This is a genomic window from Gracilibacillus marinus (genome assembly GCF_042651725.1).
In the GTDB taxonomy this organism is placed as follows: domain Bacteria; phylum Bacillota; class Bacilli; order Bacillales; family Amphibacillaceae; genus Gracilibacillus; species Gracilibacillus marinus.
In genome coordinates this window covers 1-57671 of record NZ_JBHSDV010000002.1, presented here as the reverse complement: position 1 = coordinate 57671, position 57671 = coordinate 1, and the positions used below count along the sequence as shown (strand labels likewise).

Here is a 57671-nt window from a genome sequence, read left to right as displayed (position 1 = left end):
TGTGGCAATTAAATATGGTTATGTTTCTTCTGATACTTTCTCACGTGCTTTTCAAAAAATGCATGGAGTAACCCCTTCCAATGCTCGTAATAGAGGGGTACAGTTAAAAGCCTTTCCCAGAATTTCCTTTCAAATTTCTATTAAAGGAGATACCGAGATGGAGTACAGAATTGAAAACCTTGATTTTGAATTAAGAATTGTTGGAAAAAGTAAGCCAGTAAAAACAAGCAGAGCATTTAAAACAATCCCTACGCTTTGGAACACTGCGAAAAAAGATGGATTTATGCAAGAACTAGTAGATATGTCATGGGAAAATCCAAAATGCACGCTTGAAAGCCTTCTGGGGGTTTGCGGAAAAGAAGCTGCCATAACAGATGAACAATTTTCCTATTTCATGGGCGTAAGATACGATGGGGAATCCCCAGAAAATATGGAGACGCTTATTATTCCCGCAAGTACATGGGCAGTTTTTCCGAACATAGTGGATGCATGGAAACGTTTATATTCCGAGTGGGTCCCTACCTCCGAGTATGAACTTGCAAATTTACCGTGTATAGAATGTTATTACGGTCCGAAGCATAAACCAAGACACGAACTCTGGGTCCCTGTTATCCCGAAGTAAATTACATATTCAGTAATAGAATGCTGTTTATGGAGTAACGAAAAAAGAGCCTAATTTCTCAATTTAGGTGATGGGAAATCAGGCTTTTTATATTGGAAATTCCTTATCGTTGTAAATCCGCATTTTCCTGACGCTACCCCCAATAATAATACATAATCCATTTACCAATGTACCTGTAAGTACCATGCGATTCCTCCACTCTCTTGATAAAAATGGAGAAGTCTGATCACCTTCCAATCAGACTTCTCCATCTATACTTCTATTGTTCCATTTTTTCTAAAATGCGATTTAAGTCATCTTCAGAGAAAAACTCAATTTCAATTTTTCCCTTTCTTTTCCCTTTATTAATTTTTACATTGGTTCCAAAGTAATCTTTTAATTGGCTCTCTTTTTCTTGGATAAAAATATCCTTCTTCTCTTTTTTCTCTATTTTTTGCTTTTTTTGTTCATTTAATGTTTGAATCAATGTCTCTACTTGTCTAACATTTAGCTTTTCGGTTACAATTTTATTCGCTAATGGGATCATCTTTTCTTTATCTTTCAAGCCTAATAAAGCTCTTCCATGTCCCATTGAGATGCTACCTTGGTTAATTTTCGCGATAATTTCCTTAGGCAAACTTAACAGTCGAATTAGATTGGCAATATGTGATCTACTTTTCCCTAATCGTTGTGATAATGTTTCTTGAGTAATACCTAATTCATTCATTAAGCGATCATATGCCTGTGCTTCTTCAATTGGTGTTAAGTCTTCTCGTTGGATATTTTCTAATAAAGCAAATTCCATCATTTCTTCATCTGTTAATTGTTTTACAATGGCAGGAATGGTTTTTAAATTTGCTTCTTTTGCAGCACGAAAACGTCTTTCTCCTACAACTATTTCATATCCGCGAATGCTTTTTCTCACAATAATCGGCTGCAATACACCATGTTGCTCAATGGAATCTCTTAATTCCTCAATTGCATCGGCTTCAAATACTGTACGCGGTTGATATGGATTCGGGCGACATTTTGATAAAGGAATCTCTTCTATCGTCTCTTCTTTATTTGTATCCATATCTGAGAAAAATGCATCCAAACCTTTACCTAGACCCTTAGCCATTGGCCATCACTTCCTTCGCTAAATCTAAATATACTTCTGCACCTTTTGATTTAGGATCATATGTTATGATTGGTTGTCCATGGCTTGGTGCTTCTCCTAATCTCACATTACGAGGTACAATGGATTGATATACTTTATTTTGAAAATATTTCTTTACTTCTCCAATAACTTGTATACCTAAATTTGTTCTTGCATCAAGCATTGTTAACAATACACCTTCAATTGCTAAATCTTGATTCAGGTGTTTTTGAACAAGTCTTATCGTATTCAATAATTGACTTAACCCTTCCAATGCGTAATATTCACATTGTACTGGGATTAGAACGGAATTTGCTGCAGTTAGTGCATTAATTGTTAGTAAACCTAATGATGGTGGACAGTCGATAATTACGTAATCATAGTTGTCCTTTACACTGTCAATCGCCTTTTTTAAGCGAATTTCCCTGGATATAGTAGAAACCAATTCGATTTCTGCTCCTGCTAATTGAATCGTCGCAGGAATAATATCTAAATTAGCAACTTTCGATTCTACTAACACATCGTTTACATCACTATCATCTACTAATATATTATATACACATGCATCGACATCTGCTTTATTTACACCTAATCCACTTGTTGAATTCCCTTGTGGATCAATATCTACAAGAAGAATCTTGTTGCCTAAATATGCTAAACATGCACTCAAATTAACAGAAGAAGTCGTCTTACCTACTCCGCCCTTTTGATTTGCAATAGCAATTACTTTCCCCATGACGTCACCTACCTCTTGCGTCTTTTTTACAATTTCTATTCTATTATATCATTACTCCAATTTATTTTTACTTTTTACGACAAAATTATTAGAATAATATTTTTTTGTTACTATATTTCAAAATCATTACAGGAGGCTTTCCTACACAAATTCACCCATCTTTCTTAAAGATGGGTGAATGTACTTATTTCTTTTTAGGGATTTTAATTGTGATTTGATAGTAATCCTCAAGGTCTTGCTCATCTGTTTCTAAATCAATTCCTGTTTCTGAAACCATATCTAAAGATTGACGAATTGTATTCATTGCAATACGCATATCTTTATTAACCCCTTTTAACTTAGGTCTTTTAGGTTTCTCTGGTTTATTGACTATTCGTTCAATATATTGTTCTGTTTGTTTCACATTAAGTTCTTTTTCGATAATATATTCTAATACCTTTACTTGCTGTTCTTCCTCTTTTAAAACAATAAGTGCTCTTGCATGACGTTCTGTGATTTGTTTATTTAGGATTGCTTGATGAACAGCTTCAGGTAGTTTTAATAAACGCATTTTGTTTGCAATTGTTGACTGACTTTTTCCTAAACGTTGAGCTAAAGCTTCTTGGGTTAATTGATGTAACTCAATTAATTTCTCATATGCCTTTGCTTCTTCTATTACTGTCAATTCTTCTCGTTGTAAGTTCTCAATTAACGCAACAGAAGCCGTTTCTTTATCTGTCATCTCACGTATAATTGCAGGAATTGTCTCCCAACCTAAACTCGTTGCAGCTCGGAATCTACGTTCACCAGCAATGATTTCAAAGTTCTCTTCGCTATTCTCTACTGGCCTTACAACAATTGGTTGAATTAACCCATGAGTCTGTAATGTTTGCGCTAATTCTTTAATTTTTTCTTCATCAAATATGGATCTAGGCTGATATTGATTTGCTTGAATGTTTGCAATTGGAAGAAAGATGACTTCATCACGATTGGATTTTCCCTCTTTTACTTCTATCTCTTCTAACTGCTCTAATTCTTCTACTTTCTCCCCCATACCAAATAGACGACCAAATGGGTGTAACATACTTAAACACCACCTTCATAATCTTCACCTAACACATTCATTTTCTTCATCAAGTACTACAAACATAATCGTAGAAAAACTTGCTTTATTCTTATACAAAGCAAGTCAAAGAAGCCGGCCTATGTTCCGTATGTTTCACGTGGAACATAGCACATATCATCTGTATTACTATTTTATCACAATTAATTGGCAATAAGGTAGTAAAATCTATGAAAATCTATGAAATGTCACAAGATAGTAAATTGTTCCCTATCCTTCTCTAGCAAAGTTCTACATACTTCATGTATAAAATAAGGAACCTATCTTTGATTATAGTAATGGTGTTTTATTTGGTACACCTGGTTTTCGAGGAAACTTCTTCGGTGTCTTTCTTTTTTTGTTCATGATAATAATATTTCTATCTCCACTTTCTTCTGGTAGAGAAAAAGAATGCACTTTATCAATAGTACCACCTAAAAGATCCCATGCATTTTCCGCTTCTTCCAATTCTTGTTGTGCATTGGCACCTTTCATTGCTATAAATACACCATTTGTACGGACTAATGGCAGGCAAAGTTCACTCAATACCGTCATTCTAGCAACAGCTCTTGCTAATACTACATCAAATTTGTGACGGAACTGTTCGTCTTGACCAAAGATTTCTGCTCTATTGTGATAAAAAGATACCCCTTCTAAACCGAGATTTGCCGCTAAATGATTTAGAAATGTAATCCTTTTTTGTAAAGAATCAACAATGGTTACATGGATATGTGGAAAAAGAATTTTCAATGGAATACTCGGAAACCCTGCCCCTGCTCCGACATCGCATAAATGAATATCTTGCGTGAAATCAAAATAAAATGCTGCCGTTACAGAATCATAAAAATGCTTTGCAAATACTTCCTCTTTTTCTGTAATTGCAGTTAAATTCATTTTTTCGTTCCATTCCACTAAAATCTCGTAATATGTTTCAAATTGAGCTATCTGGTGATCAGATAGCTCAATCCCTTGTTCCAATAAATTTTCTCGAAATGTAGCAACATTCATGAATCAAGTTGCTCCTCTCTATTTAATCATTAGATACTCTAGCAATATTCCCTTGCTCAATGTAGACAAGTAATATCGACACATCAGCAGGATTCACACCTGATATACGAGACGCTTGAGCTACAGATAATGGACGAACTTTCTTCAATTTCTCTCTTGCTTCTGTAGCAATACCACTAATCGCATCATAATCAATGTCATCAGGTATTAGCTTACTTTCCATTTTCTTCATTCGTTCTACTTGTTGATTCGATTTAGAAATATAGCCTTGATACTTAATTTGAATTTCTACTTGTTCTTTCACTTCTTGGGATAATTCTTTTTCACTTGGACATACTTTGTCAATGATATCATAAGTCACTTCAGGACGTTTTAATAAGTCATATGCTAAGATGCCATCTTTTAATTTTGTTCCGCCGATTTCTTCCATCAATGCTTGCAATTCTTCTGTTGGTTTGAGACGAATTTCTTGTAATCTCGTCTTTTCTTCTTCAATCAACTGTTTTTTCTGTACAAATCGATTATAACGCTCTTGTGGAATGGTACCTAATTGATAGCCGATTTCTGTTAAGCGTAAGTCTGCATTATCATGTCTTAATAAAAGACGGTATTCTGCACGAGATGTCAATAATCGATATGGTTCGTTTGTGCCTTTTGTTACTAAATCATCGATCAATACACCGATATATGCTTGGGATCTATCTAAAATTAACGAGTCTTTGCCTAATGCTTTCGCACTTGCATTAATCCCTGCCATCATACCTTGGCCTGCTGCTTCTTCATAACCAGATGTTCCATTGATTTGACCTGCTGTAAAGACGCCTTCAATGTTTTTCACTTCAAGTGTTGGCCATAATTGTGTTGGCACGACCGCATCATACTCGATAGCATAACCTGCTCGCATAATTTCTGCTTCTTCTAAACCTGGAATACTTCTTAAAATTTCCTTCTGTACATATTCAGGTAAAGATGTCGATAATCCTTGCACATATACCTCTTCCGTATTTCTTCCTTCGGGCTCAAGGAAAATTTGGTGACGAGGCTTATCATGAAAACGAACAATTTTGTCTTCAATAGATGGGCAATATCTAGGACCAGTACCTTTAATCATCCCTGAATACATTGCAGATAGACCTAAATTGTCATTAATAATCTGATGTGTTCTTTCATTTGTATGTGTTAACCAACAAGGGATTTGTTCTGTAATTGCCTCTGTTGTTTCATAAGAAAAGTGTTGTGGATTCTCGTCCCCTGGTTGAATTTCTGTTTTACTATAATCAATCGTATGATGAACAACACGTGGCGGTGTTCCTGTCTTGAACCTGACTAGTTCAAAACCTAGTTCTTCTAGATTTTCTGCTAGCTTGACACTCGCACGTTGGTTATTTGGACCACTTTCATATGAAATATCACCAATAATCACACGACCACGCATAAACGTACCTGTAGTAATAATGACAGCTTTGGCACGATACAATGCTTTTGTTTCTGTAATCACACCAGTACATTTCCCATCTTCTACAACAAGTTTTTCCACCATTCCTTGTCGTAACGTAATATTGGGCTCTTCTTCTAATGTTTTCTTCATTTCTTGAATATATAACGGCTTGTCCGCTTGTGCACGTAATGCACGAACAGCAGGACCTTTTGCTGTATTTAACATACGCATCTGAATATATGTTTTATCAATTACTTTCCCCATTAATCCACCAAGTGCATCGATTTCTCTTACAACGATTCCTTTTGCTGGACCACCAATCGATGGATTACATGGCATAAATGCGATCATATCTAAATTCATTGTTAACATAAGTGTTTTTGCGCCGCGTCTAGCAGCCGCATACGCCGCTTCTACTCCAGCATGACCTGCTCCGACAACAATTACATCATATTGACCAGCTTCATAAGTTGACATTGCTGATTTCCTTCTTTCTTTTTTTTCATTTATTTACCTAAACAGAATTGGGAGAACAATTGATCAATCAAACTGTCTTGAACCGTATCACCTATAATTTCCCCTAATAGTTCCCATGCACGAGTCACATCAATTTGAACTAAATCAATCGGCATATTCGCATCAATTGCCTGATTTGCATCTTCTAGTACATTCAATGTTTGTTGCAATAATTGAATATGTCTTACATTCGATACATATGTTAAATCACCACTGTCAATATCTCCAGCAAAGAATGTTGCGGCAATTGCGTCTTCTAACTCATTTATTCCTTTATCTTCAATTAAAGCAGTTGTAATGATTTTCTTATCTCCTGCTAATTGCTTTACTTCATCGATGTCCAATTTTTGTTCTAAATCTGTCTTATTAACAATAACAATATATTCTAAACCTTTTGCTGCTTCAAACAATTGTCTATCTTGATCAGACAATACTTCTCCATTATTTAATACAAGCAAAATTAAATCCGATTCTTTTAACATTTGTCGTGACCGTTCGACACCAATCTTTTCGACGATATCCTCTGTTTCTCTAATTCCTGCAGTATCTACAAGTCTTAATGGAATACCTTTAATATTGACATATTCCTCAATTACATCACGTGTCGTCCCCGGAATATCTGTAACAATTGCCTTTGTTTCTTGGACTAATGCATTTAGCAGAGAAGATTTCCCTACATTTGGGCGGCCAATAATCGCTGTCGCAATCCCTTCTCTTAGGATTTTACCTTGTCTCGCCATGCTTAACAATTTCTCTACTTCTACCGCTACTTCTTCTGTCTTTTCACGCAACATGTTATTGGTCATTTCCTCGACATCATCATATTCCGGATAATCTATATTAACTTCGACATGTGCAACTGTCTCAATTAATTTTTGACGAAGAGTTGTCACAAGTTTGGATAGTTTTCCATCTAATTGTTTTAATGCCACATTCATTGCTTTATCTGTTTTTGCTCGAATTAAATCCATGACAGCCTCTGCTTGTGATAAATCAATCCGTCCATTTAAGAATGCTCGTTTTGTAAATTCACCAGGTTCTGCAAGCCTTGCCCCTCTTGTTAATACATATTCTAATATTCGGTTCACAGATGCTAAACCACCATGGCAATTTATCTCTACTACATTTTCTGTTGTAAAAGTTTTTGGTCCAATCATAACAGTGACCATTACCTCTTCTATCATCTCTTCTGTTACAGGATCGATTAATCTTCCATAATGGATTGTGTGTGATTCTACTGTAGTTAAATCTTTTCCATCAAATAATGGATTGACAAACTCGATTGCCTCATCCCCGCTCAAACGAACAATCCCAATAGCCCCTTCGCCAATCGGTGTCGATATCGCTGCAATTGTATCTTTATCCATCTATTTTCACCTCCATAAATCGCTATTTTCTATGTTAAAAAGCACTGCTTCTTTTTCATCCACAAAAAAACTATCACCTAACTTATTAGAATAGCACACAAAACTATAGATTGAAAAGATATCCACACCAAAAATATAGAAAAATCTTTCTATTACTTATCCACATGTTGATATCTTTATGTGTTATTTTGTATCCACAACACGATTTGGTTTCTTTTTCAAGCACAAAAAAATAATGGCTAGTATTAAACTAACCATTACTTTGCTAAATTATTTAACTGGTTTAATGACAACATATCGATTTGGTTCTGTACCTTCTGAATCTGTCGTAATCTTTTTGTTGTGCTGTAATGCCGTATGAATAATCTTTCTTTCATACGATGGCATTGGCTCAATTTTTACAAATCGATTTGTCTGAATCGCGCGATCTGCCAAACGATTTGCCAATTGAATTAATGTTTCTTTACGGCGTTGTCTATATCCTTCTGCATCAACAATAACAGTATAATATTTATCAGCGAATTGATGGATTGCTAATTGTGCTAAATATTGCAATGCATTTAATGTTTGTCCTCTTTTTCCAATCAATACAGCAATTTTCTCGCCACTTAGTTCCATTGTCACTGTCGTATTGTCTACTGTTGTCTTTACATGTATGTCATGATCAAATTCTTTTACAATATTTTCGACATATTGTGTCACTTTCTCGACAGGATTATCTTTTTTGGTTACTTTCACAATCGCTTGTTTGGAACCAAATAATCCGAATAATCCCTTTTTACCTTCTTCAATAATATCAATTGCTGCTTGGTCCTCTGTGATGTTTAACTGCTGTAATGCGGAATGGACCGCTGCCTCAACTGTCTGTCCAGTAGCAGTTATTTGTCTCACTTTTTCGTTCCTCCCGCAGTTTCATTCCCTTTATTTCTTAAAGGATTTGTAACTAAAAGTGTTTGAAGAATCATGAAAATGTTACCTACAACCCAGTATAAAGCTAACGCTGCTGGGAAGAAAATTGCAAATACACCAATCATAATCGGCATAATATATAACATCATGGACATTTGTGCCATCATAGGATTATCACTTTTAGGCATTCCTGACATCATTAACTTTTGTTGCAAAAATGTAAATGCTGCTGTTAGAACTGGTAAAATATAATATGGATCTGGATTATCTAATTGGAACCATAAGAAATGGTGGCCATCTAGTTCACTTGTACGCGAGATTGCATGATAAAATGCAAGTAAAATTGGCATTTGTACAATAATAGGTAAGCACCCTGCCAATGGATTCGCACCATGCTTTTGAAATAATTGCATTGTTTCTTGTTGTAGCTTTTGTTGAGTTTGTTGATCTTTAGAGCTATATTTTTCTCGTAGCTTCTGTAATTCTGGTTGAATCTCTTGCATTGCTCTTGAACTTTTCACTTGTTTAATATTTAAAGGTAATAAAATTAAACGAATTAATATCGTTACAAGTACAATTGCTAGTCCATATCCATAATCTGCTTGGAAAAATTCCGCTACCATTACAATTAATCGAGATAGTGGCCAAACAAAGAATGAATTCCAAATTCCTTCACTTTCAGCTGTGATGTCTTGATCTATTTCTGTACATCCAGAAAGCAATAAGACAACACCTAGTAAGCCTGTTAATAACAGGAGTTTCTTACGCATAAATATCCTCCTTAAATCACTACATTTTCTTCAGATTATTTTATCATTAATTACTTCCTAATACCTACTATCATGTGATTATTTCATAAAAATTACTTATTTAATAACTTTGTTTTAAATAAAAGATGCTCTACACTTCTTCTCACTTCATGATAATTACATGCTTTTACAGGTTTTCTAGCAATTATTATCATATCATATTCGTTTTTTATTTCACATTGTAATTCTGTAAATGCTTGTCTAATATAGCGCTTAATTTGATTGCGCTCTACTGCATTCCCTACCTTTTTGCTTACTGATAATCCGATTCGAAAATGAGGTTGATCATTTTTATGTAAGTAGTATATAACTAATTGACGATTCGCGAAAGAAGCGCCTTGTTTAAATACTTTTTGAAACTCTACATCTTTTTTAATGCGATACGACTTTTTCATATTGAGAATAAGCCTCCAATAATTATAACAAAACTTCATTTTGAAGAAAATACTATCCTTATCAAGAAAAAGACCACTGAGATAATCAGTGGTCTATGCAGATAATACTTTTCTACCTTTTTGACGACGGCGAGCAAGTACGTTACGTCCATTTTTTGTGCTCATACGCGCACGGAATCCATGAACTTTTTTGCGTTTACGATTATTTGGTTGAAATGTACGTTTCATTATATATGCACCTCCCTGAGGAAATTTAAACTATCTTGGTTTAATCCAAGTCTCTCTTTTTATATGGCGAAAGCCTTCTTTTTACTTATACTACTCCATTAATTAAATAGTATAAAATAGCAATCGATTAGACAGTCCTACTCATTATACTTTTTATTGTTCTAGTAGTCAATGTTAAGTTGTAAATTTCTTTGCTTTCTAAAATCTATATTTTTTTATACAAAAAGTTAACTGCTATATAACAGCAATCTTATCCTACTGTTATATAGCAGTTTTCTTTGTGGATAAGTTATTCTCCTATTTCGACAGTTATCTCCTATCTATCGACAAATTATTCACATCTTCTATGCATGAGGATAAAAAATACTCACATCTTGTCAACTTTGTGGATAACTCTATATAAAACATTGCAATTATCGTGTTTTTTTGATAATATGTATTTGTTTGCTAATTGTGAATAAAATGATTTTGATAATAAACTATCCACAGATTGTGGATAATGTGTGGACAACCATACACACCTTGTTAAATAAGTTATACACATGATTGTGGAAAACTAGAATTGTGAAGTTTTCCTCTTTTTTGTCGCTATAATTTTATCCACAATTAAAAAGAATCATTATATATATAGGAACAATCTAGAAAGGAGGTCTAACGAACTTGGAAAACATAACAGATCTTTGGCAAAATACGCTAGATAATATTAAAGAAAAGGTTAGTAAACCAAGTTATGATACATGGTTGAAAAATACCACTATTGAACAAATACAAGAGGATACTGTCATTATTTCTGCGCCAAATGAATTTACGAGAGATTGGTTAGAATCCAAATACACACATATTATCGCAGAAGGTTTGTATGATATAACTGGTGCGAAATTATCTGTTAAATTTGTGATTCCAGAATCAACAAAATCATTAGAAATGGAACAGAACAATATTGAAAAGAAACAAACGATTTCCAAGCCTTCTAACGATAGCTCTCCGAAATCGATGTTAAATGATAAGTACACATTTGAAACATTTGTTATTGGATCAGGAAACCGCTTCGCACACGCAGCATCTCTTGCTGTAGCAGAAGCTCCGGCAAAGGCCTATAACCCATTATTTATTTATGGAGGAGTTGGATTAGGTAAAACACACTTAATGCATGCAATTGGTCATTATGTGTTAGATCATAATCCAAATGCAAAAGTTGTCTATCTATCATCAGAGAAATTCACAAATGAGTTTATTAACTCCATTCGTGACAATAAAGCAGTTAACTTCCGCAATAAATATCGAAATGTAGATGTTCTATTAATAGATGATATTCAATTTCTAGCAGGAAAAGAACAAACACAGGAAGAATTTTTTCATACATTTAATACATTACATGAAGAAAACAAACAAATTATTATCTCTAGTGACCGACCACCAAAAGAAATACCAACATTGGAGGATCGCTTACGTTCTCGATTCGAGTGGGGCTTAATTACAGATATTACACCACCAGATTTAGAGACGAGAATTGCAATTTTGCGTAAAAAAGCAAAAGCAGAAGGATTAGATATTCCGAATGAAGTCATGCTCTATATTGCAAACCAAATTGATACAAACATTCGAGAATTGGAAGGCGCACTTATTCGAGTAGTAGCATATTCATCTTTAACGAATCAGGACATTGATGCATCACTAGCTGCAGAAGCACTGAAAGACATTATTCCAAATTCAAGACCAAAAGTGATTACAATCCAACATATACAAGAGGTCGTAGGGAAAAGATATAATGTGAAGTTAGAAGAATTCTCAGCAAAAAAACGAACTAAATCTATTGCATACCCAAGACAGATTGCCATGTATCTATCTAGAGAATTAACAGATTTTTCTTTACCGAAAATTGGAGAGGAATTTGGTGGTAGAGACCATACTACTGTCATTCATGCACACGAAAAAATATCGAAATTAGTTAGTTCTGACCAACAACTGAATAAAGATATTGAATCCATCATTGAACAATTGAAATCTATGTGACTGTGAAAACTGTGGATAACACTAACCTTTCCATCAACAAGTTGTCCACATCTGGATAACTTATAGAATTCTAACAAAAATGAACTTATCCACATAATCACAGACCCTATTACTATTACTACTATTTTTTTATTAATAATTAATATATACTATACTTCCTCAAGGAGGATTAAAATGAAAGTCATTATCAACAGAGATAAATTAATGGAAAGTATTCAACATGTAACCAAAGCGATTTCTTCCAAAACAGCTGTGCCCATCTTATCTGGATTAAAAATACACGCAAAAGAAACAGGTATCAAGTTAACTGGAAGCAACTCTGATATTACAATTGAATCATTTATTCCATTAGAAGAAGAAGGTATTCAATACATTGATGAAATTGAGCAAGGAGAAATTATTGTTCATGCAAAGTATTTTCCTGAAATAATTCGTAAGTCACCTAAAGATACGGTGAAAATTGAATCAGATGAACAATTACAAGTAACGATTCAATCAGGCCATGCGGAATTTCATTTAAATGGACAAGATCCAGAGGAATATCCTCAAATTAATCAAATTCAAACAGACGCAAGTTTTGAATTACCAATTACATTATTGAAAAATATGATTAAACAAACGGTATTTGCTGTTTCCACATCTGAAACAAGACCAATATTAACTGGTGTAAATATTCGAGCAGAAGATGGACAACTAAAGTTTGTTGCAACAGACTCACATAGATTAGCTGCAAGTAATGTCCCTTTGGAAACAGAATTTTCTAATTTTCCTACAAGTCAAGTGGTCATTCCAGGGAAAAGTTTAAATGAATTAAGCAAAATTTTAGACGATACAGATGAGAAGATTCAAATAAGCATTACAGATAACCAAATTGCATTCCAGACAGAATATTTATACTTCCTTTCTCGTTTATTAGATGGTAAATATCCTGAAACATCTCGTCTAATTCCTGAAGAAAGCAAAACAGTGATTCACGCAAATACGAAACAATTGTTACAAGCAGTAGATCGTGCTTCTCTACTTGCAAAGGACAATCATAACAATGTGATTCGATTACAAACAAACAATGACCAAACAATTGAAATCTCTAGTAATTCACCTGAAATAGGTAAAGTAGAAGAAGAATTAACAGTAGAGTCAATTGATGGAGAAGAATTAAAGATATCTTTTAGTTCCAAATACATGATTGATGCATTAAAAATAATGGAAACAGACAATGTGAAAATTGAATTCACTGGTGCAATGCGTCCATTTATTATCAAACCAACAGAACATGATCAATTATTACAATTAATCTTACCTGTTCGAACATTTTAATTTGAAAGAGGGACAAGTTGAATTGTTCCTCTTTCTCTTCATTCAACAATCAATATCTTCCCAAATATTATTCCCACAGAGAAAATAGTAGAGAAATAAGCAGGAATCATCCCCCTTTGCTTTTCTAAATGTGAAATGTTTAGTAATATAGAGAGAAAGGCAATACTGCTAAAGTATGGATAGAACGGATCAAGAAAGTCAGAAAGAAGGTGTTTTAAAATGGAAAATATTGAAATCAATACAGAATATATACAATTAGGACAATTTCTGAAATTAGCGAATATATTAGAATCTGGAGGAATGGTGAAAGTGTTCCTTCAAGAAACTGGTGTATTAGTAAATGGAGAAGTAGAAAATCGCCGCGGTCGTAAACTATATCCAGGTGATATTGTAGAAGTAGAAGATGTCGGAGCATTTACTGTCACACAATTGGACTAGTCAGGAGAGATAGAGAGGGAAACTCTAATTATGCATATAAAATCACTACATTTAACAAATTATAGAAATTACGAGGATTTATCCATTAGATTTGATGACAAAGTCAATGTGTTTATTGGAGAGAATGCACAAGGAAAAACAAATCTAATGGAGTCTATTTATGTTTTAGGCTTTTCTAAGTCACATCGTACAACAAAAGATAAAGAATTAATCCAATGGAGCAAAAATTATGCTAAAATAGAAGGTAGTGTGTTGAAACGCAACCGTGAATTCCCTATGGAAATCTCCATAACGAATAAAGGTAAAAAGGCAAAATTAAATCATCTAGAACAACGACGTCTCAGTGATTATATTGGTGCACTGAATATTGTAATGTTTGCACCAGAAGACTTAAATTTAGTAAAAGGAAGTCCTCAAATACGAAGACGTTTTATTGATATGGAAATAGGACAAATCCAACCTGTCTATATCTATCATCTAGGCCAATATGTAAAAATCCTAAAGCAACGAAATCACTTATTAAAACAACTCCAAAGGAAGCAGCAAAAAGAGTATACAATGCTTCATGTCCTAACAGAGCAATTAATTGATCATGCCGCAATTATCGTTGAGAAACGTTATTTATTCTTAAGGGATCTCCAAAAATGGGCGGAAGCGATACATAAGGGGATTAGTCGAGGACTAGAGAATTTGCGAATTGACTATGATACGACGATAAGTGCAAACGAAACGTATAATCGTAAGGAATTAAAAGAACAATTTATCGATGATTTTGCCAAGTATGAGGCAAAAGAAATCGAGCGTGGAACAACACTGATTGGTCCACACCGAGATGATTTAATTTTTTATGTAAATGATAAAAATGTACAAACATTCGGTTCACAAGGTCAACAACGAACAACAGCACTATCTCTTAAATTAGCAGAGATTGAATTAATTCATCAAGAAATTGGAGATTATCCAATTTTGTTACTTGATGATGTATTAAGTGAATTGGATGATTATAGACAATCACATTTGTTAGATACCATTGAAGGAAAAGTACAAACATTTGTATCGACAACAAGTGTAGACGGTATTGATCATACGACATTAAAAAAAGCTGAGATATTCCAAGTACGCGCTGGAGAAATATCAAGATAAAAGTAGGGATAAGATGTTTATTCATATTGGCGATGACCATGTTATTCAGTCGAAAGAAGTTATTGCGATAATAGATTACCAATTGATGCACTCTTCCACCATCAATGAAGAGATGCTAACAGGAGTAAAAGAGAAAAAGCAAGTCATTGCATATAACCAAACAAATACAAAATCGATTGTAATTACAAATGAAAAAGTGTATTACAGCCCATTATCTGTACTAACACTAAAAAAACGAGCAAGTATGATAGCAACAATTAGTAAATTAGAAGATTACTCTGAACATAGCGAAGAAGCTTGAGAGAGCTAGTGTATTCCTATTTCCATAGTAAATTAAGAGATTGTAGGTGAAAGGTAATGGCAATAGAAGAACAAAAAGTAGAACAAGCATATGATGCCGATCAGATACAAGTATTAGAAGGATTAGAAGCAGTAAGAAAAAGACCGGGTATGTATATAGGATCAACAAATGAAAAAGGGTTACACCATTTAGTATGGGAAATTGTCGATAACAGTATTGATGAAGCATTAGCAGGCTACTGTGATCATATTGAAGTATACATTGAAGAAGATAATAGCATTACCGTTGTGGATAATGGTCGTGGAATTCCAGTTAGTATTCAGAAAAAGACTGGTCGTCCAGCTGTCGAAGTCATTATGACAGTACTCCATGCTGGTGGTAAGTTTGGTGGTGGAGGTTACAAAGTTTCAGGTGGTCTACATGGTGTAGGTGCTTCTGTTGTAAATGCGCTATCTACTGAATTAGAAGTGTATGTGCATCGTGATGGTGAAATTCATCATATTAGCTTTAATAGAGGAAAGCCTAACAATGATTTATCCGTAGTTGGTCAAACAGACATAACAGGTACACGCACGCATTTTAAGCCAGATCCGGAGATTTTTACAGAAACAATCGAATATAATTTCGATACATTAGCAACACGTTTAAGAGAACTTGCCTTCTTAAATAAAGGATTAACTATCTCTATTGAAGATAAGAGAAATCCAGAAAAAGAACGCGAGACGTATTACTATGAAGGCGGAATTAAATCATATGTAGAGCATTTAAATCGAACAAAAGAAGTGTTGCATGAACCATTCTATGCGGAAAAAGAAGAAGATAATATCCAAGTAGAAGTAGCACTGCAATACAATGATGGCTTTGCTAGTAATATTTATTCTTTCGCGAACAATATTAATACACATGAAGGTGGGACGCATGAATCTGGTTTTAAAACAGGTCTTACGCGTGTCATTAATGATTATGCTAGAAAAAATAATCTATTTAAAGAAAATGATCCGAATCTAACAGGCGATGATGTACGAGAAGGATTAACTGCGATTATTTCCATCAAGCATCCTGATCCTCAATTTGAAGGACAGACAAAGACCAAATTAGGAAATTCAGAAGCTAGAACAATTACAGATGCTGCCTTTAGTGAACTATTCTCAAAATTTCTATTTGAAAATCCAAATACAGCACGAATTATTGTGGATAAAGGACTAATGGCATCACGAGCTAGAATTGCAGCGAAGAAAGCGAGAGAACTGACACGTAGAAAAGGCGCATTGGAAATCTCTAATCTACCAGGTAAGTTAGCGGACTGTTCTTCTAAAGACGCAACAATTAGCGAATTGTACATTGTAGAGGGTGACTCTGCAGGTGGGTCGGCTAAACAAGGTCGTGATCGTCACTTCCAAGCTATTTTGCCACTTCGAGGAAAAATTTTGAATGTAGAGAAAGCAAGACTTGATAAAATATTGTCGAATAATGAAATTCGAACAATTATTACAGCACTTGGTACAGGAATTGCAGAAGATTTTGAAATTGAAAAAGCAAGGTACCACAAAATCATTATTATGACAGATGCAGATGTTGATGGTGCACACATCCGCACATTATTATTAACATTCTTCTATCGTTATATGAAACCATTAATTGATTATGGATATATATATATTGCACAACCACCACTCTATCAAGTAAAACAAGGAAAATCTGTGCACTATACGTATAATGACAAAGAATTAGATATATTACTGAAAGAATTACCAGCACAACCTAAGCCAGGCTTGCAACGATATAAAGGTCTTGGAGAAATGAATGCAGAACAACTTTGGGACACAACAATGGATCCAGATACGAGAACATTGTTACAAGTAAGTTTAGAAGATGCGATTGAAGCAGATCATGTATTTGATATGTTAATGGGCGATAAAGTAGAGCCAAGACGTAATTTCATTCAAGATAATGCTATATATGTAAAAAACTTAGATATATAGTCGCTAATTTAGTGACAATCATTGCAGGATATACTGTAATGAATAGGAGGTAATATACATGGTGGATCACAACCGTCCACAAGTTTTAGAAGTCAATATAGGGCAAGAGATGCGTACATCATTTCTAGATTATGCAATGAGTGTTATCGTATCCCGTGCATTACCAGATGTAAGAGATGGACTGAAACCAGTTCATCGTAGAATACTTTATGCATTAAATGATCAAGGTATGCATGCAGATAAAGCATACAAGAAGTCTGCACGTATTGTTGGAGACGTTATTGGTAAATATCACCCGCACGGTGATTCTGCTGTGTATGATGCGATGGTGAGAATGGCGCAAGATTTTAGTTACCGTTATATGCTAGTAGATGGACATGGTAACTTCGGTTCTGTTGATGGGGATCCACCTGCAGCAATGCGTTATACAGAAGCAAGAATGTCAAAAATCTCGATGGAAATGTTACGTGACATTAATAAAAATACAATTGATTACCAAGATAACTATGATGGTTCAGAGAGAGAACCAAAAGTGTTGCCAGCTAAGTTTCCTAACTTATTAGTCAATGGAGCATCAGGTATTGCTGTAGGGATGGCAACAAATATCCCTCCACACCAATTAGGCGAGACCATTGATGCAATCTTAGCAATTAGTCATAACCCTGATATTACGATAGCTGAATTAATGGAAGAGCACATTTTTGGACCTGATTTCCCTACTGCTGGCCAAATACTAGGACGAAGCGGAATTAGACGAGCATATGAAACCGGTAAAGGTTCCATTACTATTCGCTCAAAAACAGTTATTGAAGAAATGTCTAATGGAAAACCAAGAATTATTGTGACAGAATTGCCATACCAAGTAAATAAGGCAAAATTAATCGAAAAAATTGCAGATTTAGCTCGTGATAAACGCATTGAAGGTATTACAGATTTGCGTGATGAATCTGACCGTACTGGAATGCGTATGGTTATTGAATTGCGCCGCGATGCCAATCCAAATGTCGTATTAAATAATTTATACAAACAAACGTCTCTTCAAACTTCTTTTGGTATTAATATGTTGGCATTGGTTGATGGACAACCGAAAGTCCTCAATTTAAAACAATGTTTAGTGTATTATTTAGAGCATCAAAAGGAAATTATTACAAGAAGAACACAATTTGATTTAAATAAAGCAGAAGCACGTGCGCATATTTTAGAAGGGTTACGTATCGCATTAGACCATATTGATGCAATTATTGCACTTATTCGTGGATCCCAAACAACAGAGATTGCTCGCGAAGGATTAATGAATGAATTCAAATTATCTGAAAAGCAAGCACAAGCTATTTTAGATATGCGTTTGCAACGACTTACAGGTTTAGAACGTGAGAAGATTGAAGATGAGTATAATCAGATTATGGCACTTATTGAGGAATTAAGAGCAATCTTAGCAGATGAAGAAAAAATCTTAGAAATTATTCGTGAAGAATTAATTGAAATAAAAGAAAAGTACAATGATGAACGCCGTACAGAGATTGCTAGCGGTGGATTAGAAATGATTGAAGATGAAGATTTAATTCCAGAAGAGAATATTGTCATCTCTCTAACACATAAAGGCTATATTAAACGATTACCAGCATCTACTTATCGCGCACAACGACGTGGTGGTAGAGGAATTCAAGGTATGGGTACAAACGAAGATGACTTTGTTGAACATTTAGTATCTTGTTCCACACATGACACCATCCTTTTCTTTACAAATAAAGGGAAAGTATATCGATCAAAAGGGTATGAGATTCCAGAATTCAACCGTACAGCAAAAGGAATTCCGATTATTAACTTGTTAGAAGTAGAGCAAGGAGAATGGATTAATGCTGTTATTGCTGTGAATGAGTTTAAAGAAGACTGGTACTTATTCTTTACAACGAAATACGGCGTATCCAAGCGTACTACGTTGTCTCAATTTGCAAATATCCGTAAAGGTGGATTAATTGCATTAAATCTAAGAGAAGATGATGAGCTAATCTCAGTAAGATTAACAGATGGCACAAAAGACATCTTAATTGGAACAAGAGATGGCTATGTGATTCGTTTTGAAGAAGAACAAATACGATCTATGGGAAGAACTGCAGCTGGTGTGAAGGGGATCTCTTTACGCGAAGGCGATGAAGTTGTTTCAATGGAGATTATTAATGAGAATGACTATATTCTCAATGTAACAGAGAATGGATACGGGAAACGTACGGTAGAAGGAGAATACCGCCGCACCAATCGTGGTGGAAAAGGTATCTATACATGTAACGTAACAGAAAAAACAGGTAGAGTTATTGCTGTGAAGACGGTAACTGGAGAAGAAGATATTATGATTATGACAATCTCCGGTGTATTGATTCGAATGGAAGCAGAGGGTATTTCTACAACAGGACGTAATACACAAGGTGTTCGATTAATTCGTCTACAAGATGAAGAAAAAGTGGCAACAGTTGCAAAAATCGATCCTGAAGAAGAACAAGAGGAACAAGGCGAGGAAGAAAATAACGAATAGGGGTGTGATCTCTTATGCAGGTACATCCAAATCAATTAGTGCCAGGGTGTATATTATTAAAACCTGTTCAAGGTAAATCCACACATCCAATTATGCCAAATCATACGATTATCGAAGAGAAACACATCGAAGTCTTACTCCATTTTGGTATTGAAAAGATTGAAGTGTCTGAACATCTTGCTTCAGGCACTCCTTTCCAACCAAAAGAGATGGGCAAAAAAGTAGATAAAGAAACGTTAACTAGTCAAGAAATGACAGAGAATTTCGAGACAATGTATACACATGTTGTGGCAGAATTTAAGAAGATTTTTTTGAAATGGCAGAGTGGGGCACAAGTAAATATCTTTGAACTTAGAAAACTGATGGAACCGATTTATAAAAGCACGGATACTATGCAATTAGATTTATTTTTGTTACATAAATATGCATCAAAAGAAGACTATTTCTATCATCACTGTATAGCAGTTTCCCTAATCAGTGCCTATTTAGCAAAAAAAATAGGGTATACAAAAGAATGGATTCAAATTGGATTAGCGGGGTTATTAGCTGATAGTGGAATGTCTAAATTAGACCAATCTATTATGCAAAAGGAAAATAGTCTATCAATAAGAGAATATGATGAGATAAAGAAGCATCCTACTTATTCGTATCGTATGGTAGAACATACATCAGGTTTAACAAAAGAAGTGAAATTAAGCATTTTGCAGCATCATGAGCGTTTAGATGGAAGTGGCTATCCATTAGGTGTCAAAGAGGACAAAATTCACCCATTCGCCAAAATTATCGCTATTAGCGATACATATCATGCGATGACATCTGAACGGTATTATCGCGAAAAGCAATCCCCGTTTAAAGTAATCGAACAAATGTTAATATTAGCATATACAAAATTTGATTATGTCTATTTACAAACATTTGCTCAAACACTATTAAATTATGCAATAGGAACAAAAGTATTGCTGTCGAATGGACAAGAAGCTGTGATTGTTTATGCCAAAACAGAGACACCGATTCGCCCAATCATTCGCATAATCGAAACAGATGAGATTATTGCATTAAAAGACAAACCAACATTGTTCATTGAAAATATTATTGAAAGTAAAAAATAGAATAACGAAGTGGTAGAGTTTCCCTTTTTGTGAATAAGTGTGCATCATTAGGGGAACTCTTTTCTATATTCTAGAAAAATTATCTAGTATATGTAACCTCTTTCATTATTGATTTTAGTATCATCCATATTTCAAGCGTTATTTTTATAAGAAAAAAAGGTTGAAAATCACGTAAACATATCGTATTGTAAATAACAATAGTTATGTATACACCCCCTGTTTGCTCTTGTATCATGGTGTCATTGGGCATCTAAATAATGGACAATTATGTCATGGTAAAAATAGAAGCAATCAAAAGTGTTTCAAATAATAAAACACCTCACTAAAGATGAAAAGCATTCCAACTATATCTAATATATTTTATAAAGGAGGACTATTTGTGAGAGAAGACAAATTTGTAAAAGAAGGTTTAACATTTGATGATGTATTATTAGTTCCTGCTGAGTCTAACGTATTACCAAGGGACGTGTCTGTTGCAACAAAATTATCAGAGAATATTACATTAAATATTCCTTTTATAAGTGCTGGGATGGACACAGTAACAGAAGCAAAAATGGCTATTTCTATGGCCCGCCAAGGTGGTATAGGTGTCATTCACAAAAATATGTCCATTGAGGAACAAGCAGAGCAAGTGGACCGCGTAAAACGTTCCGAAAGTGGTGTTATCACAAATCCTTTCTTCCTATTACCGGAGCATCAAGTATTCGATGCAGAGCATTTAATGGGTAAATTCCGTATTTCAGGTGTCCCTATTGTAAACAATGAAGAAGAGCAAGTGCTTGTAGGTATTTTGACAAATCGTGATTTGCGTTTTATTGAAGATTACTCTACTAAAATTAAAGATGTAATGACAAGTGAGAATCTAGTGACAGCTCCAGTTGGAACTACACTTGATGAAGCAAGTAAGATTTTGCAACAACACAAAATCGAGAAATTACCATTAGTGGATAACAATAATGTATTAAAAGGCTTAATCACAATTAAAGATATTGAAAAAGTCATTGAATTCCCTAACTCAGCGAAGGACAAGCAAGGTAGATTACTTGTTGGAGCTGCGGTTGGTGTAACAGGAGACTCCATGTTACGTATTGAAAAACTTGTCGAAGCAGGTGTGGATGTCATTGTCATTGATACAGCGCACGGACATTCCCAAGGTGTACTTGAACAAGTGAAGAAAGTCCGTGCAACCTATCCAGAACTAGATATTATTGCAGGGAATGTTGCAACTAAAGAAGCAACGAAAGCATTGATTGAAGCAGGTGCGAATATTATTAAAGTTGGAATTGGACCTGGTTCTATTTGTACAACTCGAGTTGTTGCAGGTGTAGGTGTGCCTCAAATTACTGCGGTAAATGATTGTGCAACAGAAGCAGCTAAATATAACATTCCTGTTATTGCAGATGGTGGAATTAAATATTCTGGTGATATTACAAAAGCCATCGCAGCAGGCGCACATGCAGTGATGTTAGGTAGTCTATTTGCAGGTGTGACAGAAAGCCCTGGTGAAACGGAAATATACCAAGGCCGTCGCTATAAAGTGTATCGTGGTATGGGATCTATTACATCAATGAAATCAGGATCAAAAGACCGTTATTTCCAAGATTCTGATGAAACAAAGAAATTAGTGCCAGAAGGAATTGAAGGACGTGTCGCATACAAAGGACCACTTGCTGATACGATTCATCAATTACTTGGTGGATTACGTTCAGGAATGGGTTACTGTGGTACGAAGGATATCGAAGCATTACGTAATGATGCACGATTCATTCGCATGACAGGTGCAGGTCTTAGAGAAAGCCATCCACATGATGTACAAATAACAAAGGAATCACCAAATTATTCCGTTTCATAAGTTATCTAGTTCAGAGACGTTTTAGTGATTCATGCTTAATTTGAACCAAATAATGTAGCATCCAACTCTATATTGTCTTATCTTGTTAGAAAAACTTGGAGAAATCCAAGTTTTTTCTCACTTACACAATGTATTCTACTTGTATATAAAAATGATGAAATACGAATAGTTATATTGAGTTATTTTTTATTTGCATGAGATATGATAGAATATTTTCGTGTAAAAAAATCTTGGAGGTTAAAGTTTTGAAACATATTGTAAGTAAATTAACAGTTGTAATGATGATAACGGTTTTATTCCTTGCATCATTCACTATGCAGCCAAATGTAGTAAAAGCGAACAGTAATTTTGATGTAAGTGCTGAATCTGCTATTGTAGTAGATGCAAAAACAGGTAAAATCTTATTTGAGAAACAAGCAGATGTAGCATTACCTCCTGCTAGTATGACAAAAATGATGACAGAATACCTCGTATTAGAAGCAATTAATAATGGCGACATTAGTTGGGACACGACAACACAGATAAGCGATTATCCTTATAGTATTTCAGCAAACCCTACCTTCTCTGGTATCGGTTTGATTCAAGATAAAGCATATACTGTACGTCAATTGTATGAAGGAATGGCGATTATTTCAGATAATGCGACAACTATTGCATTAGCAGAATTAATCGCAGGTTCTGAAGGCGAATTTGTCAAAATGATGAATGCAAAGGCAGAAGAAATGGGATTACCTGAGTACAAATTTGTCAATGCTTCGGGATTATCTAATGAAGATTTAGGAGAGAACTACCCTGAAGGAACACAACCTACAGATGATAACTTATTATCTGCAAGATCTGCTGCATTATTGGCATATCACTTAATTAATGATTATCCTGAAGTATTAGATTTCTCTAGCAAAATGCGCTCACAACTAGATGACCAACCATTAGAGAATTTAAACTGGATGTTACCATGGGAAGACAATAACTTTGCACAATTCGGTTATGAAGGTGTGGATGGTCTCAAAACAGGCTTTACGACAGAAGCGGGTTATTGCTTTACAGGTACTGCGATGCAAGGAGACAGACGTGTGATTACAGTTGTCATGAAGACAAATAGTAAAGAGCAACGTTTTATTGAAACGAAGAAATTAATGGAATATGGTTTTAGCCAGTTTAGCCAAGTAGAGCTATTTAAAGCAGGGCACCAAATTAAAGACCAATCTACATTAGAAGTGGCTAAAGGAAAAGAAGAAACAGTTGAAGTGGAAGCAAGTGATGCTTTAACAGCAATGATTAAAACAGGCGAAGAAGACTTATATACAGTAGAATATAAGCTAGATGAGAAAGTACTAAATAAAGATGGGAAACTCACAGCACCAATAAAAAAGGGTGAGAAAATTGGTGAAGTTGTATTAAACTATAGTGGTGAAGGACCGAATACGTATTTAAATGGTATTGGATCACAGCAAACGGTAGACTTAGTTGCAAGCACATCTGTAGAGAAAGCAAATTGGTTCGTTTTATCTATGCGTGCAATTGGCGATTTCTTCGGAAACGTATTTTCTTCCATAGATGACTTTGTAACAGGACTATTTTAATATAGCTGGTTAAAACAAATAAGTAATTTATCATCCAATTCCAATATAAGCACTTGGCATTTGTTGAATTTTTGTTATATAATGTATAAGTATATTAAGATAACGTTAGAGTAATGTGTGAATTCATATATTTTAGGAGGAAACGAGAATGTCAAAAGTAGGTACAGATAGAGTAAAAAGAGGTATGGCAGAAATGCAAAAAGGCGGCGTGATTATGGACGTTGTCAATGCGGAACAAGCAAAAATAGCTGAAGAAGCTGGTGCGGTTGCTGTAATGGCATTGGAACGTGTACCATCAGATATCCGTGCAGCAGGTGGAGTTGCTCGTATGGCAGATCCAACAATCGTAGAAGAAGTTATGAATGCAGTGTCTATCCCTGTAATGGCAAAAGCTCGTATTGGGCACATTGTTGAAGCACGTGTACTTGAAGCAATGGGTGTAGATTACATTGATGAGAGTGAAGTATTGACTCCAGCTGATGAAGTTTTCCACTTAAACAAAAGAGATTACACAGTGCCATTCGTATGTGGTTGCCGTAACTTAGGAGAAGCTGCTCGCCGTATCGGTGAAGGTACAGCAATGCTTCGTACGAAAGGTGAACCAGGAACAGGAAATATCGTAGAAGCAGTTCGTCATATGCGTGAAGTAAATGCTCAAGTACGTACATTAGTGAATATGTCTGTAGACGAAGTAATGACATATGCAAAAGAACTAGGTGCGCCATATGAAGTATTATTAGATATTAGAGAAAACGGACGCTTACCAGTAGTTAACTTCGCTGCAGGTGGTATTGCAACACCAGCTGATGCTGCACTAATGATGCAATTAGGAGCAGATGGTGTCTTTGTTGGATCAGGTATTTTCAAATCAGATAATCCTGCTAAATTTGCAAGAGCGATTGTAGAAGCTACAACACATTACGAAGATTATGAATTAATTGCAAAAGTATCTAAAGGAATTGGTACAGCAATGAAAGGTTTAGAAATTAGTACAATTGCTCCAGAACAACGTATGCAAGACCGCGGTTGGTAAGAGCAAAAGGAGTAATGGCAAATGGTTAGAGTAGGTGTATTAGGATTACAAGGTGCTGTTCGAGAACATATTCGTTCGATTGAAGCTTCTGGTGCAGAAGGTGTCATTATTAAGCATAAAGAACAATTGGATGACATTGATGGATTAATCTTGCCTGGTGGTGAGAGTACAACAATGAGACGCTTAATTGATAAATATGACTTTCTAGAGCCATTGAAACAATTCGGTAATAGCGGAAAACCAATTTTCGGTACATGTGCTGGACTCATATTGTTAGCAAGTGAAATTGTTGGACAAGAACAAGCACATCTTGGTTTAATAGATATGAAGGTAGAACGAAATGCATTTGGGCGCCAAAAAGACTCATTTGAAGTGGAGATTCCGATTAAAGGTGTAGCAGATGACTTTGAAGCAGTTTTTATTCGTGCACCATATATTGTAGAAGTCGGACCAAATGTTGAAGTCATTGCAACATATAAGGACAAAATTGTCGCAGCACAACAAGGTCATTATTTATGCAGTGCCTTTCATCCAGAGCTAACAGACGATCATCGTCTAACAGGCTATTTTATTAAAATGATTGAAGAAGCAAATCAACATGTAGTGATGAATGAAGGATAAATAGAAAGCGATGAAGGGAACTAGTAACCATGTTTCTTTTTGTAGAGAGTCAGTGGCTGGTGTGAACTGATAAAAGACCATGGTGAATCCATCCTTGAGTGATAGATGGAAATACAGTACATCTATCCGGTTATAAGAGCCGTTATTTTCTAATCAAGCTGGAAGGCGTTTGTCTTCAATCAGGGTGGTATCGCGGGAATAACTCTCGTCCCTATTTTTATTAGTAGGGGCGGGAGTTTTTTCTATGCTATTTAAGTTCATAATAAATTATAGGAGGTAATCGATATGTTAGATATGAAAGTATTGCGTAATAATTTAGCAGAGGTAAAAAGTAAGTTACAACATCGTGGAGAGGATTTAACAGATTTAGATAACTTTATCAATTTGGATACACGTAGAAGAGAATTAATTGCAGAAGCAGAGCAGTTAAAAGCAAAGCGTAATGATGTATCAAAGGAAATATCTTTATTAAAGAAAGAAAAGAAAGATGCCGGAGATTTAATAGCAGAAATGAAAACAGTCGGCGAACAAATTAAGGCAATGGATCAAGAGCTGAAACAAGTGGAAGAAGAGTTAGAAGTATTAATGTTATCTATTCCAAATATCCCTCATGAATCTACACCTATTGGCGAAACAGAGGATGATAATGTAGAAGTAAGAAAATGGGGAGAACTACCTGACTTTCCATTTGCATATAAAGCGCATTGGGATATTGCTACAGAGCTAGGAATTCTTGATTTTGAGAAGGCAGCAAAAGTGACAGGTAGTCGATTTGTTTTTTATAAAGGATTAGGCGCAAGATTAGAAAGAGCATTGATGAATTTTATGATGGATTTGCATGCAGATGAGCATGGTTATACAGAAATGTTACCACCATATATGGTAAACCGCCAAAGCATGACAGGAACAGGCCAATTACCGAAATTTGAAGAAGATGCGTTCAAATTAGAGGAATGGGATTATTTCTTAGTTCCAACTGCAGAGGTTCCTGTTACTAATTATTATCGTGATGATATTTTAAAAGGGGAAGACCTTCCACAGAAGTTCACTGCATTCAGTGCATGTTTCCGTTCTGAAGCAGGTTCAGCTGGGCGTGATACAAGGGGACTTATCCGTCAACACCAATTTAACAAAGTAGAGCTAGTACAATTTGTAAAACCAGAAGAATCTTATCAAGTATTAGAAGAATTAACAGGACATGCAGAAAAAGTTCTTCAATTATTACAATTGCCATATCGTGTTTTAAGTATGTGTACAGCAGATTTAGGCTTTACGGCTGCTAAGAAATATGACATTGAGGTATGGATGCCAAGTAACGAAACCTATCGTGAAATCTCTTCTTGTTCTAATTTCGAAGATTTCCAAGCTCGTCGTGCAGGGATTAAGTTCCGCCGTGAGGAAAAGGGAAAACCTGAATTTGTGCATACATTAAATGGTTCTGGTCTAGCAATAGGTCGAACAGTTGCAGCGATTCTTGAAAATTACCAACAAGAAGACGGTACAGTAAAAGTACCAGATGTATTAGTACCATATATGGGTGGGAAAACGGTTATAGGATAAGTAATGTAGAGGATAAGTGATTAAAGCTTATCCTCTTCTTCTTGACAATATCTCTTCTTTTTGATATATTATAACCTGTCTTTAGATACGGAGGAGTACCCAAGTTCGGCTGAAGGGATCGGTCTTGAAAACCGACAGGGGCTTCACGGCTCGCGGGGGTTCGAATCCCTCCTCCTCCGCCATTATATTTCAAAAATGAACTGAATAGATATGATACTGTTTTTTGCCTACAGTATACACGAGGAATTGCTATACATACCGTATAACAATTTTTTTTTATTTCTAAATCCTTTATACTAATAAGTAAAGAAAGAATTCTATCGTAAAGGATGAAGGATATGCTGAAACAGACGATAACATTTTTAGGTGCTGGCTCCATGGCAGAGGCAATTATTTCTGGAATGTGTGTAAATAAAATTGTTCCAAGAGAGCAAATCATTGCAACGAATCATTCCAATAAAGAGCGATTAATGGAATTGGAGCAAAAGTATCAGATACATACAACGCAAAATAAACATGATGCAATTCGCCAAAGTGATCTGATTATTCTCGCAATGAAACCAAAAGATATCAAAAAGGCAACAGATGAGATAAAAGAGATGCTTCATCAAGACCAAATTATTATTTCTTTATTAGCAGGAATTTCTACATCTTTTATAGAGAATGCTCTTGAAACTTCGAATTCGGTTATCCGTGTGATGCCAAATACATCTGCAATGATTGGACAATCTGCTACAACCATTGCTGGTGGAGCGCATACAACGAAAGAACAATTACAACTTGTAGAGCAATTGATGCAAGCAGTAGGGACAACGACAATAATTAAAGAAGAAGAGATGGATGCATACACTGCACTAGCGGGTAGCGGTCCAGCATTTTATTACTATATGGTAGAAGCAATGGAACAATTCGTAGTAGAGAAAGGGTTAGATCAAGAAACATCCAAAGCATTACTTGTCCAAACATTAAAAGGTGTCACAGAAATGTTAGCACAAAGCCCAGATTCACCAAAAGCACTCCGTGAAAAAATCACAAGCAAAGGTGGTACAACAGAGGCAGGCTTGAAAGAATTAGAAGCATACCAATTCCAACAAGCAGTAATCTCCTGTTTAGAAAAAGCAACAGAAAAATCCAACCAATTAAGAAAGACAATAGAAAGGTAACACCAAAAGCGAAAGCGCCCGGTAAGAAACGTAGTGACTGGAACACATCAACAGAAATAAAGGAAAGGAAGCGAGTTGCTTGCCTTTCCATTTTTCTATTATTATACTAATTAGATTAGAGAAAATAACATGGCCCTATAGCTCAGTGGATAGAGCGTTTGTTTCCTAAACAATGCGTCGCAGGTTCAATTCCTGCTAGGGCCTTTAATTAGCGATATATCAACGGTTACAGGCGTTAAGCCTACCGGATAGCTAAACGTATAGCACACTGTTTTATAGCGATATTTTGAGAAGCTTTCTTCTCGTTTATTTACGTATTTATTACGTATCTAATCGGGAGGGAGGCTTTTTTTGTTGCGAAAAGGCAAGAAAATCGTACAACGACGGACAAGTATTAATCCTATCGCAAGCAACGAGGTAACCATGACGCTATCACAGGCGTTTGACTTCGTGTATTCGCAAAAACAATCGGAGGGACTTCGAGAGAAAACCTTACACGGTTATAAGGTACTATATCCGTACTTTACGAAATGGATAGGCGAAACATATCCGGAAGTTACCTGTATTAATCAAGTTACATCGGAATTAGTACGCAACTATATTAATTACTTGCGATTCGACAAAGTGAATCAAAAGACCGGCGAACTAGGATTATCGCCATATTCGATTAACGTAAAAATACGAATGTTGAAGTCGTTCTTTAACGTACTCCATCGTGAGGAAATAATCGAACGCAATCCAATAACCGGAATCAAGTTGTTAAAAGTGGATGAGGACGTATTTCAACCGTTAACCAACGAGGAAATTAAACGGCTATTAAGTACGCCAAATGTTGAGTATTATGCACAATTTCGAGATTTAGTCGCCATGTATTTAATGCTAGATACCGGAATCAGATCGTCAGAATTATTTGCTATGAAAATATCGTACGTGGACTTTAAAAGTCGATGTATTATTCTTTCGGGAACAGTGACGAAGAATCGAAAGCCGAGAGTATTACCGTTATCTAATCAAGTATTACGGTTAGTGATGGAATTAATTCAAGAAGTTAAAACGAACTTTGATACGGAATATTTATTCGTTTCTAATTTTGGCGAAAGATATATGCCGAACAGTTTCCGGAAGAGGTTACACAATTATAAAACTTTGGCTGGAATAGATAAGAGGTTATCTCCGCATTCGTTACGCCATCAGTTCTGCCGTGATTATATTATGAACGGCGGGGACGTGTTCTCTTTACAACGTATAGCCGGACATTCCGACATACAGACAACGAGGAAGTATATTCAATTTACCACCGAGGACATACAACGGAAACATACCGAGTTTAGTCCGATAGCAAGGTTACGAGGTAAGTATCGAAAATAAGACAAAAAAAAAGAAGTACCGGAGAAACCCCGATACAACTTATTGACGTAGGTTTATTATACGACTTTTCGAAAAATTTTACAAGTCCAAAATTGGACAAGTCTATCTATCGAATAGAACGTATGTACGGTTAGTTTCTCCGACTATAATCGGAGGGAATACGCAATGCACTATCACACTATTAATCTATCGGAATTACAACCGTTAGCAACCTTTAAAACTACCGCAGACATGGACGAGGTTATATATAGTTACATAGATATTTTACGCCAGCACAACGAGCCGGAATCGGTCATAGATACGTTATTGTTTTTAGGACGTTCAAGCCTCCGTATAACCGGAATATCTTTCGCCAAGTATCAGACAATAGCCGATAACATAGGCAAATCTAAACGTACTATCATTCGTATTATGAACGTGTTAGAAGGTTACGGAATAATCGAGAAGTTACCGACAACTAAACTATGGCGAGGTAAGAGTCGTAAGAAGTCCGTGAACATTATCCGTATATTACCTATGTCACCGCAACTTGTCACCGCAGATAATGCCGAGGAAGTTACGCCACACAACGAGATAGAAAGCGAAAATACTTCGCAACCAATTCATTATAAGCAATTTATTAATAATTCTATTAATACGTATCTTACAAGCCGTTCAGTAACACCATATACCGCATTTAAAGACGCCATAACAACGTACATAGGTAACGATAATCAATCGACAGTAAGCCGTCTATATGGCGTTTATTTAGGCAACACAAAGCCGTTAAGAAAGACCGAATACTATTCCGGACAAGGACAAGCCGAACTAATGGCTGCAGCTATAACCGCCGTACATGAAACGTTCAAAGCAACTAAACAAAAGAATATCCGCAACCTTGCCGGCTATTTTAACGGAGTGTTATCTAATAAGTTAGACGAGTTGATGGCGGAGGCTATGGCGGTACTGTAAACAGGACACTTTACCGTAGTAAAGCGACATAAGAAGAAACACGGTAATATACGGATATAGTACGTTTATTTACGTTTACATGGGAAATAATCCGATATTTCCCGAGGTTAGTTATCGGAGTAATGAACCGTAAATGGTCCGTAGTGTGTGCGATTATAAGGCTACTATGTGCGATATAGTGCCGTATGGATTGCTAGTACAAGCGATATAGTGCCGTATGGATTGCGATTATACCGGACACCTTGTTCATGACGTACACACTCCGTCAAACTCCAGGGTCAGTGTCGCCAGCACTCCGCAAATGATCAGACGTAAACCTGTACGCCATAAACGGACACTATACACGCATACAAGCGATTAAATGTATGCAAATATACGCTATATACACGATATACCTAGCGAGGTATAGGCGATTAAGAACGTTGATATACCGCCATTTATAGACGGTGTATATATTATGTAAATCGTATATACCCGACAAGGTTATCGGAAACACTCCGTAACCATTGATACGACAATGTTTCGGACAATATTCGATATAGTGTCTAGTTAACATATTAAATGTTATACGAAGTGATTTACGAATACAATATACACGAAATGTATAGTATAGTGTCCGTCATATGCGCACAGATTGCGTACTATGGACGGCTAAAGCGGTAAAGGGGGCGGGGGAGTGGCGGTTATAGCTGCCTGCCGGGTACGTAACAATTTGCTATAAAATTTTATAATCCGCAAGTCAATAGCAACCTATACGCGATCTAAAAAAGCGGACAACCTTCGAAAAGGTATCCGTCAATGTAACGTCGCCTATTAAAATTTTTTCATAGAATTTTTTATAATCCGCAAGGCAATCGGACACGTAAACGGATTAATTTGTACAAGGTACACTAGACCGATTTTCCATTTTAGTATATAATTGCTAAGATTTTAGATTTAGGGGGGATAATGTGAAGAAGTTACTTTTATTATTTATTGCAATTATGACAGTAGGAATATTATCAGCTTGTGGAAATAACACTTCCGAGAACGAAGATATAACAACGGATGATGTAATATCTGCATTTAAGGATGCCGGATTGGAAGTTGGGGAAACTTCAGAAATGACGAAGGATGATTTTGGACTAGGTCCAATGAAATCAGAAGAAGGTATTCGATTTTTAATTCCATCTTTAGGAGAAAATAATGGAGGAAGAATCCTTACTTACAAAAATGAATCAGACTTAGACGAGATGAAGGAATATTACGATAGCTTAGGCGAAGAAAGTGCTATGTTCTTTTCCTGGACGATTAAACATAAAAACGTATTAGTGCAAATTAATGGAGATTTACCCGAGGAAAAATATGAGGAATACAAAAAGGCTTTAGAAAGTTTATAAAGTAGATTAAAGAGGACGCATTAAGTTGCGTCTTCTTTTTTATTATCTTCGTCAGTTAACGTCAATAAGTCGCTAACTTCTATATTAAGTGTAGTACAGACCTTCTCAATCGTATCTTTAGCGTATTGCCTCGTTCTGTTATCACATAACTTTCGGATAGTCTCGAATGTTATATCACTTTGTCGAGAAAATTCACGCATTGATAGTTTTCTTTCTTCTAATATTCGCTTTAGGTTACATTGTAATATCATTGTTTATCCCACTTCCGTAAAGTTGTAAAAAACTACTGTGTTTACGAAAATTATAACATAATTTATAAGAAATTTTATAAACACTATTGACTTTATTTTAAAGTCGATATAATATGTACTTAAGACTTTAAAATGAAGTCAAGCCGGCAAACAGCTAAATAAAAATAAGGAGGTTAGTAAGCACCATACGCCAATATGGTACGGAAACTGGTAGTTATTACGGAATCATTTAATATAACCGATATTTGAACGGACTTATAGAGAGATAAAACGAAAAATAATCGAATAGGAGGTAAGCACTTGTTACCATTAGCAGACTACACATACAAAGTCACTGCATTAGTTGATGGTTGGCAAAAGGATTACTTTATCAAAAGCACGTCGCAGCTAACCGAGGAACAGTTAAAAGATGAAGCGTTAAAGATTATCGAAGGTGATTCAATACGATTGCTAGGTTATAAAAAATTAGATTACTGAAGGGGCGTATTATAATGGCGAAAGATAAAAATAAAATTGTATGGATTAGCAAAACAGGCGAAAAATTCACGGAAGAAGAATTGAGAATTAGAGTAGCGGGTACTCCCGAAGAAGTCGCAGAAATGGAAGCAGGAGCGGACAAGGAACGTGAGATTGTTCGACAATGGGCATATGCAAATATAGATAAAGTGATTGACCGATTAATCAAAGAAATGGACTTTACACCGGAACAGTTAGCGCAAATGGAACGTGAAGTAGAAGAAGGTACGCACTAATGAAGCGATTAAGTTGGGTAGACGTGTGGTACGTAAGTTTGTTCGTATTAGGTATCGTATTTTTTTGTGTGAGTGCTATTACTGCGTAGATATTTATGGGAGCGTTCTTGTGGGGCGCTTCTTTTTTGCATAAAAACGAATTATTTTTCGGAAAAGTGCCGAATCAACACGTCAAAATGACAAGATAGTAGTGTAAGGCTATTTAAAAAGAAGTATTTGAAAAGAATTTACGGAAAAATGCCGAATTTTTTGCTTTCTGACGTAGGTCTATAAGAGGGGTGAAAATTTTATCCCTTGAAAATATTAAATTAAAAGGAGAGGTTTTATGTTTTTTATTAACAAAGGGTTTGAAAGCTATGGAGATTACATTTTTGATTATGAATATGATAAGGGTGGCGATCCGGAATATCCGCATTTGATATGGATTCATAGTAATGATAATCCGGATAAAGTCATCGGTAGGAGGTATTTTAAAGAAAGCACAAGTAAGCGCCACATGATTAACTTCATGAAGAAGTTCGCTAATGATTCAGATTATCGAAAGAAATGGTGCAATAAGGAGGTGAGCGCTTAATGCTTCTCGACATCATTTACCGTCAAGTAATCGAAGTACCGGACGAGGCATTCGACGTTCGAGAAGGTTATCCGGGAAGTGGCGCACTAGCTTTTCACCGTCACCATGTCGCAGGACTTCCGCTTCAACAATCAGAAATATTTATCCGGCAATTATATAACGGAGAATTAGAGTTTATTACCGATAACAAACGCGTTAAGAATTGCGCTTATTGCGGTTTTTACTGGTACGACGAAAGCACTCGTAATAATGCGAAGTTATGCTCCGAATCATGCCGTAAAGCGCATAGAGCGTTACAGAAGGCAGAAGAACGAGGGCGAAAGCCGAAAGCAGCGCCGGAAAAATTGCGCGAAATAGACTACTATATCCACGAATTGGAATACGCATACTGGCGAGATGAAAAAATAATGCAGAATTATATCGCACGGCATGAACGGTTATCAACGGCAGGATTTATTGAACGACAAAGTAATCATAATTTAGCTTTCGGGGAAGGTAACCGGCAAGGTAATAGACGAAGAGGCTTTCCGAAGTTACCGAAATACTAAACTTTGCGACAAAGAACGTACTATTGAGGGGGTTTTAAATAATGACAAACGAACAAGTGAAACTAATCCGCTTGTATAGCGGTCAAAGTCAAGAACGGTTTGCGGAAGATGTCGGACTAGGTGCAAGCACAATCGCAAAAATTGAAGTAGGTTATGCAAGAGTAACGGACAGGGTTAGAGCGAGAATACTTCGCAAATACGACCTAACTAATCCGGAGTTTATAGCTTTTTGTGAACGTATGAATAAATCGGAGAAGGTGAGTACATGACCGTACCTATGAAATTAAAAAGTAGCGGAGAAATATTCGACAAAACGAAGTTAGCAAGTGCAACAAGTGACACGCTTTATGTGAAGCTACCTTCTGGACTATTTAATTACGTACATGTTCCGGGGTATAAACCGGAATACAGTCATTTGTATTCAATCATAGTCGATTTTTATAACGTAAATTACGGATATGCGTTCCCTACAGAGTGGCAAATTGCTAAAGTGTACGGTAAAAGTATTAAGACTGTTCGCAACCATTTACGGCAACTAGAAAGGTTAGGATTAATTCTGATCATTAAGAATAGCCGTAACAAGATGTATGTTCCGCTAAAGCCGTTGACTAAAGAACAATTATTCATAGAGTGTCCGGAAGCTGAACGTAGATTACTAGAAATTGAGGAAGCGGAAAAACAAGAGTATGAGCGAGAATTTATTCCTAGGGAAGTAATTGAGGAAATCGCAAAACAGAAGGCAGAAATATAAACCGGTAAAACAGAGGATTAATACCGGTAAAACAGAGTCAAAAAGACGGTAAAATAGCGAATAAATCAACGTATGCTTTACCGTATATCAAGAATTATTTAACGATATTTATACCGAGAATTATTCCGAGAATTATCTAGCACATGCTAACGCATGTACTGGAAGTCTTATACTCACATACGTTCGTAACGACTTCCTAAAGGGATTGTATAGGCGTATATTATTTTTCGGAAAAGAACTTATTATACGGATAAAGTAATATACGCTATAAGACGTTATTATATAGGCGAAGCGAGATAAAAGCTGGAGGGACTAGGAGATAATTAAACTTTGCGACAAATTTTGTATAGGTGAAGGGATATATTTCCCTTATAAATACTTACGAGTTGAGAGGAGTTGAACGGAGTGGATAATCTCATAAAAGACAATGTAATTATCGCAATCGAAAAGCAAGCACTGGCGACATACTTACTTGCACTAGCACAAATCGAAGGGAATAACCGCACTCACGTACACCGTGAAATGCTTTTGGTTATTGATGAATTGAATAAGCAGTTTAATTTGTAAGAGTATTAAAAACGAGATGAGATGAAAAGGAGACGATATTATGAATCAAACAAAACAATGTACAAAGTGTAATGAGGTAAAGCGAGTTAGTGAATTTAACAAGGACCATCGCAACAAAGGGAGTTTGAGAAGTTATTGCCGAAGTTGTCAAGCGAATTATAATCGACAATACACAATGTCAAATATAGGAAAAGCGCATAAAGCGTTATCTAAAGCTAAATACAATCGAAAACTAGCCGAAAAAAAGTACGGAATATCTATAAAGGATACGTTAAAAATATATGATATTGCGTTTATACAAGCCGAAAGAGAGTGTATATACTGTGAACAGGATGTGCCAAGAGGGCAAATGACAATCGACCATGTTCTTACTTTTGCGCAGGGAGGTACAAATGAGTTTAGTAATCTATTACCTGCATGTAATACATGTAACAAGCGAAAAGGTAGTAAACCGGTACTTGAGTTTTTAAAAGAATCTTGCGACGAGCATGTCACTAAACAAGTAGTATTTAGATTGGCACTAAGACAACGTATCAACTATGAGGAAATGTTACTAAAGTTACAAGCACCGGAACAATTACAAGAGATAGTTAGTCAATAAAAATATACTAAATTGGTGGTACATGCCTAGATAAATTCTAGGCTTATTTATTTTGCAATTAATTGTAATCGCTTACAAATATAAAGGAGATGGAGAAATGGAAAAATTTAATCGAGAAACTATGTTAAAAGTGAGATTACACCAAGCAGAACAAAAGAGAAAAGAAGCAACTAGAGAACTATTACGCACGCTATGTGAAATTGACGACCTACAATCGCAAATGGACGACGCAAAGCTGTACGACACCAGCCGAGAACAAGTTAACAGACTACTGACGGATGAGCAAGGCAATGTGCAATGACCATGTACAGGAGTTACGCCGTCAATTAGGAGAAGTACAACTTGCGCACCAACAAGCAACCGAGATATTGGTCGAGCAGTTAGCGGAGATTAAGCGTATCCGTGCCGAATTAATAGCCTTACAAGGCGGTGAATCGGAAGTATGACCGATAAACAATGTATGTACGATGGAAAAGTAATGACAATATTGGAATATAAACGCAAGCAAGCCGTATCACAGTTTGAGCAACGATTGACGCAACTATCAAAGTCTTGCGCTAGTCAACAACATGATGGAACTTGCGTTATTACAGGTGAACAATGTTCCGTATTAAATGACGGATTCCCAACGCACCAAAATAGACGTTGCCTATATTTTGAACAATCCGTCTTGCCAGCTGATAACGCAACCTTTAAGGATTACTTCGCTATTATGCAAGGTGACAAGGTACAATCCGTTACCTATGACGGTACTTGTAGACGTTGCCAAGAGGAATTTTTAAAGAAAGCGAAGAATCAACTCTATTGTGCTTCTTGCGCCAGTTATCTAGCGAAAGAACGTAAGCGTAAATACTACCATAAAACCGCAAATTAAAGGCTAAAACTAGACAAAGTAACGTATCTAAAACGTTGATATAACAGGCTTTATAAGGCGTACATTATAGAGCCGATACCTAGTATATGCGATTGCGTTTTACTTTGTCTAGTAAGCCTAAAATAACGAGGGAGGCTGACCGTTTGCAATATACAAAAATGAACGACCACACACGAATGGGAAACGGAAATACATCGCTAGTTTATTCCGACACTTATAAACCGGTATTTCTCGATGGCGGAATATTATCCGTCACTACTTCCGGTTATACGCTAACAAATAAAGCCGGCGAAGTTGTCGAAAGTGGATCAGAAAATGATCCGTTACAAATTATCAAGGCGCTAGGCTATTCCGTTAAACCGTTAACGATAAAGGATGATATTAGAGGCGTTACTCTTCCCTATGAAACATATCAACTTCGTTATGACTTCGGAAACGTCGTCCGAGACAAAGACAATAAGCGCAAGTTCTTTGCCGTTCTCATTAAGGACGAAGATAACGGATGTACTGGAATCGGTATAACGGAGAAAAAGGAAGGTTTAACATATGCCGTTCATTCTGTTTATATTCCGGAAGCTATGAACAAGTTTGATAGAGCGCAGTATCTTGTAGACTATGTTAACGATCTACTGTTTGCGAATGAAGTCTCCTATATTCAAGCAATAGGAGCGAATTATTCTAACGTTAAAGACAGATTAAACAAGGAGCATACAAAAATAGAAGGTGCAATTAGTTCTGTGACAAATATTGAAGAGGCGGAAGGGTTAGCGCTGGACGCAATGAAAAGAAAATCTAGTATTTCGGAAGTGTTTTCCGAGCCTATAAAGTACAAAAAAGGTGGGAATTAGATGGCGAAAAAGAAACGCAACTCAAGTTTGCGAAACATGAAAGACAACCGCAAACGGAAGAGTATGTCCGACGGAAAGAATTGGATTAAACGCCTATTAGAGCCGAAAGAGGACGAACAAGAACAAAAAAAGAAGCGTAAGCGAAGTAATAAAGACGGAGCGAAACGGCTTAGAGGCGACCATTTATAAAAAGGGGCGATAAATAATGAGCGAAGAAAATCCGAACTACAAGCAATTATACGAGCAACTACAAGCGGATATTGACGCTAAAAAAGCGGAAGTTACCGAAAATAAGAAGCGACAACTATTACTGGACGCAGGCTATTCCGAGGAACAAGCAAGCAAATACCTATCTAAAGTCGAAGGCGAAACGGAACAAGAGTACAAGTTGTCCGTAGACAGGTTAAAGCAAGATATACCACCAACAAAGCGCAAGTATGCCGAACCCGGCACAATGAACGGACGCAGATTACGACCAAAAACAAAAGATAGATCAGAAGTTGGACGTGAGGCAGTACGACGATTAAAGGCTAAAGGTAAAATACGCTAACTTAAGGAGGCGGATAACATGGAAATTTCCCAGAGGCTATTAAATGAGATTGTCAGAAAACGATTAGACCGAGAAAAAGCTAAACACGAAAAAGAAGTTAAACAGTTAAAAGCAAGAATTGCCGAACTCGAAGGCGAACCATTGGAACCGGAAGAAGTCGAACAACCGACGGACGAGGAACCGGAGGAAATCGAAGAACAAAGCGAACTATCCGACGAAGAACAAGACGAATACAAAGCTAAATACTTTGACGCACTAAAGCGTAAAGCACTACTTGACGCAGGATTTACGCTAGACCAACTAGATACGTATTCGCAGTATGTTAAAGGCGATACAGAGGACGAAATAGAGCGACAAGCACTAGAATTATCTCGAGAGATTAAAGGCGAAAGTAAGTACGCAGACCCAAACGCCACTAAGACTAAAAAAGTGTGGAACTTTTTCGGGTAAGCGATTATAAAAACTAAAATAAAACAAAAAAAGGGAGATTGATTTTATATGACAACTTTATTCATGTTACAAAATTCTGGAGATTATGCACAACACAAAGTAGTAGAGGTGGACCAATCGCAAGCGCAAGCGTTGATTGAATCGGGCAAAGCCGTTCAAACTTCGTTCGGAGAGTACGACCAGTACCGACAACAAGCTAAAAAGTTACATTCCGATTATAAAAAAACCAAAGCTAAAATTGAGGCAAGCGACAATCCTATGTACACGGAAGATGTAAAAAAATATGAACTAGACAAAGCATATAAAGAATACGAACAAGCAACGCAACAACTACAAGCAGATTGGACGCAAAAGCGCCAAGAAATGCAAGCGGAAGCCTACCGCAAGGCTGCCAAAGCAACTGTACCAGTTACACAATCGGATAAAGAAATGGCGGAGCAAGTAGCGAATAGACTAACTCTAAAAGTACAGAGTGCCGTAAATGAGCATGAACTAGCGGAAGCAGTTACAGAAGCCGAGAACACTATCAATTACTTATCGGACTCCGAAAAGGTTGCATTACAAGCGAATATCTACAACGTATTACAGGCGATTGATAGTAAAGCGTCCAACTATAACACCACGTCAATTAATGGCAAAGGCGTACTATCATCCGTACAAAACTTATCTAATCTCGATTTACTTGCCGGCAAGTTAGCGGCACAAATACCCGATACAGTAAACCAAGAATATCGAACGTTAAACGTAGTTAAAAACGGGCATAAAATGCGCCGTAGTTACTAAAATGATACGCCATTAAAAACTTATAAAAAGGAGAGGTTTAACGATGAAAAATATAACAATTACGCTAAAAAAAGTAGAATTAGAAAGGTCCCGAAGTGTATATCGAGCATTTACCGCGAAGATCGACGGTAAAGACTTGACGAACACGTTTGACGAAGATACAACAGTCATTGACTTTATCGAAAATACCATCCGGCAAACACTAGCTAACGCAATCAGTGACCGAGAAAACAATATTGATATAACTATCACACTTCCGGATGAAATTACGTTGAGTGCAGCACTAAAAACGCATTTAAAGGACAAGTACGAGGTAGACGAAGTATTTAATAGTATTACGTTCGCATAAATATTCAAACGCCGTTATGACCACGTTCGCGAGTGTGGGAGGCGTATTTTTTTTACGTAGAAAGCGGGGTGAACGGATGGGAAAGACGCAAGAATTAAAATTCGAGTGTTATTCTGTTGAGGAGTTAGCGGAGTTAAAACGGTCAATAGAGTTACAAGGCGGACGTATAAAGCATATCGGAGTAGAACCGAAAAAAGGGCAGCGCTATGTGGTTACGGTTAAGTTTTCGTAATAAATAGAGGTTTTTACAGGACGCTGGGAGTTAGCGTCTTTTGTTTACTTTCATTTTTAGAGTACATAGATTACCATAGAAGTAAAAGAGAAAAAAGGGTGATATTGTGGCTATTAAAGTAATTACAAGAATAAGACTTCCGTATGTTATTAGAATGGAAACAGTTAAGAAAATGACAGTAAAATTAAGTCCTACTGACGATTTACCGGAGTTACAAATTACGTTTTATCCAAATTTAAAAGATGAAACTTATTACAACGATATATATTCGGAAAATACTTGTTTATACATTGAAGTAGAAGCTATATCAAATAAATTAAACTTTGAAGATTATAAAAAGATAAAAAAGGATAGTTATTTTGTTATTGATGTCCCGGAGGAAGATAGAAAAAAATTATTCTTTCAATTAGCCGAGGAAATTAATGTGTATTTATATAAATTAAATACGATTACTGGAATGTTTTGGGTTGAGGACCTTCCAGTTAATCCTTTGAGTGGGTTGCTAGGTAAAAATAGTAGCTTCATATTTTTGAAGCCAACTCAAAAAATAGACGATGGTAATTTAGAATTGAGTACCTATTTAGACGACTACCAGGAAACTGCAATTAATAAAAAAATAAAACAAATTAATGAAGAAATTATTAGTAGAACAATACATAACGAAATTATAGTTGGAGAATGGAATAAGTATCTAAATAAAGCTCAAGTTGCACTATTTGAAAGTAAGTACGAAGAATGCATAATTAATTGTGCTATTGCCGCAGAAGCATTTATTAAAGAAGTTGTGGGTGAAAATTCAAACGCAAGATTTATGTGGGGAGTAGGAAATGATATAGTTTTAGACAAATTAATTAATAGTAACGGCAAAATGGTAGATAAATATTACAATGTAATTTTAAAATACCTCTTTAAAAATAGCCTGTTAGAAGTCGAACCTGAGTTGCATCGAAATCTTACAAATATTTTTACTGTTAGAAACACAATAATGCATGGAAGTAAAATTAATTCAAACACTCTTAAAAAAATTGGCTTTGATGGTGAGACTGAATTAAATTTTGATATTTGTTATGAATTTTTGAAAAAATTATATAAAACTGTTAATACAGTCCGTAAAATAACTTTTAGTTACGCTAAGAATCTTTATAATAACGAAAATAATATCTTAAAAGAGGATTCGAATTTGGAAAATGGCGGAATTAAAAATGAGGATTAACAAATTCTTTCGGTAAAGTCGTGTTTCTAGGAACTACTTTGACGCAATAAGAAACGTATAGAGGGATAGTTGTCCGTCTTTATTCCTTCTATGACTTGTCACCGTGAATAAGTTACCGTATAATAATCTATAACGTATTATAATACGCAAATAGACTATATACGGTATACTAAACAGTGTGAACAACGCTAAAGCCTTCGGATAAGCTACCGCATAGCACTTCGGTAATATAACGAGTGTTAGTTGTTTCCTAAACAATGCGTCGCAGGTTCAATTCCTGCTAGGGCCTTTAATTAGCGATTAAAAAACAAAATATATGCTGTGAACAATACGACAGGAATAAGTAATCCATATGCAAATCCCCCTAATTTGTTCCCATCTTTTATCGTTCGTCTACAATGAACCACTATTCTATATAGGATAAATAATGTAAGTATAATTAAGATTACGTCTCCCATTAATCTCTCACCTCATCTAGATTGGAATCATCAATCATTTTTCCAAATTCTAATTTATCTAAATGATAAGTAACTGTAATATCAGCATTTGGATACAAGTTTTTATGCCAGTCTGCTTGTTCATATTCTGGTACAGTAAGAAAATTTTTGCGTACATACAGTGACCAATAGAATGGATCTGATTGATATTCTTTTTGAGATTTTTCAATCAATTTATCTGTTTTTTCTTGTAATCGTTGAATAATAGCATCAGCTAATTTCTTTTGTTTTTCTTTATTTTGTGTGTAATTGACGAGGCTTGGAACGGCAATTACTTCTGCATGAAAGTGAACATCTACTTGTATCGTAGTTGGTTTACTTTTATGATAAGTAATATTTATATTAGGATCTTTTGGTTGGGCATAATCATAGGTGATGCGGTATTCTGGCATAAGTGGATCTGGTATTGTCGCTAAATAATCATCCATTTCAAGTGTAGGATCTAACATATATGCAACTCTAGTATCTTCCCCATCAAGTGTATCAATCATTTTCCCTTCTTTAAAGACAGCAGACCCCATGAACTGTGTAGGAGAGCCACCAATTTGAGGAATTTCCCCTGCGATATAGTTGTCTTCAAATCCTTTTTTATTTGTTTTATCTTCGGACATTTCATTTGTCGCGTAGATTGCCAAAAATAAATCTGCATCACCTTCCGTGATTTGAAAGAAACGATGTAAAGTTGATTCAGGTATAATTCCTGTTTGTGATGCCCTTGTTAACATAAATTGATAGTACTTATGTGGCCGCTGTTCTGTAATTGGTTGATTATGATTGATAAAGTCTGATGCTTTTTCTTTTGAGACAATAAGTTGTACTTTTCTTCTAATTTGAGGTGTTCTAGATGCTGATTGGATGATTCGAATAAAGTCATCAGACCTTGCTAATTCCTCAGATATAACTATAATCTTTGTATGATCTAACGTTATTTTCTTTGCAACAAATGAATTTGCAGTATATGTTGCACTTAAGAAATCTGCCCCATTTACTGTCACTATTTCTGATGGAGGTTCATCAGCACTTCCTTGTACTGCGGCAGATCCAACCTCTGGGTTTGCAATTTGGTATGTAAACGCATAGACACCCTTTTGATCTGTTGCATCGACACCCATAGCAACGACATACGATTGTTGCTCTAGTTCAATTCTGTCATTACAAGCGGTTAATATAATGAGTAAGGAAGTATACAAAAATAATCTTTTCACTTTTTTAATTCTCCCTTCATGAATGCAACGAGCAATAATATGTATGGGAAAATAATTAAAAAAGGCGACATTGTATTCAATAATTGATCATGAAAAACTAATTCATTTCTAGCAGAACTAAATGGCAACAAACCATATGAGCCAATAATAAAACAAAAAGGTAATAACAATGGCTCAAAATTACGAATATGAAAAACAGCACCGTATATCCATACAATAATGTATCCTAAAATGATAAACTTCAAAAAAGCTGCGAATAACCAAAATACCATAAAGATTGTTTCAATATTAGTAAAGTATTGTCCCATATTGATAAATTGAGTGATATCATGAAACAAAAAGGCAATCTTAGATACAGAGTTATAATCAAAAACCGTTACATAGATTATGCAATAAAGTGTTATCTCAAGTATTGCAATACATGCTGCAATGATACTTCCTTTTCGAAACATCTTCGTATCTTGTGCCGCTAAATAAGCAATAAGAAAGAAGATGAGTTCACCAAACATAGATGATTTTAAAAATCCTTCTTTTAAAACAATGGAGAAATCTGCTCCAAAAATTGGATAAATTCTTTCAAATACTACATCACCAAAAACTAATATAACGATAAGGAACGCCGATAATTTAACAAAGAGTAAACCAATCCAAGTGGTGTACCCAATTACTTCTATGCCCCTTTTTGCACCGAAGAAAGCCACAGTAAAAAATATAAAGAAAATAGCTATGGTAGGAGACTCAGGAAAATACAACAACTTTATTTGTTCCACGTAATTTCTACTTTGTACAGTTGTTGTGAATAAGGCGAAGAGAAATAAAATAATTCCCAGTATTTTTCCGCCCCACTTACCTAATAGTTGTTCAAACATTTCAATTAAATTTTTATCTTTATATTTTTTTAATAAATATAAAAGGATAAGAAAGCTAGGAAAAATACATACAAAACCTATGATAGGAATGAGCCAAAAGCCATTTTGTGCTTTTTGTGCAAGTAATGCAGGTGTCGAGTCAGATAATTTAATCCCTACAATGATTAACACCATTGCAGCAATTTCTCTTCCCCTTAAAAAACCATTGTTTTGCATGTCTGCTTTCTCCTTTCTATTTATTTCCTCGTTTGATGGAATTCTTTAAATCAAGATAACCAGGTCGATACGTCTCCTTCTTCAGTAAGCCACGAAATACGGTATCTTTAGAAGAACTGAATACAGGTGACATTGGTGAAAAGAATGGCACACCAAATGACTTTAATGATGCTGCATACATAAAGAAAATTAAAAAGGCTCCTGTTAGTGCAAGCATGCCATAGAAACCTGCAGCAAAAATAAAAATAAAGCGGACCATTCGAACAGCGAAATTGATACTTAAATCAGGTAAAGCAAAAGAAGATAGCCCTGATAATGCGACAATAATAACAATGATTGGGCTAATAATATTTGCTTGAACGGCCGCTTGTCCGAGAATTAATGCACCAACAATACCAATGGTCGGTCCAAGTGGATTAGGAATTCGTATACCAGCTTCTCTAATTAATTCAAAAGCAATCTCCATAATAAGTACTTCAAAAATAAGTGGAAATGGCACTCTTTCTCGAGAGGCTGTAATAGCTAATAGTAAATCTGGTGGAATCATCTCACTATGAAAGTTAGAAACAGCGACATATGTTGCGCTAATCATCGAAGTTAAATAAAAACAAAATAAACGTATTGCTCTACTAAAGTTTCCATAAAAAAAACGTAGATACCTGTCTTCAGGTGTATGAAAGTAAGACCAGAACGTAACAGGAACGATGAGACATGCAGCGGAAGTATTCATTAACAAAATAATATACCCATCTTCTAAAAAGGCTGTCGCTTTATCTGGTTTTTCTGTATAAAGAATAGTAGGCAATAAGGAATATGGACGTTCTTCTAAATACTGTTCAAGAAGTTCCAGATTACGAACAGAATCTACATTGATATCTTTTAGACGTTTTCTGATATTATCAACAAGCTCTTCATTCACAACATCCTTAATGTACATCATATTCACTTCATTAATAGACCTCTTCCCTACTTGAATGCCCTCATTTACTAAACATTGATTATGTAATTGTTTACGAATGAGGGAGATATTTGAATTTAATGATTCCGTAAAAGCATCTTGAGGCCCTTTAATGACACTTTCATTCTCTGACTTTGTAATGGTACGATGTTGAAAGTCAGAGGCATCCATAGAATACGCAATGGTATCTCCATCAATAAACATGATAACTTTTCCACTATTCACATTTTGAATGGCATTCTCGAAATCTGTTACTTCTTCGATATTTTCAATTGTGACGATATTGGCTAATTTATCATGGCTATCTTGTTCCAAAAGTGGTTTGATAATATGTAGATTAATCGTATCGCCATTCACAATCGAACCATAATAAAAAAGACATGCTTCTTTATTTTTAAATTTCACATGTAATGTACGCATGCTAAAATCTTTATTTACTTCATAATAGAACGACTTTTTCATTTCCTCTATATTATTCTCTAAAGAAGGATCGATATGTTTATTGACCAATTGTTTTCGTTTTGTTCGCAATAGGAAGCTTCCTCCTTTTTCTGTCAATTGGAATGTTCACAATATAGTATTCGCGATTTTGTGTAGAACATACGAAATTAGACAAATCGATTTTGGAGTGAATAACCGTTACTTGTGAACAGACTCCGTGAAAAATGGAAACTACTTGCAATCTAATCATAATTAGTTACAATAAATAGTAGGGGAGAAACATTTCAAGAAAGTGAAAATGCAAACGTTTACAAATTAAAGGAGCGATAGGGATGGATATGACGAGAATACCAGCAAGAGAAGGTAACTACAATGTGACGAGTTATGAGGAAGTTAGAGAGAAGTTCGACTGGGAAGAGATAAAAAAAGCATTTACTTGGTATGAAACAGGTAAAGTAAATGCAGCATATGAAGCAGTTGATAAACATGCAAATAACCCATCATTACAAGACAAAGTAGCATTATTATATACAGCACCTGATCGTGAAGAAAAAGTAACATTCAGTCAACTAAGTAAACGTAGCAATCAAGTAGCAAATGTACTAAAGAAATATGACGTACAAAAAGGGGATCGAGTTTTTTTATTTATGCCTAGAAGCCCAGAATTTTATGCTAGTTTCTTTGGTATCTTAAAGATTGGGGCAATTGCTGGGCCATTGTTTGAAGCATTTATGGAACAGGCAGTTCGTGACAGACTAGAGGATAGTGAAGCAACGATGCTGATCACGACACCTGAATTGTTACAACGTGTGCCTGTTGATGAATTGCCAAAACTTGAACAAATTGTGTTAATTAGCGATGAGGAAATCGATACAGATAAATATATTGATTTCAATAAAGAAGTAACAAATGCGGCAGAGACATTTGATATAGAATGGGTGGACCTTGAAGATGGAATGCTTATTCATTATACATCAGGTTCTACAGGCAAGCCAAAGGGGGTATATCATGTACACAATGCTATGATTCAACATTACGCAACAGGAAAATGGGTAATTGATTTAAAAGAAGACGATACGTATTGGTGCACAGCAGATCCTGGCTGGGTAACTGGCACAAGCTACGGTATTTTCGCACCATGGCTGCATGGGGTAACGAATGTGATTAGAGGTGGACGATTTACACCAGAATCTTGGTATGAAACATTAGATAAACATCATGTAACAATATGGTATACTGCTCCAACAGCATTACGTAAATTCGTAAGTGCTGGTGAAGAATTAGTAAGACAATACGATTTTTCTCATTTGCGTCATATTATGAGTGTCGGGGAACCTTTGAATCCTGAAGTAATCACATGGGCATTACGTGTATTTGATTTACGTATACATGATACGTGGTGGATGACAGAAACAGGTGCGATGCTTATTGTGAATCTACCATGTATGGAAATAAGACCAGGTTCTATGGGGAAACCTATTCCTGGTGTAGATGCAGCAATTGTAGATAATGAAGGAAATGTATTGCCGCCAAATCAAATGGGTAATTTAGCAATTAAAAAAGGTTGGCCTTCTATGATGCGTGCGATTTGGAGCAATCCGGGCAAATACGAAAGTTATTTTCTTAATGGATGGTATGTGTCAGGGGATAGTGCATACATGGATGAAGACGGTTATTTTTGGTTCCAAGGACGTTTGGATGATGTTATTAATACATCAGGTGAACGCGTTGGACCATTTGAAGTGGAGAGTAAGCTCATTGAACATAAAGCTGTTGCAGAAGCTGGTGTTATAGGAAAACCAGATCCAGAACGTGGAGAGATCATTAAAGCATTTATTACATTAAATCCAGGTTATGAAGCTTCTGATGAGTTATTAGAAGATATCCGACTTTTTGTTAAAACAGGCTTAAGTGCACATGCGGCACCAAGAGAAATTGAAATTAAAGATAGTATTCCAAAAACAAGAAGTGGAAAAATTATGCGTCGACTGTTGAAATCATGGGAATTAGGATTACCGACAGGCGATACATCTACACTAGAAGAATAAATAAAAACAAGGAAATCCGATTATTGATTGGATTTCCTTGTTTTATTTTTTAAGCTTCTAAATCGCCTTGTGGTCCGAAAAATTCAAAGTGGATATCTGATTCTTCCACATTCCATTCTTTTAAAGCTTTAAATACTGCTTTCATGAATGGTTCTGGTCCACAGAAGTAGAAGGAAGCATCTGTTGTCGGAATAATGGATTGTAAGAATGTTAAATCAATAAAACCAGTTTTATCACAAGTACTTTCATCTACAGGCTTCTCATAAACAGTGTAGCAATGTACATGGTCACTTTTTGATGCAGCATTCGTTACTTCATCTTTTAATGCATGCATCTTTTCTGTTTGTGCCGCATGAATATAATGAATTTCACGATTTGGTTGTTGCTCGATTGCTGTATGAAGCATGCTTGTTAATGGTGTTAAACCAACACCACCGCTAATTAATACAAGCGGTTTTGTCTCTTTATTTAATACGAAATCGCCTGCAGGTGCACTAATAGCAATTTTGTCCCCTTCTGTTACTTGTTCATGTAAGAAAATAGATACAACGCCATCTGGATGTCCTTCCATGCCTGTTTCTTTTTTTACACTAATTCGGAAATATTCACTATTTGGTTGACAGGACAAACTATATTGTCTTTGGCAAGTATATGGAATACCAGGCACTTGTACTTTTACTGTAATATATTGGCCCGCTTCAAATGTAGGAATCTCCCCTAAGTCAGCTGGTTTTAAATAAAAGGAAGTAATCACATCACTTTCTTCTACTTTTTGAATGACAGTAAAGTCACGATAGCCAATCCATCCTCCTTTTTGTTGTGCTGTTTCTTGATACATTTCTTTTTCTACACTGATAAATGCATCTGCAATCACACCATAAGCCTCTGCCCATGCATTTGTAATAGTATCTGTACAGGCATCACCAAGGACGTCTTTCATTGCTTTTAATAAATTCTCTCCAACAATTGGATAATGTTCCGCACGAATATTCAAACTGCGGTGTTTATGTGCAATTTGTTTTACGACAGGCAAAATGTTGTGCAATTGATCGATATTAGCAGCCGCTGCATAGACAGCATTCGCTAATGCTTGAGGTTGCTTACCTCTTTTTTGGTTTGTTTGATTAAAGATATTTTTAAGTTCCGGATGATTTGTAAATAATAATTGATAAAATCGAGAAGTAATAGCATTACCATGTTGTTCAAGTACTGGTACTGTGGACTTTACGATTTCAATTGTTTCTTTTGATAAAGGTTGAGTTTGAGTTGACATAACAATCTCCTTTTAAAACATGTATTTTGTTTACATGTTTTATTGTATAAAAAGTTGCAAAAGTAATTCAAGGGGATTTAGACGAAAGGTATGACAATTTTGTTACATACTATTGTCAAATTATTGACTAAACGTGTAGACTTAGACTATTGAGTGAATTAAAGGAGCATGTATTTATGCGGTTAAAGAAATATACCGATTATGCGTTACGTGTACTTATTTACACAGCGTCAAAAAATGAAAAGACGAGCATCAATGAGATATCAGACACATTTTTTATTTCAACAGAGCATATTCGGAAAGTTGTCCATCAGTTGAGTGTGAACGGTTATATTGAAACAATAAGAGGTAGAAATGGCGGCATGATATTAGCAAAAGAGCCAAAGGATATTAATGTTGGTGCTGTTGTGCGGTTAATGGAAAATGATTTTTATATGTTAGAGTGCTTTGACGGTAATCATAACCAATGTGTCATCACATCAGCATGTCATTTAAAACACGCTGTTGCAAAAGCAATCGCTGCTTTTTTTCAAGTATTAGATGGCTATACATTAGAGGATTTAGTAGGAAATAAAGAGGAATTAAAACAGTTGATGAATATAGATATGGAGAGCTGAGGATGATTGCTCTCCATATTTTTTATAAGGAGAAAGAATAACAAGAGTTGCTACGTTCCTAAACGGGCACTAGAGCTTTTGTCCGTCTAGCTCAAGCGCCCAGGAACTAGGGGACTTCGATAATCAACTATCAATAAGTCATCATCGATTCGCAAGCTCATCGTGATTCCTTTATTTCTGTTGATTCTCTCCAGTCCCTACGTTCCTAAACGGGCACTAGAGCTTTTGTTATTTCTTTGTAATTTGAAAGTTATCTTCTAGTAGTAGCCAGTTTTGGGGGAAGGATAGGCCTAGTTTCCAATAGCTGATGCCGCGTAGATTTTTTTCTTTAATTAAATCAAATTTCCGTTGAATGGATCTTGCATCCTCGAACCATACTTCGTGTCTTTTGCCAATACTATCTGTATAAAAGAAATACGGTGCTTGTGATTTTTGATCATATAAAATGGATTGATTATTATCTCGTGCAACGGTGATGGCTTGTTGTGGGCTTACGGCTTTTGCATATTCGCCACCAGGAACATATGGCAATGTCCAATCATAACCATATAAATTTTGACCTAGCATAATTTTATTTGCAGGGATTTCAGTGAGCGCATAATCTACGACATCCGTAACAGGTCCAATTGGTGATACAGCCATTGGTGGGCCGCCACTATATCCCCATTCATATGTCATAAGTACGACAAAATCAACAATATCCCCATGAGCTTTATAATCATGTGCTTCATACCATTCACCTTTTTGGTCAGCACTAGTTTTCGGGGCTAACGCTGTAGAAACTAACAACCCTTCTTCGTGTAGACGTGCAGTAGCCTTTTCTAAAAATTTTTGGTAATCTGCTTTATTTGCTGGTGGCAAAAATTCAAAATCAAAGGAAACATCACCATATCCAATTTCTTTCGCTGTAGAAATAATTTGCTCTAGTAATGTATTTTGGACATTTTCATCTGTCAAAATGCTTTTGCCTAATTCTGCACTAAATGCGCCATCTTCTAAATTTGTTACAACAAGCATCAATACAGTATTATTACTTTTTGCGATGGACGCAAAGTCATTAAGTGGTGGCGGAATGAGCTCTCCTTTTCTCGATACTTGGTAGGAAAAAGGTGCAAGATATGTGAGGTTTTTGCTATGCTTTCTCGCTGCTTCCTCGAGTGTATCCGATACGGTTCCACCTGTAGGTTCAATATATGCGTTTGCTTCTACTTGTCTTTTGGGTGTTTCCGGAATGTATAGCCTTGTACCTATTTGAAGTGGTTGATATAGATTGATTTGATTGACACGAGCAAGCTCAGTTGCCTGGATTCCAAATTTTTGTCCGATTGTATATAAACTATCTCCTTGTTGTACAGTGTAAAATTCCCCGTAAATCGGAATCACTAAAGCTTGCCCTATGACGAGTGATACATTTGGATCTAATTCATTTGCAGTTGCGATACGCTGATATGTTGTTCCAAACTGATTAGCAATTTGATATAAATTGTCACCTTGTTTAACGATGTATATTTGCACTAGTTGTTCTCCTCTCTATATGGTGTCTCTTCTTACATGTATGACAAAACTTAAGAGAGTAGAACGTCGAAATAACGTTTAAATGGCATCTATTTTTGCATTAAATACTTTTTCCATTAATTGTAGTGCTTCATTGTTATGTCGTTCCGTATTTGAAGCTACACAATTTTTAGGCACATGCAATGTATAGCCTCGCATATGCGCATCATTTGCTGTGAATAATACGCAAATATTACCAGCAATTCCGGTAATGATTAAATGTTCAATTTCTAAATTCTCTAATAATGAGCGTAATGGTGTCCGGAAGAATCCTGACATTTGTGGTTTCATAATGAAGTAATCTTCAGAATCCGGTAATCCGACATTTATCACATCTTTATTTTCTTTTGTCTCACAAGCTTTAGCAATTTTCTTGTAATCCGTTTCCCACGTATCATAATGGTCATTAATATAGATAATAGGATAATGATTGTCTTTGGCGTAATTTTTTAACTTTTCAATATTAGGAAGAATTTTCTTTGTATGTTCTAATAAGTGTTTCCCTTCATGAAAATCAAAATCATTCATTAAATCAATAACTAATAATGCTGTATTCACAAATCGATACCTCCATTCTCTTCTGTTGACAACATACCCTAACTTAAAGGAATTCATGCATGAAATACTTGCACTTCTTTCATTTTTTCGGCACTATTAATCACATAAAGGAACATTTTACTTGTTCATCATTCAATAAATTAGGAAAAGTGTGAGAATATGATGGAAGCTTATTATATGCAATTAGCGATAGAAGAGGCAAAAAAGGCAGAAAATTTAGGTGAGGTTCCGATAGGTGCTGTGATTGTCTATAAGGGTGAAGTCATTGCAACTGGGCATAATCGAAGAGAACAACTTCAAGCAACACATGCTCATGCAGAGATGATTGCAATTGAAAAAGCCAATGCCTATTTAAATAGTTGGCGCCTAGATGGTTGTACATTATATGTCACATTAGAGCCATGTCCTATGTGTGCTGGTGCCATTGTACAAGCAAGAATTCCACATGTGGTGTATGGTGCTCGGGATCCAAAGGCAGGATGCTGTGGTTCTATCATGAATCTTTTAGAAAATGAAGCATTTAATCATAAAGTGCATGTTACAAGTGGCGTGATGGCAGATGAATGTGGACATTTATTAAGTCATTTTTTTCAAATATTAAGAGAAGAAAGGCAAGCTGTAGAAGAAAAAATTCAATTATACCATCCTGATCCAACAAAAACGATGCAAAAAGTGGATAAGCAAAAGTATGAAATAATAAAAGGTGCAATTATGAAAGAATTAGAAAAAGAAGCACTGACATTGAAGGAATTACGCAATAAATTAAAAATGAATCTAAACAAATCGTTTGATGGATCAATTGATTGGTATTGTACATCTGTAAAATTAGATTTAGAGGCAAGAAATAAGATAGAGAGAGTAGATACAAACAAACCACATCGCTTCAGGCTTAAGGAGTAAAACATGGGTGAGTATAAGTCATCATCGGTTCGCAAGCTCGCCGTGATTCCTTTTCCACTGTGAAGCGTCCGTAATACCCACAACATAATAAGAGTATTATACATTTCGTATGCTAGTTGTGTGTATACGGTCGCTAACACTCTGATAAGTTTCGCTACCAATCAGTTAGAGTTTACAACTCTAACTGATTGAAGTCTCACTTTATCTCAGTAGGTTCACTCCAGTCTCTACGTTTCTAACCAGGCGTTTCCGCTTTTGTTCTTAGGAAACTTGCACTTTTAGATGAAAAAGGGTATACTAATAAATGCGCGTAAGTTGCGCAACTGATTATATTAGCAAATTTGCCGTGCTAGGTGGGGAGGTAGCGGTGCCCTGTACTCGCAATCCGCTGTAGCGAGACTGAGTACCTTGCTGAGGTGCCATTGCTTTAAGGTCTGCCTTAAGGGAGTAGTGTTGACGTCCGGGTCCTGCGCAACAGGAACTCGTGAACCATGTCAGGTCCGGAAGGAAGCAGCATTAAGCGATTCTTCTTGTGTGCCGCAGGGAAGCCTGGGCCGAGCTATGAACTTAAGTAACGCTTTGGGCAGTGTCATCGAAGCTTGGTGCACGGCGTTATATACATATAGTAAACCTCTTGTCATTGGACGAGAGGTTTTTTGCTGCATAGGAAATCAGAATGCTAGTAGGTAAATGGTCACTAACACACTGATAAGTTTCGCTACCAATCAGTTAGAGTTTACAACTCCAACTGATTGAAGTCTCACTTTATCTCAGTTGGTTCACTCCAGTCGCTACGTTTCTAAACGGACGTTTCCGCTTTTGTTCTCGTCTAGCTCCAACGCCCAGAAACTAGGCGACTTCGCAAACCGCCCTACGATAAGTCATCATCGATTCGCAAGCTCATCGTGATTCCTTTATCTCAGTTGGTTCACTCCAGTCGCTACGTTTCTAAACGGACGTTTCCGCTTTTGTATATTTGTGTAGCAGAAGTATTTCAATTTCTTATAGCTTGTACTCGTTTTTATTGTTGGGATTTGCTACAATAATAGAAGCGGTAATAAATTATGGTAAAGGGGTCAAAAAGATGGGATATCAGGCATTATATCGCGTTTGGCGTCCGAAGAATTTTGAGGATGTTGTTGGACAAGGACATATTACGCGTACATTGCAAAATGCGATTATGCAGGATAAATTTACTCATGCATATTTATTTTCAGGTCCTCGTGGTACAGGAAAGACGAGTGCAGCCAAAATATTTGCTAAAGCGGTGAATTGTGAGAGAAGCCCATCATTAGAACCTTGTAATGAATGTGCTGCATGCAGAGGTATACAAGATGGCTCCATATCAGATGTCGTTGAAATAGATGCTGCTTCTAATAACGGTGTGGAACAAATCCGCGATATCCGTGATAAAGTAAAGTATGCACCGAGCGTTACTACATATAAAGTATACATTATTGATGAAGTGCACATGTTATCGATTGGTGCATTTAACGCATTATTAAAAACATTAGAAGAACCACCGAAACATGTAATTTTTATATTGGCAACAACAGAGCCACATAAAATACCATTAACCATTATTTCAAGATGTCAACGATTTGATTTTAAGCGTATTTCTCAACAAGCAATGGTTGATCGGATGGCCCATATTACAAGGGAAGAAAATGTTGCCATTTCTACTCAAGCATTAGAGATGGTAGCACTAGCTGCTGAAGGTGGAATGCGTGATGCGTTAAGTTTATTAGATCAGGCAATTTCCTATAGCGAAGAAGAAGTGACAGTAGAAGATGTACTTGCAGTCACAGGTTCTGTTTCCCAACAAAATTTAGCTACTATCGTCCAAGTAATGTATGATAAAAATGTACAACAAGCATTAGTAGAAGTGGATCAATTGATTCAGACAGGAAAAGATCCAGGACGTTTTGTCTTTGACCTTATTTACTTTTTACGTGATATCTTACTGTATCAAACAGCGTCTAATTTAGAAAATGTTTTAGAGCGTGCGATTGTTGATGATCGATTTAAAGAGTTGACTGGTAATATAGATGCAATTTGGCTGCAATCAGCAATAAAAGAATTGAATGCATGCCAACAAGAAATTAAGTGGACAAATAGCCCAAAGGTATTTATTGAAATAGCTATATTGAAAATTTGCCAACAAGAGGCGAAGCAATCTGAGAGTACATCTAATGATTACGAACAATTACTTCAAAAAATATCGATGCTTGAAAATAAGTTAAAAGAGATGCCAAAACAAATTGTTGAGCAAGAGAAAATACCTCAACAACAACGAAGAAGTACACCTAGTCGAAATAATTATAATGTACCATATGATAGAATTAGACATGTGTTGACAGAAGCGTCAAAAGACTTAGTTAAACAAGTTCGAACAAAATGGCCTAATATTATGGAAACACTAAAGAAAAGAAGTGCACCAGCACATGCTACTATTCAGAATAGTAAGCCAAGTGCAGCTTCTCCGAATTTTATAATACTTGCCTTTCGTTATGAAATACACTGTTCGCTTGCATTAGAACATAAACAAACGATAGAATTAGTCTTATCTGAAGTACTAGGACATGAGATTAGTTTTATCCCTATTCCTGAGGAAAACTGGAATACATTAAGAGAAGAATATGTAAAGAAACAAAAAGAACAAGATTCGACTGATACAACACCTACTATAAAGGAACAAGATCCTGTTATAGATAAGGCGAGAGAGTTGGTCGGCGAGGATTTGTTAGAAGTGCATGATGAATAATAATATTTATATACATTTTTAGGAGGGATTTCCATGCGTGGTGGAGGAAATATGAACAAAATGATGAAACAAATGCAAAAAATGCAAAGAGATATGATGAAGGCACAAGAAGAACTTCAAGAAATGACTTTTGAAGCAACTGCAGGTGGCGGAATGGTCAAAATTACGGCAAATGGAAAAAAGGAAATTACAGATATCGAAATTAAAGAAGAAGTAGTGGATCCAGATGATATCGAAATGCTACAAGATTTAATTTTGGCTGCAACAAATGAAGTATTAAAAGAAGTAGAAGACAAGACAAATGATACAATGGGTAAATTCACAAAAGGATTAAATTTACCTGGAGGCATGTTCTAGGAGGCAGTTTGCATGTATTATCCAGAGCCAATATCAAAATTGATTGATAGTTTTACGAAATTGCCAGGTATCGGACCGAAGACAGCAGTCCGCCTGGCTTTCTTTGTACTAAATATGAAAGAAGATGACGTATTAGACTTTGCAAAAGCATTAGCTAACGCGAAAAGAGAGTTAAGTCATTGTAGTATATGTGGGCATATTACAGATCAGGATCCTTGTGCAATTTGTACAGATAATACAAGGGATAGTTCTTTAATTTGTGTCGTACAAGATCCAAAAGATGTGATAGCAATGGAAAAAATGAGGGAATTCCGAGGGAAATACCATGTGTTGCATGGTGCCATTTCCCCAATGGATGGAATTGGGCCTGAAGATATTAATGTACCTTCATTAATTAACAGATTAAAAGATGACGAAATTCAAGAATTGATTCTAGCAACAAACCCGAATATAGAAGGAGAAGCAACAGCGATGTATATATCTAAGTTAGTAAAACCTTCTGGAATTAAAACAACAAGAATTGCACACGGCTTACCAATGGGTGGAGACTTAGAGTATGCGGATGAAGTTACTTTGTCTAAGGCATTAGAAGGAAGAAGAGAACTATAAAAAGGGTGGTTGTATGCTTAAATCAAAAAAGGTAAAAAAGTCTGTATTAGACCAAGACATCTTAACATCTATACAACAACTAAAGTCTGAATGGGATCATTTAGAATCAATAATGTATCGTAGTATTGAACCTAGCGAGAAGGGACAGTTTGATTTAGCAGTAACTAAAGCGAAGTATTTGTATTTGATTAAAGAAGCAAAATATAGAAGCATCTCTGCAAATTAACCAGTCTATTTCTTCCCCTTTCTACATATAGTAGTAATAATTATATTGTACAAAGGGGACAAGCAAATGGATATATGGATAATCGGAGGTATAATAGTTTTAATTGTTCTTCTTCTAGTAAAAGGTATACCGATTAATTTTACAAAGCTGATTGGACAAAGTGCAATTAAAGTAACAATAGGTGTTCTATTTTTATTCTTTTTTAATCTTTTCGGTGCTTCATTTGGATTGCACATACCGATCAACATTTTCACAACAGTTGTTGTTGGAATTTTAGGCATTCCAGGAATTGCATCATTAACTGCCATTCATTTATTTATCGTGTAACAACGGAATATATTTTTCTTATTAGAATGGATGTAAAAAGAAGTGTGGCTATTAGCTATCACTTCTTTTTTAATAGTTTTGAAATATTTTTTAGGAAAAGTGTTGACTTACAAGTTTAATAGATGGTATAGTATTACTTGTCGCTGAAAACGACGCAATGTTATCTCAACTTGACTTAAATAATTAATTAAAAAGTTGTTGACATTGAATTTTAAAAGTGATATACTTTAAAAGTTGTCACAAAAACTTGATCATTGAAAACTGAACAAAACAACCAGTATGATATATAGTAAGAAATGCTAGCTTTTAGAAGCGAGCTTAAAGTCAACTTTATTTGAGA

62 protein-coding genes, 2 tRNA genes, 1 other RNA gene and 1 other annotated feature (1 of these 66 running past the window's edge) are annotated in these 57671 nt (G+C 35.8%); of the genes, 47 read left to right on the top strand and 18 right to left on the bottom strand.

Annotation, left to right across the window (positions count from 1 at the left end):
* Positions 1 to 622, top strand: partial view of an AraC family transcriptional regulator gene (locus ACFOZ1_RS08165; protein ID WP_010731423.1) — the 3' portion only. The gene continues 224 nt to the left of window position 1, outside the view; the window shows 622 of its 846 coding nt (coding positions 225–846); its start codon lies beyond the left edge, outside the window; the stop codon is at positions 620 to 622.
* A gap of 259 nt (positions 623 to 881) precedes the next feature.
* Here ACFOZ1_RS08165 and ACFOZ1_RS08160 read toward each other — a convergent pair whose 3' ends face one another.
* From ACFOZ1_RS08160 to rpmH, 10 genes are all read right to left on the bottom strand, one after another.
* Positions 882 to 1721: a ParB/RepB/Spo0J family partition protein gene (locus tag ACFOZ1_RS08160; RefSeq protein ID WP_390198289.1), complete on the bottom strand. Its 840-nt coding sequence runs from the start codon at positions 1719 to 1721 to the stop codon at positions 882 to 884.
* Positions 1714 to 2475 carry a ParA family protein gene (locus ACFOZ1_RS08155; RefSeq protein WP_390198287.1) on the bottom strand — a complete coding sequence of 254 codons (762 nt, stop codon included), beginning with the start codon at positions 2473 to 2475 and terminating at the stop codon, positions 1714 to 1716. The genes ACFOZ1_RS08160 and ACFOZ1_RS08155 overlap by 8 nt, the downstream gene beginning before the upstream one ends.
* Before the next feature lie 184 nt (positions 2476 to 2659).
* Entirely contained in the window at positions 2660 to 3538 is an 879-nt protein-coding gene (gene noc / locus ACFOZ1_RS08150) for a nucleoid occlusion protein (protein WP_390198284.1), read from the bottom strand.
* Between the two features lie 309 nt (positions 3539 to 3847).
* Positions 3848 to 4564: a 16S rRNA (guanine(527)-N(7))-methyltransferase RsmG gene (gene rsmG, locus ACFOZ1_RS08145; protein WP_390198281.1), complete on the bottom strand. Its 717-nt coding sequence runs from the start codon at positions 4562 to 4564 to the stop codon at positions 3848 to 3850.
* Between the two features lie 22 nt (positions 4565 to 4586).
* Positions 4587 to 6479: a tRNA uridine-5-carboxymethylaminomethyl(34) synthesis enzyme MnmG gene (gene mnmG / locus ACFOZ1_RS08140; protein WP_390198279.1), complete on the bottom strand. Its 1893-nt coding sequence runs from the start codon at positions 6477 to 6479 to the stop codon at positions 4587 to 4589.
* Positions 6480 to 6508: 29 nt separating this feature from the next.
* Entirely contained in the window at positions 6509 to 7885 is a 1377-nt protein-coding gene (gene mnmE / locus ACFOZ1_RS08135) for a tRNA uridine-5-carboxymethylaminomethyl(34) synthesis GTPase MnmE (RefSeq protein ID WP_390198277.1), read from the bottom strand.
* Between the two features lie 270 nt (positions 7886 to 8155).
* Positions 8156 to 8776: an RNA-binding cell elongation regulator Jag/EloR gene (gene jag / locus ACFOZ1_RS08130; RefSeq protein WP_390198275.1), complete on the bottom strand. Its 621-nt coding sequence runs from the start codon at positions 8774 to 8776 to the stop codon at positions 8156 to 8158.
* Positions 8773 to 9564: a YidC family membrane integrase SpoIIIJ gene (gene spoIIIJ, locus ACFOZ1_RS08125; RefSeq protein ID WP_390198272.1), complete on the bottom strand. Its 792-nt coding sequence runs from the start codon at positions 9562 to 9564 to the stop codon at positions 8773 to 8775. The genes jag and spoIIIJ overlap by 4 nt, the downstream gene beginning before the upstream one ends.
* Before the next feature lie 92 nt (positions 9565 to 9656).
* Positions 9657 to 9998 carry a ribonuclease P protein component gene (rnpA, locus tag ACFOZ1_RS08120; protein WP_390198269.1) on the bottom strand — a complete coding sequence of 114 codons (342 nt, stop codon included), beginning with the start codon at positions 9996 to 9998 and terminating at the stop codon, positions 9657 to 9659.
* Positions 9999 to 10091: 93 nt separating this feature from the next.
* On the bottom strand, positions 10092 to 10226 hold the full coding sequence (rpmH, locus tag ACFOZ1_RS08115) for a 50S ribosomal protein L34 (protein ID WP_390198266.1): 135 nt from the start codon (positions 10224 to 10226) through the stop codon (positions 10092 to 10094).
* A gap of 660 nt (positions 10227 to 10886) precedes the next feature.
* Here rpmH and dnaA point away from each other — a divergent pair.
* The 19 genes from dnaA (at position 10887) to ACFOZ1_RS08020 (ending at position 32569) form a co-directional block, all read left to right on the top strand.
* Positions 10887 to 12239, top strand: a complete 1353-nt coding sequence (gene dnaA / locus ACFOZ1_RS08110) for a chromosomal replication initiator protein DnaA (protein WP_390198264.1) — start codon at positions 10887 to 10889, stop codon at positions 12237 to 12239.
* Positions 12240 to 12413: 174 nt separating this feature from the next.
* Positions 12414 to 13556, top strand: a complete 1143-nt coding sequence (gene dnaN / locus ACFOZ1_RS08105; RefSeq protein WP_390198261.1) for a DNA polymerase III subunit beta — start codon at positions 12414 to 12416, stop codon at positions 13554 to 13556.
* A 219-nt stretch (positions 13557 to 13775) separates the two neighbouring features.
* Positions 13776 to 13994 carry a S4 domain-containing protein YaaA gene (gene yaaA, locus ACFOZ1_RS08100; RefSeq protein ID WP_390198259.1) on the top strand — a complete coding sequence of 73 codons (219 nt, stop codon included), beginning with the start codon at positions 13776 to 13778 and terminating at the stop codon, positions 13992 to 13994.
* Between the two features lie 30 nt (positions 13995 to 14024).
* Positions 14025 to 15137: a DNA replication/repair protein RecF gene (gene recF / locus ACFOZ1_RS08095; RefSeq protein WP_390198257.1), complete on the top strand. Its 1113-nt coding sequence runs from the start codon at positions 14025 to 14027 to the stop codon at positions 15135 to 15137.
* A 13-nt stretch (positions 15138 to 15150) separates the two neighbouring features.
* Positions 15151 to 15438 carry an extracellular matrix regulator RemB gene (remB, locus tag ACFOZ1_RS08090; protein WP_390198254.1) on the top strand — a complete coding sequence of 96 codons (288 nt, stop codon included), beginning with the start codon at positions 15151 to 15153 and terminating at the stop codon, positions 15436 to 15438.
* Between the two features lie 56 nt (positions 15439 to 15494).
* The gene (gyrB, locus tag ACFOZ1_RS08085; RefSeq protein WP_390198251.1) at positions 15495 to 17420 is read left to right on the top strand and encodes a DNA topoisomerase (ATP-hydrolyzing) subunit B; all 1926 of its coding nucleotides are present in this window, start codon (positions 15495 to 15497) and stop codon (positions 17418 to 17420) included.
* A gap of 58 nt (positions 17421 to 17478) precedes the next feature.
* Positions 17479 to 19950 (top strand): DNA gyrase subunit A, encoded by a 2472-nt coding sequence (gene gyrA, locus ACFOZ1_RS08080; protein ID WP_390198249.1) that lies wholly within the window; start codon positions 17479 to 17481, stop codon positions 19948 to 19950.
* A 14-nt stretch (positions 19951 to 19964) separates the two neighbouring features.
* Positions 19965 to 21059: an HD-GYP domain-containing protein gene (locus ACFOZ1_RS08075; protein WP_390198247.1), complete on the top strand. Its 1095-nt coding sequence runs from the start codon at positions 19965 to 19967 to the stop codon at positions 21057 to 21059.
* 379 nt (positions 21060 to 21438) lie between these two features.
* Entirely contained in the window at positions 21439 to 22911 is a 1473-nt protein-coding gene (gene guaB, locus ACFOZ1_RS08070) for an IMP dehydrogenase (RefSeq protein ID WP_390198245.1), read from the top strand.
* A 245-nt stretch (positions 22912 to 23156) separates the two neighbouring features.
* Positions 23157 to 24494 carry a serine hydrolase gene (locus ACFOZ1_RS08065; RefSeq protein WP_390198243.1) on the top strand — a complete coding sequence of 446 codons (1338 nt, stop codon included), beginning with the start codon at positions 23157 to 23159 and terminating at the stop codon, positions 24492 to 24494.
* A gap of 148 nt (positions 24495 to 24642) precedes the next feature.
* Positions 24643 to 25527: a pyridoxal 5'-phosphate synthase lyase subunit PdxS gene (pdxS, locus tag ACFOZ1_RS08060; protein WP_390198241.1), complete on the top strand. Its 885-nt coding sequence runs from the start codon at positions 24643 to 24645 to the stop codon at positions 25525 to 25527.
* Positions 25528 to 25548: 21 nt separating this feature from the next.
* On the top strand, positions 25549 to 26148 hold the full coding sequence (pdxT, locus tag ACFOZ1_RS08055; RefSeq protein ID WP_390198238.1) for a pyridoxal 5'-phosphate synthase glutaminase subunit PdxT: 600 nt from the start codon (positions 25549 to 25551) through the stop codon (positions 26146 to 26148).
* A 1-nt stretch (position 26149) separates the two neighbouring features.
* Positions 26150 to 26364 (top strand) — a binding site (T-box leader).
* Between the two features lie 69 nt (positions 26365 to 26433).
* On the top strand, positions 26434 to 27708 hold the full coding sequence (serS, locus tag ACFOZ1_RS08050; RefSeq protein ID WP_390198235.1) for a serine--tRNA ligase: 1275 nt from the start codon (positions 26434 to 26436) through the stop codon (positions 27706 to 27708).
* An 89-nt stretch (positions 27709 to 27797) separates the two neighbouring features.
* Positions 27798 to 27890, top strand: a tRNA-Ser gene (locus tag ACFOZ1_RS08045).
* A 156-nt stretch (positions 27891 to 28046) separates the two neighbouring features.
* Positions 28047 to 28871, top strand: a complete 825-nt coding sequence (proC, locus tag ACFOZ1_RS08040) for a pyrroline-5-carboxylate reductase (protein ID WP_390198233.1) — start codon at positions 28047 to 28049, stop codon at positions 28869 to 28871.
* Between the two features lie 131 nt (positions 28872 to 29002).
* Positions 29003 to 29075 (top strand) — tRNA-Arg (locus ACFOZ1_RS08035).
* Positions 29076 to 29222: 147 nt separating this feature from the next.
* On the top strand, positions 29223 to 30239 hold the full coding sequence (locus ACFOZ1_RS08030) for a tyrosine-type recombinase/integrase (RefSeq protein ID WP_390198230.1): 1017 nt from the start codon (positions 29223 to 29225) through the stop codon (positions 30237 to 30239).
* Positions 30240 to 30404: 165 nt separating this feature from the next.
* On the top strand, positions 30405 to 31190 hold the full coding sequence (locus ACFOZ1_RS08025; protein WP_390198228.1) for a helix-turn-helix domain-containing protein: 786 nt from the start codon (positions 30405 to 30407) through the stop codon (positions 31188 to 31190).
* A gap of 950 nt (positions 31191 to 32140) precedes the next feature.
* Positions 32141 to 32569: an LptM family lipoprotein gene (locus ACFOZ1_RS08020; protein ID WP_390198225.1), complete on the top strand. Its 429-nt coding sequence runs from the start codon at positions 32141 to 32143 to the stop codon at positions 32567 to 32569.
* Between the two features lie 20 nt (positions 32570 to 32589).
* Here ACFOZ1_RS08020 and ACFOZ1_RS08015 read toward each other — a convergent pair whose 3' ends face one another.
* Entirely contained in the window at positions 32590 to 32820 is a 231-nt protein-coding gene (locus tag ACFOZ1_RS08015; protein WP_390198222.1) for a helix-turn-helix domain-containing protein, read from the bottom strand.
* 300 nt (positions 32821 to 33120) lie between these two features.
* Between ACFOZ1_RS08015 and ACFOZ1_RS08010 the strand changes: the two genes are divergently transcribed.
* The 18 genes from ACFOZ1_RS08010 (at position 33121) to ACFOZ1_RS07925 (ending at position 41912) form a co-directional block, all read left to right on the top strand.
* Entirely contained in the window at positions 33121 to 33297 is a 177-nt protein-coding gene (locus ACFOZ1_RS08010) for a hypothetical protein (protein WP_390198219.1), read from the top strand.
* Between the two features lie 14 nt (positions 33298 to 33311).
* Positions 33312 to 33572: a hypothetical protein gene (locus ACFOZ1_RS08005; protein WP_390198216.1), complete on the top strand. Its 261-nt coding sequence runs from the start codon at positions 33312 to 33314 to the stop codon at positions 33570 to 33572.
* Positions 33573 to 33897: 325 nt separating this feature from the next.
* Entirely contained in the window at positions 33898 to 34146 is a 249-nt protein-coding gene (locus tag ACFOZ1_RS08000) for a hypothetical protein (RefSeq protein WP_390198214.1), read from the top strand.
* The gene (locus ACFOZ1_RS07995; protein WP_390198212.1) at positions 34146 to 34694 is read left to right on the top strand and encodes a hypothetical protein; all 549 of its coding nucleotides are present in this window, start codon (positions 34146 to 34148) and stop codon (positions 34692 to 34694) included. The genes ACFOZ1_RS08000 and ACFOZ1_RS07995 overlap by 1 nt, the downstream gene beginning before the upstream one ends.
* 41 nt (positions 34695 to 34735) lie before the next feature.
* Positions 34736 to 34963 (top strand): helix-turn-helix domain-containing protein, encoded by a 228-nt coding sequence (locus tag ACFOZ1_RS07990; RefSeq protein WP_390198209.1) that lies wholly within the window; start codon positions 34736 to 34738, stop codon positions 34961 to 34963.
* A complete protein-coding gene (locus ACFOZ1_RS07985; protein ID WP_390198207.1) occupies positions 34960 to 35445 on the top strand; it encodes a helix-turn-helix domain-containing protein in 486 nt (161 codons plus the stop codon). Before ACFOZ1_RS07990 ends, ACFOZ1_RS07985 begins: the two co-directional genes overlap by 4 nt.
* A gap of 405 nt (positions 35446 to 35850) precedes the next feature.
* Positions 35851 to 36012, top strand: coding sequence for a hypothetical protein (locus ACFOZ1_RS07980; protein WP_390198205.1), 162 nt, complete (start codon positions 35851 to 35853; stop codon positions 36010 to 36012).
* Positions 36013 to 36052: 40 nt separating this feature from the next.
* Positions 36053 to 36613, top strand: coding sequence for an HNH endonuclease (locus tag ACFOZ1_RS07975; RefSeq protein ID WP_390198202.1), 561 nt, complete (start codon positions 36053 to 36055; stop codon positions 36611 to 36613).
* Positions 36614 to 36710: 97 nt separating this feature from the next.
* Complete coding sequence (locus ACFOZ1_RS07970; RefSeq protein WP_390198200.1) at positions 36711 to 36914, top strand: hypothetical protein; 204 nt, start codon at positions 36711 to 36713, stop codon at positions 36912 to 36914.
* Positions 36904 to 37059: a hypothetical protein gene (locus ACFOZ1_RS07965; RefSeq protein WP_390198197.1), complete on the top strand. Its 156-nt coding sequence runs from the start codon at positions 36904 to 36906 to the stop codon at positions 37057 to 37059. Before ACFOZ1_RS07970 ends, ACFOZ1_RS07965 begins: the two co-directional genes overlap by 11 nt.
* On the top strand, positions 37056 to 37487 hold the full coding sequence (locus ACFOZ1_RS07960; RefSeq protein WP_390198194.1) for a hypothetical protein: 432 nt from the start codon (positions 37056 to 37058) through the stop codon (positions 37485 to 37487). The genes ACFOZ1_RS07965 and ACFOZ1_RS07960 overlap by 4 nt, the downstream gene beginning before the upstream one ends.
* A gap of 143 nt (positions 37488 to 37630) precedes the next feature.
* Positions 37631 to 38335, top strand: coding sequence for a hypothetical protein (locus tag ACFOZ1_RS07955; protein ID WP_390198192.1), 705 nt, complete (start codon positions 37631 to 37633; stop codon positions 38333 to 38335).
* Entirely contained in the window at positions 38336 to 38524 is a 189-nt protein-coding gene (locus ACFOZ1_RS07950; protein ID WP_390198191.1) for a hypothetical protein, read from the top strand.
* A 16-nt stretch (positions 38525 to 38540) separates the two neighbouring features.
* On the top strand, positions 38541 to 38885 hold the full coding sequence (locus ACFOZ1_RS07945; protein WP_390198188.1) for a hypothetical protein: 345 nt from the start codon (positions 38541 to 38543) through the stop codon (positions 38883 to 38885).
* 18 nt (positions 38886 to 38903) lie between these two features.
* Entirely contained in the window at positions 38904 to 39335 is a 432-nt protein-coding gene (locus ACFOZ1_RS07940) for a hypothetical protein (protein ID WP_390198186.1), read from the top strand.
* A 48-nt stretch (positions 39336 to 39383) separates the two neighbouring features.
* Complete coding sequence (locus tag ACFOZ1_RS07935; RefSeq protein ID WP_390198183.1) at positions 39384 to 40118, top strand: OmpH/Skp family outer membrane protein; 735 nt, start codon at positions 39384 to 39386, stop codon at positions 40116 to 40118.
* A gap of 43 nt (positions 40119 to 40161) precedes the next feature.
* Positions 40162 to 40467 carry a hypothetical protein gene (locus ACFOZ1_RS07930; RefSeq protein ID WP_390198180.1) on the top strand — a complete coding sequence of 102 codons (306 nt, stop codon included), beginning with the start codon at positions 40162 to 40164 and terminating at the stop codon, positions 40465 to 40467.
* A 338-nt stretch (positions 40468 to 40805) separates the two neighbouring features.
* On the top strand, positions 40806 to 41912 hold the full coding sequence (locus ACFOZ1_RS07925) for a hypothetical protein (RefSeq protein WP_390198178.1): 1107 nt from the start codon (positions 40806 to 40808) through the stop codon (positions 41910 to 41912).
* A gap of 293 nt (positions 41913 to 42205) precedes the next feature.
* On the opposite strand, the gene ACFOZ1_RS07920 is transcribed toward ACFOZ1_RS07925, so the two are convergent.
* Genes ACFOZ1_RS07920 through ACFOZ1_RS07905 form a run of 4 tightly spaced genes read right to left on the bottom strand, consistent with a single transcriptional unit; the run spans position 42206 to position 46188 of the window.
* Entirely contained in the window at positions 42206 to 42370 is a 165-nt protein-coding gene (locus ACFOZ1_RS07920) for a hypothetical protein (RefSeq protein WP_390198175.1), read from the bottom strand.
* Positions 42370 to 43614 (bottom strand): Ger(x)C family spore germination protein, encoded by a 1245-nt coding sequence (locus ACFOZ1_RS07915; protein ID WP_390198174.1) that lies wholly within the window; start codon positions 43612 to 43614, stop codon positions 42370 to 42372. Before ACFOZ1_RS07915 ends, ACFOZ1_RS07920 begins: the two co-directional genes overlap by 1 nt.
* The gene (locus tag ACFOZ1_RS07910; protein WP_390198171.1) at positions 43611 to 44699 is read right to left on the bottom strand and encodes a GerAB/ArcD/ProY family transporter; all 1089 of its coding nucleotides are present in this window, start codon (positions 44697 to 44699) and stop codon (positions 43611 to 43613) included. Before ACFOZ1_RS07910 ends, ACFOZ1_RS07915 begins: the two co-directional genes overlap by 4 nt.
* A gap of 16 nt (positions 44700 to 44715) precedes the next feature.
* On the bottom strand, positions 44716 to 46188 hold the full coding sequence (locus tag ACFOZ1_RS07905; protein ID WP_390198169.1) for a spore germination protein: 1473 nt from the start codon (positions 46186 to 46188) through the stop codon (positions 44716 to 44718).
* A 242-nt stretch (positions 46189 to 46430) separates the two neighbouring features.
* Here ACFOZ1_RS07905 and acsA point away from each other — a divergent pair, with 242 nt between their 5' ends.
* On the top strand, positions 46431 to 48146 hold the full coding sequence (gene acsA / locus ACFOZ1_RS07900) for an acetate--CoA ligase (RefSeq protein WP_390198166.1): 1716 nt from the start codon (positions 46431 to 46433) through the stop codon (positions 48144 to 48146).
* Between the two features lie 49 nt (positions 48147 to 48195).
* Here acsA and hmpA read toward each other — a convergent pair whose 3' ends face one another.
* Positions 48196 to 49419, bottom strand: coding sequence for an NO-inducible flavohemoprotein (gene hmpA / locus ACFOZ1_RS07895; protein ID WP_390198163.1), 1224 nt, complete (start codon positions 49417 to 49419; stop codon positions 48196 to 48198).
* A 176-nt stretch (positions 49420 to 49595) separates the two neighbouring features.
* Here hmpA and ACFOZ1_RS07890 point away from each other — a divergent pair, with 176 nt between their 5' ends.
* Positions 49596 to 50036, top strand: a complete 441-nt coding sequence (locus tag ACFOZ1_RS07890; RefSeq protein WP_390198160.1) for an RrF2 family transcriptional regulator — start codon at positions 49596 to 49598, stop codon at positions 50034 to 50036.
* Positions 50037 to 50264: 228 nt separating this feature from the next.
* Here the strand turns inward: ACFOZ1_RS07890 and ACFOZ1_RS07885 are convergent, their stop codons facing one another.
* Both ACFOZ1_RS07885 and ACFOZ1_RS07880 read right to left on the bottom strand, forming a co-directional pair.
* Complete coding sequence (locus ACFOZ1_RS07885; RefSeq protein WP_390198157.1) at positions 50265 to 51551, bottom strand: LysM peptidoglycan-binding domain-containing protein; 1287 nt, start codon at positions 51549 to 51551, stop codon at positions 50265 to 50267.
* A gap of 78 nt (positions 51552 to 51629) precedes the next feature.
* Positions 51630 to 52148 carry a cysteine hydrolase family protein gene (locus tag ACFOZ1_RS07880; protein ID WP_390198154.1) on the bottom strand — a complete coding sequence of 173 codons (519 nt, stop codon included), beginning with the start codon at positions 52146 to 52148 and terminating at the stop codon, positions 51630 to 51632.
* 159 nt (positions 52149 to 52307) lie between these two features.
* On the opposite strand from ACFOZ1_RS07880, the gene tadA reads away from it, so the two are divergent.
* The 7 genes from tadA to ACFOZ1_RS07845 all read left to right on the top strand — a co-directional run bounded on the left by tadA (position 52308) and on the right by ACFOZ1_RS07845 (position 57331).
* Positions 52308 to 53048: a tRNA adenosine(34) deaminase TadA gene (gene tadA / locus ACFOZ1_RS07875; protein WP_390198152.1), complete on the top strand. Its 741-nt coding sequence runs from the start codon at positions 52308 to 52310 to the stop codon at positions 53046 to 53048.
* A gap of 344 nt (positions 53049 to 53392) precedes the next feature.
* An RNA gene (gene ffs / locus ACFOZ1_RS07870) (signal recognition particle sRNA large type) lies at positions 53393 to 53658 on the top strand.
* Positions 53659 to 54132: 474 nt separating this feature from the next.
* A complete protein-coding gene (gene dnaX, locus ACFOZ1_RS07865) occupies positions 54133 to 55812 on the top strand; it encodes a DNA polymerase III subunit gamma/tau (protein WP_390198149.1) in 1680 nt (559 codons plus the stop codon).
* A gap of 33 nt (positions 55813 to 55845) precedes the next feature.
* On the top strand, positions 55846 to 56169 hold the full coding sequence (locus tag ACFOZ1_RS07860) for a YbaB/EbfC family nucleoid-associated protein (protein WP_390198148.1): 324 nt from the start codon (positions 55846 to 55848) through the stop codon (positions 56167 to 56169).
* A gap of 12 nt (positions 56170 to 56181) precedes the next feature.
* Positions 56182 to 56778, top strand: coding sequence for a recombination mediator RecR (gene recR / locus ACFOZ1_RS07855; protein WP_390198145.1), 597 nt, complete (start codon positions 56182 to 56184; stop codon positions 56776 to 56778).
* Between the two features lie 13 nt (positions 56779 to 56791).
* Positions 56792 to 57004, top strand: coding sequence for a YaaL family protein (locus ACFOZ1_RS07850; RefSeq protein WP_390198143.1), 213 nt, complete (start codon positions 56792 to 56794; stop codon positions 57002 to 57004).
* A 66-nt stretch (positions 57005 to 57070) separates the two neighbouring features.
* The gene (locus tag ACFOZ1_RS07845) at positions 57071 to 57331 is read left to right on the top strand and encodes a pro-sigmaK processing inhibitor BofA family protein (RefSeq protein ID WP_390198140.1); all 261 of its coding nucleotides are present in this window, start codon (positions 57071 to 57073) and stop codon (positions 57329 to 57331) included.
* Positions 57332 to 57671: the final 340 nt, after the last annotated feature.

Coding starts and splice junctions, on each gene's coding strand:
- ACFOZ1_RS08160 (WP_390198289.1), bottom strand. CDS start 1,721: ATGGCTAAGGGTCTAGGTAAAGGTTTGGATGCATTTTTCTCAGATATG.
- ACFOZ1_RS08155 (WP_390198287.1), bottom strand. CDS start 2,475: ATGGGGAAAGTAATTGCTATTGCAAATCAAAAGGGCGGAGTAGGTAAG.
- noc (WP_390198284.1), bottom strand. CDS start 3,538: ATGTTACACCCATTTGGTCGTCTATTTGGTATGGGGGAGAAAGTAGAA.
- rsmG (WP_390198281.1), bottom strand. CDS start 4,564: ATGAATGTTGCTACATTTCGAGAAAATTTATTGGAACAAGGGATTGAG.
- mnmG (WP_390198279.1), bottom strand. CDS start 6,479: ATGTCAACTTATGAAGCTGGTCAATATGATGTAATTGTTGTCGGAGCA.
- mnmE (WP_390198277.1), bottom strand. CDS start 7,885: ATGGATAAAGATACAATTGCAGCGATATCGACACCGATTGGCGAAGGG.
- spoIIIJ (WP_390198272.1), bottom strand. CDS start 9,564: ATGCGTAAGAAACTCCTGTTATTAACAGGCTTACTAGGTGTTGTCTTA.
- rnpA (WP_390198269.1), bottom strand. CDS start 9,998: ATGAAAAAGTCGTATCGCATTAAAAAAGATGTAGAGTTTCAAAAAGTA.
- rpmH (WP_390198266.1), bottom strand. CDS start 10,226: ATGAAACGTACATTTCAACCAAATAATCGTAAACGCAAAAAAGTTCAT.
- dnaN (WP_390198261.1), top strand. CDS start 12,414: ATGAAAGTCATTATCAACAGAGATAAATTAATGGAAAGTATTCAACAT.
- yaaA (WP_390198259.1), top strand. CDS start 13,776: ATGGAAAATATTGAAATCAATACAGAATATATACAATTAGGACAATTT.
- recF (WP_390198257.1), top strand. CDS start 14,025: ATGCATATAAAATCACTACATTTAACAAATTATAGAAATTACGAGGAT.
- remB (WP_390198254.1), top strand. CDS start 15,151: ATGTTTATTCATATTGGCGATGACCATGTTATTCAGTCGAAAGAAGTT.
- gyrB (WP_390198251.1), top strand. CDS start 15,495: ATGGCAATAGAAGAACAAAAAGTAGAACAAGCATATGATGCCGATCAG.
- gyrA (WP_390198249.1), top strand. CDS start 17,479: ATGGTGGATCACAACCGTCCACAAGTTTTAGAAGTCAATATAGGGCAA.
- ACFOZ1_RS08075 (WP_390198247.1), top strand. CDS start 19,965: ATGCAGGTACATCCAAATCAATTAGTGCCAGGGTGTATATTATTAAAA.
- pdxS (WP_390198241.1), top strand. CDS start 24,643: ATGTCAAAAGTAGGTACAGATAGAGTAAAAAGAGGTATGGCAGAAATG.
- pdxT (WP_390198238.1), top strand. CDS start 25,549: ATGGTTAGAGTAGGTGTATTAGGATTACAAGGTGCTGTTCGAGAACAT.
- serS (WP_390198235.1), top strand. CDS start 26,434: ATGTTAGATATGAAAGTATTGCGTAATAATTTAGCAGAGGTAAAAAGT.
- proC (WP_390198233.1), top strand. CDS start 28,047: ATGCTGAAACAGACGATAACATTTTTAGGTGCTGGCTCCATGGCAGAG.
- ACFOZ1_RS08025 (WP_390198228.1), top strand. CDS start 30,405: ATGCACTATCACACTATTAATCTATCGGAATTACAACCGTTAGCAACC.
- ACFOZ1_RS08015 (WP_390198222.1), bottom strand. CDS start 32,820: ATGATATTACAATGTAACCTAAAGCGAATATTAGAAGAAAGAAAACTA.
- ACFOZ1_RS08005 (WP_390198216.1), top strand. CDS start 33,312: ATGGCGAAAGATAAAAATAAAATTGTATGGATTAGCAAAACAGGCGAA.
- ACFOZ1_RS08000 (WP_390198214.1), top strand. CDS start 33,898: ATGTTTTTTATTAACAAAGGGTTTGAAAGCTATGGAGATTACATTTTT.
- ACFOZ1_RS07995 (WP_390198212.1), top strand. CDS start 34,146: ATGCTTCTCGACATCATTTACCGTCAAGTAATCGAAGTACCGGACGAG.
- ACFOZ1_RS07990 (WP_390198209.1), top strand. CDS start 34,736: ATGACAAACGAACAAGTGAAACTAATCCGCTTGTATAGCGGTCAAAGT.
- ACFOZ1_RS07985 (WP_390198207.1), top strand. CDS start 34,960: ATGACCGTACCTATGAAATTAAAAAGTAGCGGAGAAATATTCGACAAA.
- ACFOZ1_RS07975 (WP_390198202.1), top strand. CDS start 36,053: ATGAATCAAACAAAACAATGTACAAAGTGTAATGAGGTAAAGCGAGTT.
- ACFOZ1_RS07970 (WP_390198200.1), top strand. CDS start 36,711: ATGGAAAAATTTAATCGAGAAACTATGTTAAAAGTGAGATTACACCAA.
- ACFOZ1_RS07965 (WP_390198197.1), top strand. CDS start 36,904: ATGTGCAATGACCATGTACAGGAGTTACGCCGTCAATTAGGAGAAGTA.
- ACFOZ1_RS07960 (WP_390198194.1), top strand. CDS start 37,056: ATGACCGATAAACAATGTATGTACGATGGAAAAGTAATGACAATATTG.
- ACFOZ1_RS07950 (WP_390198191.1), top strand. CDS start 38,336: ATGGCGAAAAAGAAACGCAACTCAAGTTTGCGAAACATGAAAGACAAC.
- ACFOZ1_RS07945 (WP_390198188.1), top strand. CDS start 38,541: ATGAGCGAAGAAAATCCGAACTACAAGCAATTATACGAGCAACTACAA.
- ACFOZ1_RS07940 (WP_390198186.1), top strand. CDS start 38,904: ATGGAAATTTCCCAGAGGCTATTAAATGAGATTGTCAGAAAACGATTA.
- ACFOZ1_RS07935 (WP_390198183.1), top strand. CDS start 39,384: ATGACAACTTTATTCATGTTACAAAATTCTGGAGATTATGCACAACAC.
- ACFOZ1_RS07930 (WP_390198180.1), top strand. CDS start 40,162: ATGAAAAATATAACAATTACGCTAAAAAAAGTAGAATTAGAAAGGTCC.
- ACFOZ1_RS07920 (WP_390198175.1), bottom strand. CDS start 42,370: ATGGGAGACGTAATCTTAATTATACTTACATTATTTATCCTATATAGA.
- ACFOZ1_RS07910 (WP_390198171.1), bottom strand. CDS start 44,699: ATGCAAAACAATGGTTTTTTAAGGGGAAGAGAAATTGCTGCAATGGTG.
- acsA (WP_390198166.1), top strand. CDS start 46,431: ATGGATATGACGAGAATACCAGCAAGAGAAGGTAACTACAATGTGACG.
- hmpA (WP_390198163.1), bottom strand. CDS start 49,419: ATGTCAACTCAAACTCAACCTTTATCAAAAGAAACAATTGAAATCGTA.
- ACFOZ1_RS07890 (WP_390198160.1), top strand. CDS start 49,596: ATGCGGTTAAAGAAATATACCGATTATGCGTTACGTGTACTTATTTAC.
- tadA (WP_390198152.1), top strand. CDS start 52,308: ATGATGGAAGCTTATTATATGCAATTAGCGATAGAAGAGGCAAAAAAG.
- dnaX (WP_390198149.1), top strand. CDS start 54,133: ATGGGATATCAGGCATTATATCGCGTTTGGCGTCCGAAGAATTTTGAG.
- ACFOZ1_RS07860 (WP_390198148.1), top strand. CDS start 55,846: ATGCGTGGTGGAGGAAATATGAACAAAATGATGAAACAAATGCAAAAA.
- recR (WP_390198145.1), top strand. CDS start 56,182: ATGTATTATCCAGAGCCAATATCAAAATTGATTGATAGTTTTACGAAA.
- ACFOZ1_RS07850 (WP_390198143.1), top strand. CDS start 56,792: ATGCTTAAATCAAAAAAGGTAAAAAAGTCTGTATTAGACCAAGACATC.
- ACFOZ1_RS07845 (WP_390198140.1), top strand. CDS start 57,071: ATGGATATATGGATAATCGGAGGTATAATAGTTTTAATTGTTCTTCTT.